Genomic DNA, 52,004 nt, shown 5'->3' with positions numbered 1-52,004 from the left:
GATGACCGTAACCGAAGCCGCCCTGCGCGACGGCGTGTTTTACGATTTGATCGGGCGCGGTTTAAACGAAGATATGCGCGGGCAGACGGTTGCCGAGTTCCAACACCGCTACCACGTCAGCCTCAATCAGGCGAAACGCACCGCCGAGACCGCGCAAACCTTTATGGACAGCCTCTGCCACGCTAAAAATGTTACGGTTCAAGAGCTTGCCTTGTGGCAACAGTATCTCGGACGCGCCGCCGCGCTGCACGAAATCGGTTTGGACATCGCCCACACCGGCTATCACAAGCATTCCGCCTACATCCTCGAAAACGCCGATATGCCGGGTTTCTCACGTAAAGAACAGACCATACTTGCCCAACTGGTCATCGGTCATCGCGGCGATATGAAAAAAATGGGCGGCATTATCGGCACCAACGAAATGTTGTGGTATGCCGTTTTGTCGCTGCGCCTTGCCGCCTTGTTCTGCCGTTCGCGCCAAGACCTGTCTTTCCCGAAAAATATGCAGTTGCGCACGGACACGGAAAGTTGCGGCTTCATCCTGCGTATTGACAGGGAATGGCTGGAACGCCACCCCCTGATTGCCGACGCATTGGAATATGAAAGCGTCCAATGGCAAAAAGTCAATATGCCGTTTAAAGTTGAAGCCGTCTGACCTTTACAAACCAAATGCAGTCTGAATGATGTTCAGACGGCATTTGCCTGTCCGCAACATCCCGATATGCGCGGCACATCCTCCCTGCACGGTCATGCAGGCGTAAAAAACAAGGGGCATATAACTCAAAAACCGCCTGAAAATCTTCAGGCGGTTTCATTTGGATTGCCGGCAGGCGGCATCTCGTCATTTTTGCCAAAGCAACAAATTATTTGGCGGCGTCTTTCATTTTGTCTGCCGCTTCCTGAGTCGCATCGGCAGCTTTGTTCAAAGTGTCTTTAGCCGCTTCGCTTACCGCTTCTTTGGTTTCGGCTGCCGCGTCTTTGGCTTCAGTTACAGCTTCCCCGGCACTTGCCTTTGCATCAGCCGCAGCATCTTTGACTTGGTCTTTCGCTTCTTCGACGGCAGAAGCGGCAGATTCAGAGGCAGAAGCCGCAGCATCTTTAACATCTGATTCAACGGCTTGGGCCGCTTCTTTAGTCTCCTGTTTGGCTTCTTGCGAACAAGCTGCCAAGGCAGCCGCCATCATTGCGGCAATCAATAATTTTTTCATGTCTTATCCTTCTTGAGTTGTTGATTAAGGTTTTGCTTAAAAACCGGATCGTGCCTCATCAATCGGCTGATTTTGCCCATCGGCCGGAGAGAAAACGGTTTCCCGTTTAGTTAAAACCCATTATATTTAAATATAAAGGGTTTTTTCTCGAACAATAAGGCGGCATCAATGCCATATTGAAACACGTCCGAAAACTATTTTATGAAAACAGTTCGAAAAATTGTAACACATGTACCCCTCCTTTTGAGTTTCCCGGCGGTGCGGACTTTTTTTCGCAAGGTTTGAAAAACCCAAATATATTCCGGGATGTCCGAATACCTCAATAATGGCGGCGGCGGAAATAAAACGCCCCCTCGCTGTCGATTTCCAGCACATAGCGTCCGTTCTGCACGGCGGCATAGCCGCTTTTGCCTGCCTGATAGGGTTGCAGGGCGGCATGCGAGACCAGGTAATCCGTCAGTTTGCCGCCGTCTTCGGCGATATTGCCCACCAGTTTGGCAAACAAGGTATGACACACGCCGTTTGCCGCCCAACCTGCCGGACCACCCTTATCGTCGGTTTCCATACATTTGCCGCCGACGGCTTCCAAGTCGTTGGGATGCTTTCCGGTCAGCCGGACGACGTTTTGTTCCGGCAAGCCTTTAATCGGATAACTGATTTGTTTTTTGCCGTCGTTGGTTTTGCCTTCGCTGCTTTGTCCCAAAGCCAAACCGGCAATCGCCGTATTGTCGATATATTTGACTTTGAAAACCGGTTTCGGCGCGCTTTGTACCGCATTTTGCGGCTGTTCCGCCGTATTTTCGGATTTGCCGCAGGCGGCAAGCAGCAGGCAGCCGCCCAACACGGCAAAAGATGTTTTCAACATTCCACACTCCTGATGGTTTCAAAATGCCGTCTGAAACGCGGCAGGCGGAAGTTCAGACGGCATTGGGTTTATTTCAACGGGCGGATACCGACCGCATCACGTACCTTATTCAAAAGTTCGCGCGCTTCTTTACGCGCTTTGGCCGCGCCTGCCTGCAGGATGTCTTCGATTTGCGAAGGATTGGCGGTCAGCTCGTTGTAGCGTTCGCGCGGTTCTGCCAGCTCGGCATTGATTTTCGCCGCCAAAAGTTTTTTTGCCTCGCCCCAAGCCAGGCCTTCGGCAAGCATTTGCGTAAATTCCGCCGTTTCAGACGGCGTGGAGAAGGCCTTGTAGATTTCAAACAAAGGGCTTTCGTCCGGCTGTTTCGGCTCGCCCGGCTCTTTCATATTGGTGATGATTTTGTTGACCGATTTTTGGGTTTTTTTGTCGTTTTCCCAAAGCGGAATGGTGTTGCCGTAAGATTTGGACATTTTGCGTCCGTCCAAACCGACCAAGAGTTCGACGTTTTCGTCGATTTTCACTTCGGGCAGGGTGAAGAGTTCTTGGAAACGGTGGTTGAAGCGGCCGGCAATGTCGCGCGCCATTTCGACGTGTTGGATTTGGTCGCGTCCGACGGGAACTTCGTTGGCGTTGAACATGAGGATGTCGGCAGTCATCAGAATCGGATAACTGAACAAACCCATTTCCACGCCGAAATCGGGGTCTTCCTGCCCGTTTTCCGCATTTGCCTGCACGGCGGCTTTGTAGGCGTGGGCGCGGTTCATCAAACCCTTGGCGGTAATGCAGGTCAGAATCCAGTTCAATTCCATGACTTCGGGAATGTCGCTTTGGCGGTAGAAGGTGGTGCGTTCGGGGTCGAGTCCGCAGGCAAGCCAAGTGGCGGCAACGGCTTGGGTGGATTGGTGAATCATCTCCGGCTCGTGGCATTTGATGATGCCGTGGTAATCGGCGAGGAAGAGGAAGGATTCGGTATCTGGGTTTTGCGCCGCGCGGACGGCGGGGCGGATGGCGCCGACGTAGTTGCCCAGATGCGGGATGCCGGTGGTGGTTACGCCGGTCAGAACTCTTTTTTTGCTCATAAAATGTCCTTACGGCATCAATGCCGTCTGAAAGGGAAAAGAATGTGCCGATTATACCCGATTCAAAATATTTGTTCAGACGGCATCGGACGCTTCCCTATTGGACAGATTAAGTTATACACATAAATCAAAAAATTTATTTCAATCATATTCAACAAGATAAGCAATTAAATCTGAAAAGTTAAAATCTGACGCTTGAGTTATCCACAATTATGCACATATAGGCTTCGACAGCGGACATTTTGAAAAGGAAACGAAAATGCGATACGACAAATTAACCGCCAAATTCCAACAAGCCCTTGCAGAAGCTCAGAGTTTGGCGTTGGCTGCGGACAGCAGCTATCTGGAAGCGGGCTTTGTACTGAAAGCCCTGCTTGACGACCAAAACAGTGGAGCCGCCGCGCTCTTGGCTCATGCGGGCGTGAACGTGCCGCAGGTGAAACAGCGTTTGCAACAACATTTAAGCAGCTTGCCGAAGGTGTCCGGCCAGGGCGGCGACATTCTGCCCAGCCGCGAATTGCAGGCGGTATTGAACCTGATGGACAAAGCCGCAACCAAACGCGGCGATGCCTATATCGCCAGCGAACTTTTCCTGCTGGCTTTGGTTCAGCAGAATGATGCAACCGGAAAAATTTTGAAAGAAGCCGGTGCGAACGAACAAAATATCAATGCCGCGATTGACGCGGTACGAGGAGGACAAAACGTGAACGATGCCAATGCCGAAGACCAACGCGATGCGCTGAAAAAATACACGCTTGACTTAACCCAGCGCGCCCGCGACGGCAAGCTTGACCCCGTTATCGGTCGTGATGATGAAATCCGCCGCGCGATTCAGGTATTGCAACGCCGCACTAAAAACAACCCTGTGCTGATTGGCGAACCAGGCGTGGGTAAAACCGCCATTGTCGAAGGTTTGGCGCAACGCATCGTCAACGGCGAAGTACCCGAATCCCTGCGTAACAAACGCCTGCTGGTTTTGGATTTGGCGGCTTTGATTGCCGGCGCGAAATACCGCGGCGAATTTGAAGAACGCTTGAAAGGCGTGTTGAACGACTTGGCTAAAGACGATGGCAATACACTGATTTTCATCGACGAAATCCATACTTTGGTCGGCGCAGGTAAAACCGACGGCGCAATGGATGCGGGCAATATGCTGAAACCGGCCTTGGCACGCGGCGAACTGCACTGTATCGGTGCGACCACTTTGGACGAATACCGCCAATACATCGAAAAAGACGCGGCACTCGAACGCCGTTTCCAAAAAGTATTGGTCGGCGAGCCCAGCGTGGAAGACACCATCGCCATCCTGCGCGGTTTGCAGGAGCGTTATGAAATCCACCACGGCATCGACATCACCGACCCTGCTATCGTTGCCGCAGCAGAGTTGAGCGACCGCTACATTACCGACCGCTTCCTACCCGATAAAGCGATTGATTTGATTGATGAAGCCGCCAGCCGCATCAAAATGGAGCTGGACAGCAAACCTGAGCAGATGGACAAACTCGACCGCCGCATTATCCAGCTCAAAATGGAAAAAATGCATGTTGCCAAAGAAACCGATGATGCCAGCAAGAAACGTTTGGAATTGATAGACGAAGAAATCGATGGCCTGCAAAAAGAATACGCCGATTTGGACGAAATCTGGAAAGCCGAAAAAGCCGCCTCTTCCAGCACTGCCGACATCAAGAAACAGATGGACGACATCAAAGTCAAAATCGAACAAGCCAAACGTCAAGGCGACTTTGCCCGCGCGTCCGAACTCGAATACGGTGAGTTGCCGAAATTGGGTGCGCAGTTGCAGGCAGCGGAAAGTAACCCCGACGGCAAAAAACAAAACAAACTCTTCCGTACCGAAGTCGGCGCGGACGAAGTGGCTGAAATCGTATCGCGCATGACCGGCATCCCCGTTGCCAAAATGATGGAAGGCGAACGCGACAAACTGCTGAAAATGGAAGAAGTATTGCACCGCCGAGTGGTCGGTCAGGACGAAGCAGTGCGTGCCGTGTCCGATGCTATCCGCCGCAGCCGCTCCGGTCTTGCCGATCCAAACAAGCCTTACGGCAGCTTCCTGTTCTTGGGCCCGACCGGCGTGGGTAAAACCGAGTTGTGCAAAGCCTTGGCAGGCTTCCTGTTTGACAGCGAGGATCATCTGATTCGTATCGATATGTCCGAATATATGGAAAAACACGCCGTTGCCCGCTTAATCGGCGCGCCTCCGGGCTATGTCGGCTACGAAGAAGGCGGCTACCTGACCGAACAAGTCCGCCGCAAACCGTACAGCGTGATTCTTTTGGACGAAGTGGAAAAAGCCCATCCCGACGTGTTCAATATCCTGCTGCAAGTTTTGGATGACGGTCGTTTGACCGACGGACAAGGCCGTACCGTAGATTTTAAAAATACCGTGATTGTGATGACTTCCAATATTGGCAGCCAGCACATCCAACAAATGGGCATTCAGGACTACGAAGCGGTGAAAGAAGTTGTGATGGAGGATGTGAAAGAACATTTCCGTCCTGAAATGATCAACCGCATCGACGAAGTGGTCGTGTTCCACGGACTGGATCAGGCAAACATCCGCAGCATTGCCAAAATCCAGCTTAAAGGTTTGGAAAAACGTTTGGAAAAACAAAACCTGCGCCTGACTGTTTCCGATGCCGCTCTGGACATCATCGCCAAAGCCGGTTTTGACCCGATTTACGGCGCACGTCCGCTCAAACGCGCCATCCAGTCGGAAATCGAAAACCCGCTGGCAAAAGCCCTGCTTGCCGGAAACTATGCGCCCGAAAGCGAAATCAGGGTGGAAGCCGACGGCGACAGACTGAAATTTGCCTGATTCGTTCCTGCTGTTGAAAATGCCGTCTGAAACGGGAATCTCCGTTTCAGACGGCATTTTTTATCAGAATCCTACTGATGGTAGGTTTGCAGGAATCTTGCCAGCCTGCCCATCGCCTCTTCAATCTGATGGACGTAAGGCAGCGTGACAATGCGGAAATGGTCGGGTTTAATCCAATTAAACCCCGTTCCCTGTACCAGTAAGACTTTTTCGCGCACCAGCAAATCGTAAACGAATTTCATATCATCGTGGATACGGTACATTTCGGTATCGATTTTCGGGAACATATACATTGCGCCCATCGGTTTGACGCAGGATACGCCGGGTATCTGATTGACCAATTCCCACGCCCTGTTACGCTGTTCCAAAAGCCGTCCGCCCGGCAAAATGAATTCGTTGATGCTCTGATAACCGCCCAATGCCGTCTGAATCGCGTGCTGCATCGGCGTATTGGCACACAGGCGCATGGACGAGAGCATATCCAAACCCTCGATATAACCTTTTGCATGATGTTTCGGCCCGTTGAGCACCATCCAGCCTTGTCGGAATCCGGCGACGCGGTAGGCTTTGGACAAACCGTTGAACGTTACCGTCAAAAGGTCGGGGGCAAGCGCGGCGATGTGGTGGTGAACCGCACCGTCGTAGAGGATTTTGTCGTAAATCTCGTCGGCAAAGATAATCAGACCATGCTTGCGCGCCAGTTCGGCGATTTCGAGCAGAATTTCCTTGCTGTACACCGCTCCTGTCGGATTATTGGGATTGATGACGACGATGGCTTTGGTTTTGGGCGTGATTTTGGCTTCCATATCGGCAAGGTTGGGAAACCAGCCGTTTTCTTCGTCGCACAGATAATGGCGTACCATACCGCCCGCAAGCGTTGCCGCCGCCGTCCACAAAGGGTAGTCGGGCGCGGGAATCAGGATTTCGTCGCCGTCGTTGAGCAATGCCTGCATAGACATCGTAATCAGCTCGGACACGCCGTTGCCGATATAGACATCGTTTACCGTAATGTCGCGCAAACTTTTGGTCTGATAGTAGTGAACAATGGCTTTGCGGGCGGAATACAATCCCTTCGAATCGCAATAGCCTTGAGAAGTCGGCAGGTTGCGGATGACATCGACTAAGATTTCGTCAGGTGCTTCGAAGCCGAACGGCGCAGGGTTGCCGATATTGAGCTTGAGGATTTTGTTGCCCTCCTCTTCCAACTGAAGGGCTTTTTTGTGAACCGGCCCGCGTATGTCGTAGCAGACGTGGTCGAGTTTTGCAGACTTGGGAAATTTATCCATAATGTGTTCCGTAAATTTTGGGCAATGGATGGAAATGTACTCTTTTTAACTTCGAATTTAAAGCATCAAACCGAGATTTTCAGGTTTTTCACCTGCCCTCTTTGCGCCGTTCGCTGACGCTTTTGCCGCCTATGCCCCAGTTATCGGTATCCACTTCATCGATAACGACCACTGTCGTCTCAGGATTTTTACCCAGCACGCGTGCCAGCAATTCGGTTACGCCGCCGATCAGTTCCGCTTTTTGCGCGGCAGTCGGTGCTTCGCTGCCGCCGGTTACTTTAATATTGACATAGGGCATGATATTTCTCCGTTTTGAAATATTGCCATCTTATCAAACAAGTTGCCTCCGCCCAAACGTCCGCTTCATTTTCTGAAAAATTCAAATCGATGCAAAAAGACAGTTTTCAGACAGCAAATCCGTCTTCACACGATATTTATTTTGTTATAGCATAACAAAATCTTTAACCCACACGAGACAAAGGCTGCACCATGAAGAAAACATTGACACTGCTCGCCGTTTCCGCCCTGTTTGCCGCATCCGCACACGCCCACCGCGTCTGGGTCGAAACCGCCCACACGCACGGCGGCGAATACCTTAAAGCCGACTTGGGCTACGGCGAATTTCCCGAACTCGAACCCATCGCCAAAGACCGCCTGCACATCTTCAGCAAACCGATGCAGCTTGTTACCGAAAAAGGCAAGGAAAACATGATTCAACGCGGTACATACAACTACCAATACCGAAGCAGCCGCCCCGTCAAAGACGGCAGCTATCTCGTTACCGCCGAATATCAGCCTACTTTCTGGTCAAAAAACAAAGCAGGCTGGAAACAGGCGAGCATCAAAGAAATGCCTGACGCAAGCTATTGCGAACAAACCCGTATGTTCGGCAAAAACATCGTCAACGTCGGACACGAAAGCGCGGACACCGCCATCATTACCAAACCGGTCGGACAAAACTTGGAAATCGTCCCGCTGGACAATCCCGCCAATATCCACGTAGGCGAACGCTTCAAAGTCCGCGTTCTGTTCCGTGGCGAACCGCTGCCCAATGCCACCGTTACCGCCACATTTGACGGCTTCGACACCAGCGACCGCAGTAAAACGCACAAAACCGAAGCCCAAGCCTTCTCCGACACCACCGACGACAAAGGCGAAGTAGACATCATCCCGTTGCGCCAAGGCTTTTGGAAAGCCAGTGTCGAACACAAAGCCGATTTCCCCGATCAAAGCGTGTGCCAAAAACAGGCGAACTACTCGACTTTAACCTTCCAAATCGGCCATTCTCACCATTAATCCCACCCGCACAAAAAATGCCGTCTGAAGGCTTCAGACGGCATTTTTTGTTCAAACATCAATACCAACCGCGCAGCTTCATCGCTTTTTCAACACGGCGGATACTCATCATATAAGACGCGGTTCGCAAATCAACATCATACTCTTGCGCCAGATTCCAAATATCGCGGAACGCGCGGCGCAGGACGACGGTTTCTTTTTCCTGAACTTCGTCAAATTCCCAATAATAGCCTTGCAGGTTTTGCACCCACTCGAAATAGGAAACGACCACGCCGCCGCAGTTCGCCAGAATATCGGGCACGACCAATACGCCGTTTTGACGCAAAATAACGTCGGCTTCGGGCGTAGTCGGACCGTTTGCACCTTCGACCACGATTTTCGCGCGGACTTTGCCGGCGTTTTCAGAAGTCAGTTGATTTTCCAGCGCGCAAGGGGCAAGTACGTCCACATCCAAAGCCAAAAGTTCGGCGTTGGTAATTTCTTTGCCGTAACCGGCTTCGTTGGTGATGAAGCCTTTTTCTTGGAACTCTTTAAACAAAGCTTCCATATCTAAGCCGTTTTCATTGTAGATAGCAACGTCAACAGTAGATACGGCAACGATTTTCGCACCGGCTTTGTGTGCATAGTAACCGGTGTGATAGCCCACATTACCGAAGCCTTGAATGGCGTAGGTTGCGCCTTTCACGTCTTTGCCCAGTTTTTCCAAAGCTTGGACGGCGGCGAAGTTTACGCCGTAACCCGTGGCTTCGGTACGCGCCAAAGAGCCGCCGAACTCGACCGGTTTTCCGGTAAACACGCCCGGCGCGGAATGTTTCACCACGTTTTCATAGGCATCCACCATCCACGACATAATTTTGCCGTTGGTGTTCACATCGGGGGCGGGAATATCGATTTTCTCGCCGATCAGCGGGGCAATCGCTTCGGCATAAGCGCGGGCGATGCGTTCCAGTTCCGCCTCGGAATAATCGCGAGGATCCAAGGTAACGCCTCCTTTGCCGCCGCCGTAAGGAATACCCGCAACGCAGCATTTGATGGTCATCCAAATCGACAGGGCTTTGACTTCGTCCAGATTCACACCGGGATGGAAGCGCACGCCGCCTTTATAGGGGCCGACGGCGTTGTTGTGTTGCGAACGGTAGCCCGTGAAGGTTTTGACCGTGCCGTCGTCGAGTTTGACGGGAAAATTGACTTCCAACACGCGGGTCGGACTCTTCAGGATTTCATAAACGGCCGGATCGGTTTTCAGCCGGTCGCAGGCGGTTTTGACCTGTTTGCGCGCGATTTCAAACGGATTGAGGGTTTCTTTTACAACGGCATCAGACATTTTGCTTCCTTTTCACAAAAAGATTTTCAGTGGCGTGCATTTCGCTCATTACTATAACCAATTTCCCGACAAAATGTAATAGCGTGTAGTCGGAATCAGCCCGATTTGATTAATCTATATATGATTTTATTTTTCAAGCCGCACGGAATCAGCCCGGACTCCGCCTGAAAAGGCAGCCTCCGCGTCCGAAAAATAAATGTCCAATTAAATAAAGATATAGTCATCCTCTTATTTTTTAAAAATTTAATTGGAACATCGCCGGGATTTCAAACCCTTGTCCGACTCCGCCCCGAAATCCGAAAACACCGCCTGCAAAACCTGTTGCGATTGTTAACAATCCATACATTAGAAGCCCTGTGCAAACGATGTTAAAATAAACCCTTTCAACCCGACAGGAAACCGGATTATGAATGCAGCCATCGAACACGTCCAAGCCGTCGCCTTCGATTTGGACGGCACACTGTGCGATTCCGTCCCCGACCTTGCCGCCGCCGCAGAAGCGATGTTGGAACAACTCGGTATGAAACCGCTGCCCGCCAAAGTGGTCGAAAGCTATGTGGGCGACGGCATCGGCAAACTGGTTCACCGCGTCCTCACCAACGACCGCGACCGCGAAGCCGATTCCGAACTGTGGGAAAAAGGTTTCGTGTCCTATATGAAATACTACCGCGACCATTTGAGCGTCTTCACCCGCCCCTATCCCGAAACCGAAGCCGGGCTGGCATTGCTCAAATCTTTGGGCATCCCGCTCGCCGTCGTTACCAACAAAAATGAAATCCTTGCCGTCGAACTGTTGAAACAGCTCGGGCTTGCCGACTACTTCAGCCTCATCCTCGGCGGCGACAGCCTGCCCGAGAAAAAACCCAGCCCGCTGCCGCTGCGGCACGCCGCCGAAGTTTTGGGTATCGATGCCGCCAATATGCTTATGGTCGGCGACTCGCGCAACGACATCATCGCCGCCAAAGCTGCCGGCTGCCTGAGTGTCGGCGTTACCTTCGGTTACGGAGACATGACGCTGCTCTCGCAAGATGATGCGACCCGTCCCGACTGGATTATCAGCTCGCTGCCCGAAATTTACGAAAACCTGCAACCGCAGAAAAACAAAGAAGAGTAGGCATCCGGACGGCTCCGGCTTGCGCCGCTGTGCCGTCTGAAACCTGCCCCACGCCGAAACCGCCGCCATGAAACCGCAAAAATCCCTACGCGCCCGCGCGATGGACATCCTCTCGCGCCAAGAAGTCAGCCGCATCGGTCTGAAACACAAACTTGCACCGCACGCCGAAAGCGAAGAGGAGTTAGAAAACGTGTTAAACGAATTTGCCGAACGCAACTGGCAGTCGGATTTGCGCTACGCCGAAGCCTATATCCGCAGCAAAAGCCGCAAACACGGTTCATTGAGGCTGAAACAGGCTTTGGCGCAACAGGGCATAGATGAAGAAACCAGCCGCAACCTGCTTCCCGACCGCTCAAGCGAAAAACAGTCCGCCATAGCCGTGTTGCGTAAAAAATTCAAACACCCCGCCGCCGACCTCAAAGAAAAACAAAAACAGGCGCGTTTCCTCGCCTACCGCGGATTCGATGCCGATACCGTTCAGACGGCATTGAAACACGCTTGGGATGAAAATTGGGAAGACGGCTGCTGACCTTCCTTCTTGAATCTTTTTGCACGGCAGCGTAACCTTACGCCCGTTTCCAACTTTTCCGATTGAGAACAAAATGTCCGGACAACCCGAAAAACACCACACCTCCCCCATCGAAGACGAACGCAAAAACCCGGTTTACCGTATGGGACGGGCGGTTGCCGGATTCATGCTCGCCGTTTGGGCGGGCGTGCTGGCACTCGTATTTTTCTTGGTTTTCCGTTTTTGGCTTTCCTGAACAAAATACCGTCTGAAGCCTTCAGACGGCATCGGCGGCCCATTTCGGCAGGCTATCCCGCCATAGCTTTTTTTAGCTTGAATTCTACTTCCCCATTCCCTAAAATTTTCCCGCACCCATTTCAAAACACCCTTTCTTAAAACAGGTACACTATGACACAACAACGCCAACTGCCTTCCCACGAACTCATTATGTCCGAACTGATGATGCCGGACACCGCCAATTTCAGCGGCAACGTACACGGCGGCGAACTCCTGCTCCTGCTCGACCAAGTCGCCTATTCCTGCGCCAGCCGTTACAGTGGCAATTATTGCGTTACCCTGTCGGTTGACAAAGTCCTGTTTAAAGAACCCATCCACATCGGCGATTTGGTTACCTTTTACGCCGCTGTCAACTACACGGGACGCACCTCGATGGAAATCGGCATCCGTGTCGAAGCACAAAACATCCGCACCGGCGAAATCCGCCATACCAACAGCTGCTACTTCACGATGGTTGCGGTCAAAGACGGCAAACCCGTCCCCGTCCCCCCACTGGAAGTCCTGACCGACCGCCAACGCTGCCGCTACGAAAAAGCCAAAAAACGCAGAGAAATCAGCCTCCAAGCCTCCGGAGACGTGTCCTGCGGCTGCTGACGGCGGGCTATGCCGTCTGAAAGACCGGACAAGCATTGTTCCGACATTCGGCGTAATGGTTTGATTGATTGAAGCAAAACCGCCCGATTCCGACCCATCCGTTTTTCAACGACATTTTGAAACACAGCCGTGAGACTAAGCGGCTGTGTTTTCATATTCCCTTGATGCAGCCCTAATCAGTCGGACAAAATGCCTTTTATCGGATAAAACCGCCCCCCCGAACGGAATGAAACCCAGTGAGATAAATATAAGGGGTCTGTGAGATAAATGGGATTAAGTTGGATGAGGATGGATGAAGGGGGATGGGAAATTTGTAACAACGTTGCACTGGGTGCAACAAAACGGAGCGGGCGAGGTTGCCCGCTTTTTTATTTTCGGACACCCCGTGCCAAAGCATCGAGGGCGACATCCAACAGGCAGGATTCGGCGCCAGCCTGAAGTGTACCACCTTTGCTTATCGGCAGGTAGGGGCGTGCCGGGATTTTGACTTGTTTGACCCTACGGAAGCCGTCGCCGACTTTGAATACCAAATAGGGTTTATTTTTGGCTTTGATGGTACCGCCGAACTGGTGGATGGCGGCGTAGGGTTTGTTGGTGCCGATGCGGGCGAAGTTGCTGCCGGAGGCGGTGTGGATGCTGGCGGCCAGCTGTCCGCTTTTTTGCAGGATTTTGCCGCCGCGCGCATTGGCCGGCCATTTTTGGCCGCCCCAGCTTTCGGATTCGAAGTTGTCTTCGGTAATGCTGAGCAGTTCGGCGGCAATGGCCCGCATCATAGGGCGCGGGTGGCGGGCATTGCGCAACAGTTGGCCGAGGCCGCGTTGCAGGTCGCCGTCGTCCAGGCTGATTTCCAGCATCGTCATCCTTTCAATAAATCGATTACCCAAGCCAGCTGGGCGGCATTGAGCGAGGATTTGAAACGCTCGTTGCCCATCATCTGTCGCAGCGCCACACGGGCAATATCGGGATGGGCGGCCTGCGCCTTATCCACCGCCACCGAAGCCATGCGCGAGAGCATGGCTTTTCCTTGGTTGGCATTGAAGCCGGCATTGGGGGCGACGAATTTGCCGTTGATGCGGATGCCGGTGCGCTGGGCATGGCGTTCTTCGCCGGTATATTGGTTGACACCGATGTCCACGGTTTGGGTTTCCAGCGGCGGGCTGGGCTGCACTCTTCCCTCCCCCCGGCTGCGCGATAAGGGTCGAACCCGGCAGCGGTAGTCCAAGGGCGGATACAGGCTGTCCCACACCGGGTCGTCGGCGGCATAAACGCTGCCGTGCAGCAGGCGGTGGGTCTCGCGGGTGCGCTCGTCGTTGACTGCCACGTATTCCCAGTAAGGGTGAGTATCCACTGCATCCATCATCTCGGCATAACGCCCGGCCATATAGGCCGACTGCATATTGGTCAGGTAGATGGTTTTCAGGCGGTGCGGGCTGCCCAGGCGCACGGTTTGGATTTCGCCCGTGTCCGGGTGCGGCACGTCCTGCCTGCCCCACCAGCCTTTGGCCTGCAGCACGGGTGTCAGCCGCTCGCTGAACTGCTCCAAGGTCTGCCCGCTTTCGGCGGCTTTGGCCACGGCGGCATAGATGTCGCCGACCACATCCATGCCGGCGGTTTTGGCCACGGTGAAGGCGGTAGCGTGCGCATCGTCCAGCATGTCCTGCCAGTCCCATGATACGTTGATGCCTTTCTGCTGCAGATAGGCCACGGCGGCTTCGGGTTGCATGCCGAAGATGACTTTGATGTCTTCTGGATTCATCTGTTCAGTTCCTCAGCGGCTTCCACCCTGCCGACCAGTTCGGCCAGGAAGATTAAGCGTGCCAACTCCTCTTGAAGCGCGGCATCATCCATATTCGCATAAGCGGCGGTCAGCCTGTCCAGTACCGCTTCGGGCGTAGCCGCCCCCTGTTTCAGGCTGCCAAGCAAGATATCGGTTAATGCCTGCCCTTGTACGTTGAGGCTACCTGAAAGAGGGGCGAGGGTGTCGATGACCAAGCCGGCATCGGCAGCCGGCCGGTGTTCGGCGAAGTCGGCCAAATGTGACGCCGGCGTCGCATTTGGCGGAGAGGCTACCTGAACGATATCGTCGTCGCTCAGGTTGTAGGCGCGTTTCCAGTAGCTTTCGGATAATCGGACACCGCAGCCGGTCAGGATTTGGTCGCGTTCGGCCAAGGTCTTGTCGCCTGCCTCTTCTGTATACAAGACAAATTGCGGGCGCGGGGCGTCGGCAGCGAAGTTGAAACCGCAGATCCAGTCAATGAGCCGGTTCAGGCAGCCTTCGACGATGCGGCAATCGTTGTCGCGGATGTCTTTGGTTACTTCCAAGCCGGCGGTGGCACTGGCGTGGGTGCTGTCTTTTTCGGTGGTCTGGTCTTGGCCGAGCAGCGCAATGGCGATTTCGGAGCGACAGTAGCGGATAAATCGGTCGTACACATCGGCACTGCCCTGTTTGCCCGCCGCCTCTTTAATTTCGACGCTGGAGTCATCGGGAATGGTGGCCACCGAGTTGCCGATTAGCTGTTCCAGAGCATCCAGTAGGCGGTCGGTGTCTTGGTCGGTATTGCTGCGCGGCTCGCGGCCGATGATCCACGGTGCGCCGAACTTCTCCGAGAACTCCGCCCAGAATTTCAGGCCGCCGCGTTTGAAGATGGTCGGCCAGTAGATGCAGGACAAATCGCCGATACCGTAGGGATTGATGTAGCTGGCATTGTGGGTCGGGCATAGGAATTTAAAGGCTGGTACCGGTTCGTCATTCAGGCTGCCTGAAAGGCGGAAGCGCAGCTGCCCGTCTTGGTCGAACTGAAACCACTCCTGCGGCTTGGCCACGATTTCGGACGGCAGCCACAGGCTGCCCTGCTGCCAGATGATTTCCAAGGGCTGATAGCCGTACAGGGTGGCATCTAGGATTTGGTTGATCAGGCGGTACAGGTCAAAACCGGAGAACAGCTTGGCAATGGTGTCGCAAACCGTGTCAGGCGCACCGTTGGCTTCGATGCGCCATTCCATGCCGGCCACTGCCGACTTCCGGCGGCGCACATGACCAGCGACAATCGGGTCGGACAGCAGCTCGCGGTAAACCGAGATCTCGCGCCCGAGCTTTTTCAACACGGGGTCGGGATTGGGCAGATAGCCGCCGAAGCCGCCGATGCCCCAAAAGCGTTGGGCAACGGCGAGGTGGGCGGTCAGGTCGGCGGCGGTCAGTTTGACCGCACCGTTGGCGGTTTTGAGTTTGAAGTGGGGTTTGGCCATATCAGTATCCTCGGGTTAAGGGGCTGCGGCGGCGGATTTTACGGCTGGCCACACGTACCGGGCCGGTCTCACCGTCGGCGGCATTAAGAGCAAGAAAGCACGCCCAAGTTCGGTCGGCGTGACCGTTGGCATCGGATTCGGCCACAAAGCGCGGTGCGCCGGTGGCAGAGGTGGTTTTTTGCAACTTGTGCAGGTCGCTGCGCAGGTGTTGGTCGATAGGGATACGGATTTTCTTATCTTCGAACGCCTCTTTGCCGATAGTGGCCAGCGCCAGTTTGGAAGAGGTGTTGAACAGCACGCCTTCTACCCTGCTCTCTCCATGGCAGCGTTGCGCGTCTTCCACCGGCTTTTCGCCCATGCCGGTTTTATCCATGCAGCAGCGCAGTACGCGGTAGCGTTCGAACACCTCGTCCAGCAGGACGCCCTGCTCGGCGAAGCTGGCGCGGCGGCGGGTAATCAGTTCGCGCGTCCACATCACGTCGCCCACCTGCTCCAACACCCAAATCACAAATAGGTCGTTGCGGATGCCGATATCGACGCCGACATAACAAGGATTGCCGGTGTAGTTTTCAGGTAGCCCAGCCTGCTCATCTTCCACCCCGTGAATCAGATCATAGGACAGCCAGGCACTGGCTTCGTCCAACCATTGCAGCTCGAACTCCTGCGCCCAGGCATCATCATCGTTCAGGCCGGCCTTCAGCTGTTCGATATCGCGCGGCAAACCGTCGGCCACTGCCTGATGGATATCGATGATGTGGCGGCTCCATTCCTTATTCTTTTCGTCGGTAACCAGCTCGTAGAATTTGTTGCCCTTGCCGTTCGGCGTGGAAACCACGCGCAGCTTCCAGCCGGCAGAGATGACCGGGAACAGCGCCTTCCAAATTTCGCGGCTGTCTTTATGGAAGGCAAACTCGTCGAGAAACACATTGGCCGAGAAACCGCGGGCGGTGTCGGGATTGGCGGGCAGCGCGGTAATCTTGCTGCCGCCGGGCAGCACCACTTCTAGGGCGTTGGTGGTGGCGTCGAACGGCACCTGCATCACTTCGCAGGCTACGCCGGCCGCTTCCAGATGGCGTTTCACGCCTTCGTTCATTGCTTCTTTCGCCTGCCGCTCGCCGCGTGATAGGATGACCCAGCGCGTGCGTTTGCCTTGCGATTCAGCATCTAAGCAGTCCAACACGATTTCCAGCGTGGTGGTAAAGGTTTTGCCCGTCTGGCGGGCAAACATACCGACTTTGAAGCGGCTGTGGTCGGCCAGCCAGCGCTGCTGGTAGGGATAGAGGGTTAAGGCCGACTGTGTCATGAAAACACCCCGTATACTTCCTGCCTGATGCGTTTGAGCGTTTCCGGGTCGAGGCCGCTGTCCTGCTTGGCCGATTCGGCTTCGAGCGCAGCAAACTTGGCATCCATCTTCTCTTTCAGGTTGCTCTGCCATTGCTTCAGACGGGTGCTGGCCGAAGTGAGTGCCGAAATTTTTTTGGCTGCCTCCGACATCATGCCGAAGCGGTCAACCACATTCAGTTCGGTATCCGGTATCTCGCCAATGGCGACCAATGCATCGAACAGCTCAGTCTGCAACATCGCCATCAGGGCTTCGGAACGGGTGTCGCCTTCATCGAATGCGCCCTCGGCAATCAGACGGGCGGCTTCGGTGCTGGCCTTGATGCTGGCAAATCGGCGCTCGACCTTTTGGCCGTAGCGGTGTACGGCCGCACGGCTGATTTCGTAACCCTGTGCGTTCAGCCATTCTGTCAGCTCGGTATAGTTGCCGAACGCATTGGCCGCCAGCCGGCGTTCGAACTCGTGGCGGACATCATCCGGCAACAGGGCAATGGTGCTGCGGCGTGCCATGATCAGCCCTCCCAGTATTTGTCCGGTCGGGCGATGCCGGGCTGGCAGTCGATGGTGTATTCGGCCAAGTCCACACCGAGCCGGGTCAGGTCGGCAAACCACATGCCGGCAGGCTGCTTGGTCAGATCGATCAGGCGGCGGTCGCTCAGGTATTCGAGCTGCTGGCGCAGCTCCAATGCGGTGGCATCGGGATAAATGCCGCGCATCACGTCCAACAGAAACACTTCGCTGGAGGTGTACGGCCGGGCTTTGTTCAGGGTGTTGATCAGATGCCAGCGCATCCCTTCCCTGCGGGCTTTGTCGTTCATTTCTTTTGGCTTTCTATTTTGTACAGGTCGGTTAGTGTGTGCTGGATGCTGTCCATCTTGGCTTCCAGCACGGCTTGGTTGCGGATGTAGTCTTCGCGCAGGACATACTTTTCCGGCAGGATGGCCTTTTGCTCGGCGAACTGGTTATCCATGCTCTCCAGTTTTTGCCGCATGGTCTCAAACTGCCGCTGCCGCTCGGCCTGCTGGTTTTGAAACTGCGCTAACAACATCTTGCCGAAGCCCCAGCACACGCCGAGGAAAGAGAGCAGGAATCCGACTAGCTGCCAGAACTCAATGCTGATAAAGGTTTTGTTTTCCATCATTATGGGTATCCGATTTCTTGGTATGCCTGGCAGCCCACGCAGCGGGTACAGCCGGGGACGGCCAGGCGGCGACGTTTGGGGATGCGGGCACCGCAATCCACGCAGTACAAGAGCGAGGTGGCGGCCGGGTTTTGGCGAAACTCGCCATGCTCGTTTTCAGGTAGCCTGATTTGGCGTAGTGCCTCCTCACGCGCCAGCTCCTCCTGCCGGGTGGCTCTGTCTGAAATATCCATTACTGCTTTCTCCGATACCATTCCTGCCACCCGCGCACTTGGGTGTCGCGTTTGCCGCACCATGCGCCGTAGTCGGCGGCGTGATTGAGCAAATCGGTGGGGCTGCCTGAAACCGGCGGCGCCGGGCGCGGATGCTCGGCCAACAGTTCGGCAGCAGCGGGGGGCAGCACCGGGCGCTCCACCACCTTAATCGGTGTAGCCAAGGGCTTGTTTATAGAGCTGCAGGCCGCCAGCACCAAGGCCGCTGTAACAACGGCCGCTGCTTTGATCGTTTTTGACTGCATTCGCTATCTCCTGTTTGATGCGTGTGGTTTGGGTGTCCAATTGACGGGAGGTTTCGGCCAGCTTGACCGATTGCTGCTGTGCGAAGTCGTGCTACTTCTGTTTTTCCGCACTGACTTCGGCCAGCTTGGCGCTGTAGGCTTGTTCGGTGGCCAGCGCCTGCTCGGCATGACGCTGCTGCAGCTGTGCGATTTCGGCGCGGTAGAGACGGCGGGCGTGGGTGTAGCCCGCACCGTATACGCTGGCCAATGTCAGGCCGATGCCGAGTGCGTACAGCAAAGATTTATTCGTCGGTAGCATCCACATTTTGATCTCCCTGTTGTTTGATCTGTTCCAGCTGCGGGATGATGGATAGGCCACGCTTGATGAGGGCGTAGCCGCCCACAATGCAGCCGTAGCTCCACCACATCCACTCCACCGGTTCGGGTGCCATGACAAATTTGTAAGTCATCACGGCGTAGGCCACGTTGGCCCATACCTTGGTATGGCTGGCTTGGCCGCTGGACGGGTTGGTAAACGCGCCGGCCAGCCAGTTTTTAAGGCTATTCATGGCGGCTTTTCTCCTGCTGCTCGACCCAAGCGCGGAATTCATCCCATGAATTAAAGGTAAGCACCCGGTTGAGTTGACCGAACAGCCAGCTGAATATTCCAACGATGAACATTAAGCCGCTGACAAATGTCCACCATGTCGAGCCCCGACTGATGTAGATGCAGAAGGCCAGAATAGAAAGGGTAAACAAGTTGCGCAGAATATTAACCAACAGGCTCTCGGTTGCATCGAACACAAAGAATTTCCCGTCTTTAGAAGTGATTTTCATGATTGAACCTCCTCGGCAATGGCGGTTGCAATGGCGCGGCAGATCGGCCATTTGCGCTGCTTCCACAACGCCAAATCCGCGTCGTTAGAGATAAAGAACGGCTCGAAGATGATGCCGCCGGCTTGAGCATAGGCTAGGCGGCTGTGCTGGCCGGCATTGTCGGGCTTGTAGCCGTCTTCGCCGCGCAGCTTCCAACCTGTGGCCTGCTCCACCGCTCGGCACAGGCGCTGGCAGGCGGCTTTGTTTTTTGGTGTAGATAAGGCTTCAATACCGGTGGCTGTCTTGTTGACCGCCGCGTTGGTGTGGAACTCGACGGCCAGACGGCTGCCTTTAATGAGCTTGACTGCTTCGCGCAAAGGCAGGTTACCCTTGCCCTCACCGTCGGTCTTGACCTCCAATCCGAAGTCGGTGCGGAGGATGGAAGCGACGATGTTGCGCATGTCTTGCGCGATGTCGGCCTCGCGGTCGCTGCCGTTGACGGCGCCGGGGTCGGTGTTACTGTGTCCTGCGATAATGGTGATATACATAAGAAAATCCCTGCATCGGTGTTGATGCAGGGATTGTGGCTGATTTGGGTGCCGGAGGTCTTTTAAACGGGTTTAAAAATCATTTTGGAAAAATTCAGGGACGGGTCGCAATATATCAGCAGCCCGTAAACATCGTAAAACGCCTTCTTTGCTTAAATCATCTTCTTTGCGCAGGTAAATAACTGTATACCCAAGTTTTTTAAATAATTTTTTCTTGATTTTATCTCTCTCTTTTTGCTTTTGAAATCCATCTGTGCCATGCCAATGTTTGACCTCTTTAAAGTGTTGCTCTCCTTGAAATTCAAAGCCCACCCTTCTTTCAGGTAGCCATATATCAATCTCATACCCCTGCAGCTCCCTGCCACGGTAATGCCGTTTAACAGGTTCATTATCAAAAATAGAGCTTACTGTACGATAAAGAATAAGCTCCCCAGTACCTCGTGTCCCTTTTTTGGGAAAACCATGCTTGGCTCTCAACTCGTTCTCATCTTGGAAGTAATCGCTGTTGGCGTAATACCGCATAAATTGGCTGCCATACGCATAATGATATTGCAAAGGGGGCACTGTTATTAGCTGGTTCGGCAACGGCTTAAGCGGCGGTATTCGAAGAAACACCCCTATCCAAGAGTAGATGAATCGGGTTTTGTATTCTTGAAACTTGACAACACCTATCAAGTTCAATGGTTTGGGAATATCTATATGAGTTGCAATATGTTTGTTTTCCAGAACAAAGCCAAAATTACCAATCAGCAATTGAGGATATTCTGCAAATTCCAATATATTGTATTGGTATCCATTACTTGGATAGTTGAAACTGGCTGGGATGCCGCTCTCACCGTTGAATCCGTTCCGATAAGTGTGTTCTATGTAGTGATAAGGTAGTCCGAAGACATTGATACGGTGCGGGAGTTTCTGCTGATAATGTTCAATCTCCCATATCCTAGATAGCGCCGGACGGCCGAAATACGGCTTCGCCTCAATGCCATAAGAACATATATATTGATGTATTTTATATAAAAAAAGCCAATATAGGTCTTCATGGTAATTGATGGAAAACTGTGGCTTCAATTTTAAAGCCTCATCAAACGTTGCCAACCAATCCAGCTTCATAGTCAAGCTACTTGGTCAGCCGCAGATGCGGTTTCTTTTTTCTCTGCGCCACGGGCGGCGCTCATGATGACGGCGCGGCCAAGCTCGCTGGACTGGCGGAACAAGGCCAGCAGCTCCCGCTCTTCCTCGCTCAGGCTGGGTGTAGATTTTTCAGGTAGCCTCTTGTCTGTATAACTCGGGGATGGGGCTCTCACTATTTCCGTTTGGCTAGATCGAGTGCCAGTCAAAATATAGTCAACATCAATCTTCATATCAGGATGTGCAATTGCGGCTAGACGCAACTTATCTTCAGGCACCGAATTCCTTGCTTTTCTTGCTGAAAATGCTTTTATCTCTAATCCTAAAAAATTAGCCACATCCTTATCTTGTTTTAAATCAAGCTCTTGCTTTATTCTGTACAAAAAATCTACAAAATTCACAATTCTCCCCTTGCTAAAACTACAAATGTAGATTATTCTACACGCAACACCACAGTTAAAACCAATCCGACACAGAAAAGGACGAAAAATGACTGAACAAGAATTGCGTCGAATCATATGTCAGGAAATCCAAGCGGCCTTGGGCCGGAAGAGAAAGGCTTTTATCCGGCTGGCTTCCCGGCAGCGGCAACTTCGGATTGAACATTTTCGGCACTCTCTCGAACAAGCTTGGCTGTCGCTAAGAAGCGTTCCAAAGCATAGACCTTATTAGGATCAATCGGAGAATCCGCCTCCGCAGCCTCTTTTATTTTCTGTCGATGGACGGTTTCCATTCCGGACGTGATTTCATCAAAGAAAAGGGGAGACCGCAAACGGATGGCGAGGCAAATGGGATAGAACACCAAGTCGAGACTCTCAATACGGTCACTTAACCTATCTATCCGGCGGTATAGCTCAGCAATATGTTCTTCGGCAGTAGAAACCCCAGGGGCATTGTCGATATGCATGGCGTCGGGACTCCTTGGAATAAACGATTAGCACAGATTAACACAGGTAGGCACTAAATGAGTAAGCAACATGACAAATTTCTACCGCTGCCCTATCCGCAGACAACACAGTCGGCACAGCGGTACTTTGTACGGCACGGCATCAACCGCAGCGCATGGGCAAGGTATTTCGGCTTTGAGCGCACGGTGGTGGAGCACCTGCTGCGCGGCCAGCTGAAAGGCCGGCGCGGTATGGCGCACGAGGCGGCGATTAAATTGGGACTGAAAGAGCAACCGGAGGATTGATATGGCGAGCGGAAAAGGACAGCGGCTGCTGAGTGTCTTCAAGGCATTGGAAGCGCACCCGCTAATCGGCATCAGCAACAAGGAAATCGCCGACGGCCTAGACCTTAACCCGTCTTACGTTACCCGCGAACTGGAGGATTTGATTGAGGCGGGGCTAGTGGTGAAGCTGGATAACGGCAATTTCGCCTACAGCGTGAAGACTCTTCAGATTGCCGAACGCTTCAGACGGCAGACCGAATATCTAAAAGGCAAGTTGGAAGAAACCGACCAGCGTGTGAACAGATTTTGAAAAGTGACGCTGGCGTCACTTTTGGAGAACCAACATGAGTAAAGAAATTATCGAACACGACACCCTTAATATGGCAGCCAACCACGCGGCGATGAACAGCGTGATGGTGATGGAACAATGGGGGAATGGCGAGAGTTACAACGAGGAACGATGGGTGGAGCGTGCTAGGCAAGCGGCACGTAAGACCTTGGAAGGAATGTTTGAGCTAGGGCGGGCTTTAATTGTGCTGAAAGAGCACACGGAGCATGGCCGATTCCGCGAGATTACAGAAGAAGAATTAGGGCTGCACTACCGTGAGACTGCCCGTTTAATGAATGCCACCCGCCGCTTTGCTACCCCGCAAATGCAGAAGGCCGCACCCAAGCTGATGGAGCTGGGCAAATCCAAACTGCTGGAGCTGCTGGTAGAGGAAGACGAGGCTCTGGCAGAACTGGCCGACGGCGGCGACATCAACGGACACACCCTAGACGACATTGACCGCATGACCCGCAACGAACTCCGCGCCGCCCTGCGCGAAAGCCGCGAAACCGCCGAGGCCAAAGACAAAATCATCGCCGACAAAAACAAGAAGGTGGACGAGCTGGCCGAGAAGCTGGCCAAGAAGCAGACGGGCAAAGAGCCGAGCCCCGAAGACGTGGGCAGCGAGCTGACCATGCAGCTCTCCAGTTTGGAAGTGGCCGCCCGCAGCGACTTGAGCCGCTTTTCCGAGGTCTTCGAACAGATGCTGGCACACGGCGAAGCCAACGGCTACGACCACCGCCCGCAGATGGTGGCAGCCATCAACCAAATCATTCGAGATGCCGAAACCCTGCGCGAACGCTTTACCCTGCCGCAAGAAGCGCCGACCAACGCCAAGCCGGAATGGCTGGACGGGGAGTAAACCATGAACCCTGCATTGACCGAGAAACTAGCTGCCGTGGCCGCTCATGCAGCCACCCTCGGCCACGGCGAGAAGGCAGGCTACCTGAAAAGCCAGGCGGCCGAGCTGGGCATCAGCGTGGCCACGCTGTACCGCAAGCTGGAAGCGGTCAGCGTGAAGCCCTGCCGCAAACGGCGCAGCGATGCCGGCCGCTCGGAATTAAGCCTGCACGAGGCACAGCTGATTTCGGCCGTGCTGATGGAGGCGATGCGGCGCAACGGCAAACGGCTGATGTCGGTCGCCCGCGCAGTGGAGATGCTGCGCGCCAACGGCAAAATCGACGCCGCCCGCGTGGATGAGGAAACTGGCGAGGTGCTGCCCTTGTCCGAGAGCACGGTTACCCGCGCCCTGCGCGAATACAAGCTGCACCCCGACCAACTGCTGCAGCCCGCGCCGGTAAACCGCATGAAATCGGAACACCCGAACCACTGCTGGCAGATCGACCCCAGCCTGTGCGTGCTCTACTACCTGCCGCGCAGCGGCGAGGACAGCGGCCTGCGGGTAATGAAGCAGGAAGAGTTCTACAAAAACAAACCGAAAAACGTGGTCAAAATCGAAAACGACCGCGTGTGGCGCTACACCGGCACCGACCACGCCAGCGGCACCATTCTCGCCCGCTACTACTTCGGTGGCGAGACCAGTGCCAACCTGTGTGATTTTTTTATCTTCATGATGCAGGAGAAACAGGATGTCTTGAAAGACCCGTTCCGCGGTGTACCGCGCATGGTGATGCTCGACCCGGGCAGTGCGAATACCTCGGCAGCGTTTAAAAACCTGTGCAAGTCGCTGGATGTGCATGTGCAGATCAACAAGCCGGGCAACCCGCGCGCCAAAGGACAGGTAGAAAAAGGCAACGACATTGTGGAAACGGCGTTTGAAAGCAGCCTGCGCTTTACCGAGGTGCACGACATCGGGCAGCTGAACCGCCTGGCCGAACGCTGGATGCGTTACTACAACGGTACTCAGATTCACAGTCGGCACGGCCTGACCCGCTATCAGGCATGGAACAAAATCAAGGCCGAGCAGCTGATTCTGCCGCCGCCTGCCGATTACTGCCGCGAGCTGGCCGTTTCTGCGCCGAAAGAAGCCAAAGTGTCGCCCGATCTGGAAATCCGCTTCGGCGGCCGGGTGTACAGCGTGAAAGACATCAAGGGCGTGCTGGTGGGGCAGAAACTGCTGGTGGCCAAGAACCCGTGGGAGCCGACCGGCGCGCGTATCGCCACTTACGACGGCGAGGGCAACGAAATCTGGCAGGCGGTGCCGGAGGTGGTGTTTGACGACATGGGCTTCAGGGCTGATGCCGCAGTCATCGGAGCGGAATACAAAGGGCAGGCCGACACCACCGCCCAAAGCCACGCCAAAGAACTGGACAAGCTGGCGATGCAGGCCGACACGCTGGAAGCGGCAGCGGCCAAACGCAAAGGCAAGGCGGTGCCCTTCGGCGGCGAAATCGACCCGTTCAAACATCAGGAAGACACGCTGGCCGCCGCCAACACCCTGTATATGCCCAAGCAAGGGCAACAGATGGCCTACAACACGATGGAAGTGCGCGAGCAGGTGTTGAGCAAGGTCGAGCTGGCCAAGCTGCTCAAACCACGCATCGAAGCGGCCGGCGGCAACTGGGGCGCGGCGGTAAAAACCCTGCAACGGCTGTACCCGGACGGGGTGGCCACCAGCCAAATCGAAGAGGTATTCGGCCGCCTGAGAACCGCAGGCAGCCTGCGGATTGTGAAAGGGGCATGAGATGAAGGAAGCATTTAGAAAAATCGGCAAATCGTACGCCGTGGCCGCCGCCGAAATCGGCTGCAGCAAGCCCAGGTTGGTGGCGGTAATCAACCACGGCGAATGGCCGAAAAAAGGCGCAGCCGAGCTGCGCGAGAGTTTGAAGCAGTATTTTGAAACGAATGGTGCGGACATTCCGCAATGTCTGGAAAACGAACCGGAAACCGCACCTGCCCACCCTAATGAAAGCGAGGACGACGATATGTTACTACGAAAAGCCACTTTGACCCAAGCCACCCGCCGTTATTTCGGCCTGGTACGCGACCCGTTCAACGACGAAATCCGCAGCGCGGAAGACGTGTATATGACCCCTGATGTGCGCTATGTGCGCGAGGCGATGTTTCAGACGGCCTGCCACGGCGGCTTTGTGGCGGTGGTCGGCGAAAGCGGCGCGGGCAAGTCCACCCTGCGCGAAGACCTGCAAGACCGCATCAACCGTGAAGGCAGGCAGGTGATCACCATCGAACCGTATGTGCTGGCGATGGAAGATAACGATGTGAAGGGCAAAACCCTGAAAGCCGCGCACATTGCCGCCGCCATCTTGGAAGCCGTATCGCCCGGCACCCGACCCTACCGCGATTCGGAAGCACGTTTCCGCCAAATCCACCGCGCCCTGCAGGAGAGCGCGAAAGCGGGCAACAAACATGTGCTGATGATTGAAGAGGCACACGGCCTGCCGATTCCGACCCTGAAACATCTGAAACGCTTTTTTGAATTGAAGAACGGTTTTGACCGCCTGCTCGGTATCGTACTGATCGGCCAGACCGAACTGGCGCAGAAGCTCAGTGAAAACAACCCAGTGGTGCGCGAAGTGGTGCAGCGCTGCGAGGTGGTGACGCTCTTGCCACTGACCGACGGACGGCTGGCAGGCTACCTGAAACACAAAATCGAACGCGCCGGCGGCGACATCACCAAAATTATGGACGAGAGCGCGATTGACGCGGTGGCCGAACGGCTGACGGTGCGCGGCCGCAGCGGGCGCGGGGTGGAAGAACACAGCCTGCTCTACCCGCTGGCAGTCAATAACCTAGTTAGTGCCTCAATGAATCAGGCGGCCGAGCTGCAGATGCCGGTGGACGGCGATATGGTAAGGGGGGTGTGAGATGAGTGCATTTTGGAACTGGTTTGTACAGGCAAGCTGCTGGCAGGTGCTCGGCAACGCGCTGACCTTGGCGCTGGCACTGGTCATCATCGGCATCGGTATCGGCGAAGCGGTGCGTTATATCCGCATCAGTTGGAAAGGATAACAACCATGTGTCCGGAATTAAAAAACGTTGCCTGCCGCGAAGCTCGGAACTGGTTAATTGCCGCCATCGTGGCAGTGGCCTATGCCGCCATGGACGGCAGCTGCACCCCGCAGCCGACAGCCCATCGGCAGCTGGTGGGACAGCCGGATACGGCAGCGGCACGGCTGGCAGCCAAAGAGCGGCAAGCTGAGAGTGAGGTCGCCGAAACGGTAGCAGTGTACGAACGCATGAGCGATCAAGAGCGGATGCGCGGGATTGTGTATGAACCAGTAGAGGAATAAGACATGGTAACCGTAGCAAAATTTATCTGGTATTTGGCTAGCATCGTCTCCGGCGTGTTGGTGCTGACGGTGGCGGCTATGCTGCTGGTGGTGGTGTGTATGGCCGCCTTTAACCGATACGACGACATCTTTATCAACCGGGAGCAGTCATGAAAACCCGTTGCCCCTGCTGCGGCGCCAGCGCCAGCCTTGAGGTGCTGATTACCCACGACGAGGCGCGCAACCTGCTGGTGGCGCTGGCCGGTATCTCCGACGAGCTGACCAAAGCCGCGCTGCGCTATCTCGGCCTGTTCCGCCCGGGCGAGCGCGACCTGAGCTGGGCTCGGGCGGCCAAGCTGCTGGGCGAGCTGGTACCACTGATTCAGGCGGGCGAGATTACCCGCAAGCGGCAGATTTACCCCGCGCCGTGCGAGGCATGGATTTGGGCGTTTAACCGCGTTATCGAAGCCCGCGACAGCAGCAGGCTGACCCCGCCGCTGACCAGCCACGGCTTCCTGCTGGAGAACCTGACCTTCTGGACGCCGGACAAAACCAGCGGCACGGCCTTGGCTCCGGCAGCGGATACCGCCCTTTCAGGCAGCCTTAACCAGCAACAACAGACCGTGGCCAGCAGCACCCTACAAGCGGCCGCAGCCGGTGAGAAGTTTAAGCGATGATGACCCGAAATGATGACCAAAGAAGTAAACAATGCCTTGGTGTCCGGCATCCAGCACATGTTCGCCATGCGGTTGCCTGGGCATCCGCCGCTCGATGCGGCCGACGGGACGTATCTGGCATGGATTGCCGCTTTCGATTCGCTGCCGATCGCCTGGGACGACGAGCGCGACGTACCGCGCATCCGACAGGCCTTCGGCGCGTTATGGGCAACCGTAGACCGCTGGCCGACCCCGAAAATGCTGATTGCCTGCATCCCGCCCGTGCCGCCCCCGCCGCAGCTGGAAGCCCCGAAAAAGGTGTGGACGGAAGAGGAAATAGCCAGAAACAAAAAGCGTTTGGCCGCAATGTTAGGCATGCTGGCCGACAAGATGATTGAACGAAACCAATTTTTAGACGATGGAAGGAATGAAGATGAGCCAAATTGATATGAGCCAATACAAGAAGGACGCACGCGGCAATCTGGTGCCGATTGCCAACATCCGCCCGATTGATCTGCTGCGCGACGAGCTGGTGCAGAAAATTACCGCCCGCGCCCGCGCGGTACAGGAAGAATTGCAGGAATACCGCCGCTGGGCGATGGACGAGATTGCGGCCTTTGCCGAACTCTCTGCCAACCAGTACGGCACCTCGCTGGGCGGCAAGAAGGGCAATATCCGCCTGCACAGTTTTGACGGTCAATACCGCGTGCAGCTGGCAATGCAAGATGCCCTGGTATTCGATGAAGGGCTGGCCGCTGCCAAAGTGCTGATTGACGAATGTATCCGCGAATACTCGGAAGGCAGCCGCCCAGAGCTGCTGGCCATCATCAACGCCGCCTTCGCCACCGACCGCGACGGCAATATCAGCACCGCCCGCGTGCTGGGGCTGCGCCGTCTGGACATCAGCGACGAGAAATGGCAACGCGCGATGGATGCATTGAGCGACAGCCTGCAGGTGCATACCAGCAAGGCCTTTGTGCGGGTACACGAGCGCGATGCCAACGGCGAGTATCGCTTGATGAATTTGGATATTGCGAAGGTGTAGTAATGGCCACCGTAACCATCATGATCGCCGATGCTCCGCAAGGTATCCTGCTCAAGTTGGAATCGGACGAGCGCTTGCCTGACCCGGGCGAAGACGGCGGCACCATTGCACAGGATATCAGCCTGATTGCCTTGGAGTTGATTAAGCGTGAGGTTAAGTCAATAACCGGCAAAGAGTTTCGGGAATATACCACCCAATAAGCAATACCGAGCGGCACGGCCTGCCGCAATTTAAACAGGAGTTAAACCATGACTAAATCAGAGTTAATCAAAGCCATTGCCGAACACGGCGAATTGAGCCGGACCGATGCTGAAATCGCGCTGCTAGCCGTGCAACACAGTATCACGGAGGCTTTGGCCAAAGGCGACCGGATAATCCTGCCCGGCTTCGGGACGTTCAAGGTAATCACGACGGCCGCACGTACCGGCCGCAACCCGCAAACCGGCGAGCTGGTCGAGATTCCGGCCAAACGCAAAGTGAAGTTTGCCCCGAGCGATAAGCTCAAAGACTTGGTTAAAGTGTAATGTTCAACCCATGCCGCTGCCACAGTGCGGCGGCATCAGTGGAACATTAGGAGAGTCCAAATGCGTGAACCCAAAGCCCAAAAGAAAGCCCGCCTGATTAAGCTATTGCACATAGCCAAAAACCAGCTGATGCTGGGCGATGCCGCCTACCGCAGGCTGCTGTCCAACATATCGGGCGGCAAGACCAGCAGCACCAAACTGTCGTTGGAGGAGCTGGAACTGGCGCTGCGCGGCATGAAGGCGCAGGGCTTCGTGGTCACCACTAAGGCGCAGGCCGAGAGCGGCAGACGGGATATCCCGGTGCGCGAGGCAGCGGACGGAATGGACGCGCAAATCAAAAAAATACGCGCCCTGTGGTTGGAGCTGCACCGCTTGGGCGCGGTGCGTAGCCCGAGCGAATTGAGCCTGGCCCGTTTCGTCAGCCGCATGACCGGCGTGGACTATCAGGGCTGGCTGAGCGTGGACGATGCCTCACGGGTAATCGAGCATTTGAAACAATGGAAAAAACGGGTAGAAGGGAGGTCGGTATGACGCATGCAAGGGTGGCCGAGCTGTTGTCCGATTTGGCGGCCAAGGTTGGAGAGGAAGTGCATTCTGCCGGGGTGGCGGACAAAAAACAGGCCAAAACCATCGGTAACCATGTAGCCAAACGCATGGCACGGGAATGGGGAGGACAGAACCTGTATATCCCGCACGGGGTGCTGTGGGATATCGACGAGCGCGACGTAGAAATCTTTGACAAGTTTGACGGCACCAATCAAAAACAGCTGGCACGCGAGTACGGTTTTTCGGAGCAGTGGATTTACCGCATCATCGAACGGGTACGACAGGCTAAAATCGACGCTGCACAGCAGGATTTGTTCGATGAAGGGAAAGGCAAAGGGAGTAAAACAGATTAAAACGCGCACAAGGTCGGTCAGGAACGTTCCTGACCGATGTCTTTTTACGGTTTGGTACGTTTGCTTATCCCGCCGCCCGAACGCGCTTAAAACGTAAATTTGGCGATGCCGGCTTCGGAGGTATTTTTTTAAACCCGTTTAAAGGACTTTCAGGCAGCCCATGCCCCATCATTCGCTTAACACGAGTGATGGGGATTTTTTATGTTTGAGATTTTTCGAAGTGGCGAGCGCATCAGTGCCGATGGCAGCCGGTGGAACATCACGGATGCCGACGTACAGCGCGCCGCCGAGGTGTACGACCCGAAGCTGCACGAAGCGCCGATTGTCATCGGCCATCCGGCCATGAACGCCCCGGCCTACGGCTGGGTGCCGAAGCTGGCGGCCGACGGTGGCAGCCTGACTGCCGAGTTTGCCCAAATGGATGATGGCTTTGCCGAGGCCGTCCGTGCCGGACGTTACAAGAAGGTATCTGCCTCCTTTTGGCCGCCCGGCTATCCGAACAATCCGGTACCGGACAGCTACTACCTGCGCCATGTCGGCTTTCTCGGCGCACACGCCCCGGCGGTCAAGGGGCTGCGGGCGATTGAGTTCGGCGAAGCCGAGGAAGGCGTGATTGAGTTTTCCGAGGCGGCACATGGTATTGCCGCCCGGCTATGGCGCAATATGCGCGAATGGCTGATTGCCCAGTTTGGCCAAGACGCCGCCGACAAGGTGGTGCCGGACTGGGAAATCGAAGGCATCAAGGAAATGGCCACCCGGCCTGACCTGCCGCCCGACCCGGTGTTGTTTGCCGATCCCCCTCCCTCCTCCAACCCAACCGACCATAAGGAGTCTCCCATGTCTGAACAAGACCAAGCCGCTGCACTGGCTGCCGAAAAGGCCGCACGTGAGAAGGCGGAGGCCGATGCCGCCCAGGCCAAGGCCGAATTGAAAAAACTGAAAGACGAACAGGCAAAAGATTTGCGCGACGCGTCGCACCAGCAAAACGCCGACTTTGCCGAGGGCTTAGTAAAAGAAGGCCGTCTGAAACCTGCCGACAAAGCCTTGGTGGTACAGGTGCTGGATTTTGCCGAGCACCCCGAGCACACCACCGCCGACTTCGGCGAGGGCGAGGCGGCGAAGCCGCTGGGCACTGCGCTGCGCGAGTTTTTGTCGGCGGTGCTGCCGCAACAGCTGCCGATCGGACATGTAGCCACCGGCAGTGAACCGCAAACGGCAGGCAGTCTAGACTTTGCCGAGTATGCCGACCCGTCCGAGCTGGAATTACACCAACGCGCCAAGGCACTAGCGGCCAAAGAAGACATTTCCTATGAACAAGCAGTATTCCGCTGCATGAAATAAGGACTGACACCATGAGTCAAAACTATTTGAAAAAACTGCAGGGCGTTTCCCCTATCCTGACCACTGTGGCGCAGGGCTATGCCCCCAACCGCTTTATCGCCGAAACGGTGTTTCCGGTGGTATCGGCGGAAGCCGAAATCGTCAAATTCCCCACCCACGGCAAAGCCGCGTTTGAGGAATACGAAACCCGCCGCGCCATCGGTGCCGACAGCAATGTAATCGTGTTGGACGGCAACGGTTGGGAAACCGTTACGCTGGAAGAGCACGACTTGGCCGCCGGCGTGGACTACCGTGCCGAGAAGGAAGCCTATTTCAGTCAGAAGACCAAGGCCGCCCGCCGCGTGAAAGACGGCGTGCTGCTGAAAAACGAAGTCATTGTGGCCGGATTGGTGCAGAACGCCTCCAGCTACGCTTCCGGCCACGTCAGAACCTTAAGCGGCACCAGTCAATGGAGCAACCAGGCCAACAGCGACCCGCTCGCCGACGTGGATACCGCCAAGGACAAAATCGCCGAAGCCGTCGGCCTGCGCCCGAACATCATGGTCATTGGTGCCGGCGTACTGAAACACCTGCGTTACCACCCGAAACTGCAGGCGCAGCTGGGTGCCAACGATAAAAAATGCATTACGCTCGACATCCTCAAAGACCTGTTCGAACTGGAAGACATCATCATCGGTGAAAGCCGCCTGACCGCCAACGGCCAATTTGCCAACGTGTGGGGCAACCATGTCAGCCTGCAGATCCGCGGTGCCAACAGCACCGGACAGCCGGCAGACGAAGGCAACCCCAGCTTCGGCTACACCTTCCGCCGCAGCGGCCTGCCCTTCATCGACACTTACGAAGGCGTGGGCGGCAAGGTCGAATATGTACGTTACACCGACATCAAAAAGGCTGTGGTAACCGGCGGCAAATGCGGTTACCTGCTGAAAGACGTGGTGGCTTAAATCAACCGAAAGGCTGCCTGAAAATTCAGGTAGCCCGCCAAATACAGGAGCAAGACAAATGGCAAAAACCAAAAAGGTAGTGCTGACCGAAACCATCATCGCGGCAGCCGCCATCGTACAGAAACGTTTCGTGAATTTTGAAGGCAAACAGGCCACCGCCGGGCAGCCCGCCTTGGGTGTATCGGTATACGACGCCGATCAGGGCGACAGCTTGGCCGTGGATGAGCTGGGTATCGTGCGGGTGGAATCCGGCGGCGCATTGGCAGCGGGCGATGCCGTGGCTTCGGACGCGCAGGGCTGCGCGGTAAAACAGGCCGCCTCCGCCGTAACTCTCGGCCGCGCTTTGGACGCCGCCGTCGGCGCCAACGAAGTCATCCGCATCAAACTGGGAGCCTGACCATGATTAAAACCTATATCGCCAACACCCCGCTGATTCTGGCTGATGCCGAGGGCAAGGAGTTCCGCGTTGAATCCGGCGAAGCCGTAGACCTGACGCCCGAGCAGTACGAGCTGGTGGCCGCACATGTGACCGCAGGCAGCATCTCGGACGCAGACTTGGCCGCATCCGGCTACCAGCCGGACGGCACAACACCGGTGCCGGAACAGCCGTCTGCCGAACCGACCCAGCCCGAACAACCGGCTGAGGCCGAAACCGCGCCTGCCGAGACAGAGCAGCCGGCACAGGCTGAAACCGAACAGCCGGCAGATTCTGCCGAGCAGGCTGAAGAACAGTCCAAAGCACGCGGCGGAGGCAAAAAGGACTAGGCATGTACATCACGCGCGAAGACATCAAGGCTGCCGTCAGCCTGGCCGAGCTGACCCAACTGACCAACGATATCGGCGGCGGCACCGAGCCGGACTGGGAAGTGGTGGACAGAGCCATCGCCTATGCCTGCGAAATTGCCGACGGCTACCTGATGGGTCGTTACACCCTGCCGCTGGAGCCGGTACCCAGCATCCTGCGGCCGGTGTGCAGCGACATCGCGCGCTACTGGCTGCATACCCGCCGCATCAACACTGCCGATTTCCCCAAACCTTTGCAGGCAGCCTACGACAACGCGCTCAAGCTCTTAGCGCAGGTACGCGACGGCAAGCTGCATTTGGGTGTGCGTGCCGATGAATTGGCCAGCGATACTGAGCGGCCGCAGGCCGAGCGCGGTGCCTACCGTGTGCGCGGCAATGCCAAGCAGGATTGGGGAGGCTACTGATGTCTGCCACCTGCCCGATTCTGACCGCCGTGCGCGATTATTTGGCCGCCGAGCTGCCCGCCTACACGGTGGAACTGTTCCCCGACGACCCGGCCGGCTACCGCTTTATGGCACCGCTGGGCGCGGTGCTGGTCGGTTATCAAGGCAGCAAGTTTGCCCGTCCGGACGGCTTCGGCCTAATCGGCCAGCAGCGCGACGTCACACTGGCGCTGACCGTGTTCGGGCGCGGCCTGAACCATGACGGTGCAGCCTTGGATCTGCTCGACGCATTACGGCTGGCCATCACCGGCTACCGCCCGCCCGACTGCGAGCCGTGCCACCTGATCAGCGAGCAGTTTTTGGCCGAAGAAGGAGGGGCATGGCAGTACCAGCTGATTGCCCAAACCGAAACCCAGCAGGTCGAACGCCGCCCGGCAGATATCCGACCCAAAGTCAGCAGCCTGTACCTGCGGCAGCAAGGCCAGCCGCTCAACCCCGATATCAAACCCAAACCCTAGGAGATTATTATGTCCGCAGCTTTCCACCACGGTACAGAAACCAAACGTATCGACGGCGGCACCAACCCGATTTACACCGCCGACGGCGCGATTACCGCCATGGTCGGCACCGCACCGGCCGGTGCGGTCAATACCCTGACCGTATGCGCCGCCGCCCGCGATTTCTTACCATTCGGCAGCAGCCTGACCGGCAAAGGCTTTACCCTGCCCGATGCCGCCAATATCTTTACCCGCTACAAGGCCGGTACCGCCTATGTGGTCAATGTGTGCGACCCAGCCAAGCATAAGAGCAGCGTGGCCGACGAGGCACTGACGGTCGATGCCGACACCCTGACCGCCCGCACCGCCCATCCGGCCCTGCAGGCAGGTTACACCGTGAAAGACGGAGGCAATATCCTGAACGAGGGCAGCGACTACACCGTCACCGATGCCCTGACCGGCGAGATTGTGTTCAAAACCAAACCCACCGCGCCGACCATCAGCTATACCTACATCGACCCGTCCAAAGTAACCGAAGATGAAATCATCGGTGCCTATGTGGCCGCCACCGGCCAACGTACCGGACTGCAGGCGGTGATTGAAGGCTTCAACCGCTTCGGTGCCGATGCCAAAATCATCATCGTGCCCGAGTACGACAAGACCGCCAAATGCCGCGCCGCCATCGAAGTGCTGGCCGAGCAGATTAAGGCCATCGGCTATGCGGCCGCCCCGCAGCAGACCACCCTGAGCAAGGCCATCGAAGGCCGTGGCCCATTGGGCAGTATCAACTTCCAAACCTCCAGCGACCGTATGATGCTGTTCTATCCCTATGTGTTGGGTTTGCTCGGCGTGGAGAGCCTGGCTACCCACGCTGCCGGCCTGCGTATGAAGACCGACGTGGAACAGGGCTACTGGTACAGCTCGTCCAACCGCGACCTGCTGGGCGTGACCGGCATCGAAATGCCGCTGACCGCCCGCGCCGACGACCCGCAGAGCGATACCAACCGTCTCAATGAAAAAGGCATTACCACGGTGTTCAACAGCTACGGTACCGGCTACCGCCTCTGGGGCAACCGCCTAGCCTGCTTCCCGACCGTCAGCCACATCAAAAACTTCGAGGTGGCACAGCGCACTGGCGACGTGATCGACGAATCCATCCACCGCTTCGAATTGCAGTATATCGACCGCCCGATTGACGATGCCCTGATTGACAGCCTGCTCGGCTCCATCCGCACCTATCTGGGCACCCTGCAATCCATCGTCGGCTACAGCGTGGACTTGGATTACGACTACGATTTGGTGGATGCTTTCAGCAAAGGCCAAGTGCCGCTCAAATACGAATACACGCCCAAGCTTCCGGCCGAGCGCATCAGCAATGCCTGTGTGATGACCCGCAAATATCTGGCCAACTTGGTCAGCCAACGATAAGGAAGGAATGAAAGATGTCCGATATCAAAGTGATTTACAACGCCAACGTCTACATCGACGGCAACGACCTGTTGGGAAAGGCCAGCGAGTTCAAACTGCCGGAGTTTGAGTTTGAGCAGGACGAGTACAAAGGACTGGGGCTGAAAGGCACGGTCAAGCTGCCGATGGGCGTGGCCGCACTCGAGGGCGAGATTACCTGGAACAGCTTTTTCCCCGAAGTGGCGCGCAAAGCCGCCAACCCATACAAGGCGGTGCAGCTGATGGTGCGTGCCAACGTGGAGACATACGACACCACAGGCCGTGTGAAGGAAGTGCCGCTGGTAACGATGGTGACCGCTACCTTCAGCAAGAATGCGTTGGGTGGCTACAAGCCGAAAGAAAAAGCGGAGTTCTCCAGCACCTACCAGACCACTGAAATCCGCCAAGTGCTGGACGGGCGCGAAGTACTTTACTACAACGCCCTGCGCAACGAAGTACCGCGTGGACGGCGTGGACGTGGAAGAGACCTACCGGCGCAATATCGGGGCATAGCTTTTTTAAAGCCGTTTAAAAGACCTTTAAGGCGCCCGCAAGCGACAATCCATACATCAAATCCGATGTAGGGATTTTTATTTACCACCGGCGGTTTTGTCAGGCCGTCCCGCCCGGCCAATTTGAAAAAGGATTGCAAAATGGCTCAGAACGAAGCACAAAAATTACAACAAAAAATCGGTGTTACCCAGACCATCCAGCTGGTACAGCCGATTGAGACACCAAACGGCACGGTTACGGAAGTGACCACCCGCCGCGTGCTGGTGAAAGACTACAAGCGGGCAGCCGAGTTGTACCCGAATAGTGCGGCCTTACAGCAGATCCATGTCATGGCCTTGGCTTCCGGTCTGATGCCAGAGGATTTCGAGAATATGGCATGGGAGGATTACAGCAAGCTGCAGACGTTTTGTATTGGGGCAAATTGATTGGGATAGTTACCACCAAGCTGCTGCCGATTTGGCTTGGTGGTTCGGCTTTTCGCCCAAGATGATTGAAGAGATGTCGCCGGATGAGATTTTGATTTGGCAGCAGCAGGCCAACCGGCAGGTTAAAACGAAGTATTCGAAGATGTAGAGCCCGGCTGTTTCCAGTATCGGAACAGCCGGCAGATGCCGGTAATAAGCACGGCAAGAGAGAAGCTGGCGGCGGTAAAGACCACACCGGCAGGCCATGCCAGTATCAGCCCAAAGACGGCAAACCCGAACAACGCCGTCCAGAAGCCGACAGCCGCCCACATGCTGGCAAACAGCCACAGGGAAGCGGTGGCCACCATCAGCCAAAACAGTATGGCGGCCAGTGATAGGGTGAAATTGTTTTTGAAGTCAAGTTCCATAAGTTGATTATTAGCACAGGTAAACCAGTATGGCAAAGGAATTTTTAGTCGGTGTAACCATTGCCGCCGCATTGAAGGCCGGATTTACCACAGTTTTCGGCCGCGCCGAGCGTACCGCCAAATCTCTAGGCTCTGCCATCAAAGAAGCGACCCACGCCAATGATGCGTTTGGTCGCTCTATCCGTCAGCAGCAGAGGCTGATGCCCTCGCGCAACCTGTCCGAACAGAGCCGTGCCTTTGCTGCCATGACAATGCAGATTCATCGTGCCACCCGCGCCCAGAACGACCTGAATAAGGCGATTGCCGGCCAGCGGGCAGCACAACAGCACCGACAGCAGCTGCGTTCCGAAATGGTGGAGACAGCCGGCCATGCGGCGGTTATCGCTGCGCCGGTGGTCGGGTCTATCCGTAAATTTATGGAGCAGGAGGATGCGTCTGCCAATCTGAAAATCTCCATGATGCGACGCGACGGCAGCTTCGGCCGCTTCAACGAAATCGACCGGCTGACCACCGAATGGGGCGCCGCCCTGCCGGGGAATAAAACCGACTTTACCAATATGGCGCTCGGCTTGAAGAGCCAAGGTATTTCGGATGAAACCATCATCAACGGCGGCGGTCTGGCTACTGCCCGGCTGAATACCGTGATGGGCATTCCGATCGCCGACGGCAGCTTTTTTGCCAAAAACATGGAGGCGCACGGTATCAAGGAGTCCGAGCTGCTGCGCTCGGCCGACCTGACCCAACGTGCCTATTTCGCTGCCGGCCTGAGTAAGGAGGACATGTATCAAGCCATGTCCTACTATGCGCCGAAGGTTAATACCCTTGGCCTGACCGGTTTGGAGAATCAGAAACAGATTTATGCAGTAGAAGGGTTGGCTGCTAATAAAGGGCTGGAGGGCTCCAGCTTCGGTACCAACTTCAATATGATGTTGAGCCAGTTGTCCAAAGGGCCGGCCATGATGGAAATGGCCGCCAAGGGCATGCGGACGGGAGTGCGCGACATGGTGGAAAAGTCCGGCGCTCATTTCGACTTCTTCAACAAAGACGGCAGCATGAAATCGCTGCGTGAGATTACCGGCACGCTGGAATCTGAGTTCGGCAAAGTCCGCGCCCGCTTCGGCGACAAAGGCGTGATGGATGTGGCCGATGCCCTGTTCGGACAAGAGGGCGGACGCGTGGCCTCCATCCTCGGCCAGGCCGGTTTGGGCGGCTTCGACGCCATGATTACCAAGATGGATCAGCAGGCATCCTTAGAAGACCGGATCAAAGTAAAAACTGGCACCCTGTCAGGCGCAATAGAGGCACTGGGCGGGATGGCCGAAAATGCCGCCGCCAAGTTTGGCGAAGTATTCGCACCTGATTTGAAACGGTTTGCTGCCTTCGGCCAAAACGTGATTGAGCAATATGCCATGCCGTTTATCAGCAGGCATAAAGAGGCCATTAAAGTAGTTGCCGGTTTGGCGGTAGGCTTGATTGGGCTCAAGCTGATCTTCCTCGGACTTGCTTATGCCGGTTCTTTGATTGCCATGCCTTTCCGTTCAATGTGGACGGGATTTCAGAAAATCCGCTCCATGCGCAATATGTGGCGGCTGTTCCGCATGAGCGGAGTATCGCGCGGTGTGAGCCTGCTGCGCACCTTCGGCATATCCGCCCAATGGGCGACCCGTATCGCCGGCGGATTCGGCAGGGTGGCCGCGCCGTTTGCTTCGGTATTCGGCCGTATAGGCCAAGGTGCCGGCGTATTCGGCAAACTGAATGTGGCATTGGGCTTGGTGCGGCAGGGCTTTATGTTTTTTGCCCGTTCGCTGCTGACCACGCCGATTGGCTGGGCGATTATGGCCATCGCCTTGGCGGCCGTGCTGATTTACAAATACTGGAATCCGATCAAGGCGTTTTTTGCCGGCGTGATTGACGGCATTACGAAAGGGCTGGAGCCGGTCAAACCGACCTTAATCGCACTTGGCGAGGCGTTCAGCGGTATTTGGGCAGCAGTGCGGCCATTCGTGCAGCCGATTATCTATTGGTTTGGCGAGCTGTTCAGCGTCAATCAGGTGGCCGAAGGCAGCACCCGCAGTTTCGGTGAGACCTTCGGTTTGGTTATCGGCGGCATCCTGAGTTCGGTGGTGCAAACCGGCGCCATGATTTTGGACGCTTGGTGCATGATTTTTGACGGCATTTCCTCGCTGGTCGGCTCTGCTTGGACGGAAATCAAAACCGCCTTTGACGGCGGCCTGCTCGGCATCCTCGGCCTGATTCTCAACTGGTCGCCCATTGACGCGTTCTATTCGGCCTTTGCGGCCGTTCTCTCGTGGTTCGGCATCGACTTGCCGGCCAAGTTTACCGAGTTCGGCAGCAACATTATCCAAGGGTTATGGAATGGGCTAATCGCCAAATTCGGAGCGGTTAAGGGCTGGTTTGCCGAGAAGGCGGCGTGGTTTAAAAATGCCTTTGCCCAAAGCAACCAGATCCGATCGCCAAGCCGCGTGTTCCGCCGTTTTGGTGGCTGGATGATGGAAGGCCTGCAAATCGGCATCAATCAGGATGCACCGCGCCCGCTCAACGCCATCGGCGGCGTAGCTTCGGATTTATAACAGCGTTTTAGCGATAACACTTCCTCGTTGGCCGCTTCAATGGCCGCCAACAGTGCCGAACTCTCTGCTACACGGCAGGGCACGGCTGCGGCAGGCGGCATCACGGTACATTTCAGCCCGACCATCAATGTACCCGGCGGCGATGCGGGGCAAATTCAGGCAGCTATGCAGATGGGCTATCGCGAGTTCGAGCAGATGTTTAGGCGCATGATGGAAGATTGGGACAGGAGGTCTTATGTACGCAATGCTGGGTGACGTGCGCTTCGAGCTGTTGGGCAGCTTTACCGATTTGGAGGAGACCCACAGCACCAGCTATGCCAAATACGAGGTGTTGGCCGGGCGGCCGCGCCTGCAGGCGATGGGCAACGAGCTGACGCAGATACGCTTCGGGTTGAAATTGCATTGGAAGCTGGGCGATGTGGACGCGGCCTACAAGGGCTTGATTGCGGCCAAGGAGGCACAGCAGGCGGTGTCGCTGGTTTTCGGGAGCGGCAGGTTTGTCGGTTGGTTTGTAATTGAGTCGCTGACCGCCCGTACCCTGCGGCAGGACGGTCGGGGGCGTACTGCTGCGCGCGAGCTGGATGTAAGCCTGACCGAGTTTGTCGGCGACCCGAACAACCCGCTGCCGACCCCGGGCGTGGCCAACGGCCAAAATCCGCTGCTCTCCATGTTGCCAGAGTCGGTGCGTGCCCCTTTGTCCAAAGTGGCCGATGCGGTGCAGACCGGCGTGCGCATCTACCGCAGTGTGGAACAAGAGGTGGGGCAGCTGCAAACCCTGATTGCCCATGCCCGCGAGCTGAAACACGACCCGCTCGCTTTGCTCGGCGTGGTGGGCGACATGGTCAATCTCGGCGGCACGGCACTGGGTAAGCTGAACAGACTGCCTGAAGTCGGCAAATATATCGGCAACCTGTCCGGTGCGGCCGAAATGCTGGCCTACGGCGGCCAGGCAGCGCGCGAACTCTCCGGCGGTTTGTCCGCACTACGCAACGGTGCGCAAAGCGGCACAGTGGGCGGCTGGCTGGAAGGCGGCGCAGCCGCCATCGCCTCAGCCGCTGACAGCCTGAACAACGGCGCACGCGGTGCGCAAAGCCTGACCGCATGGCTGGCCGGCAGAAAGGACGGGACGAAATGAGCGAATCGGTATTAAGACACCTGACACGCGAGGGCGACCGTTGGGATTTGATTGCCTGGCGATACTACGGCAACCCTTTGGAAATCTCCCGCCTGATTGCCGCCAACCCGCACCTGCCGGCAGCCGAGCAGTTTACCGCCAACCTGACCGTGTTTGTACCGGTCATCCCGGCCAAACCCCAAACCCAAGCCGACATGCCGCTGTGGCTGCGCAGCGATAACGGAGACGACGATGCAGATGCCTAACCTCCATCTGGGTGCCTTGCTTTCAGGTAGCCTGAACAGCACGGCCATCCATCCGGTGACCCTGCCCAAGGTCATCATCAAATACGAGCAAAAGGACATTCCAGCGACATCCAGCCCTACCTGCTCTCCGTCAGCTATACCGACTATCTGGAAGGCCAAAGTGACGAAGTGCAGGTGGAGCTGGAAGACGTGGACGGCCGCTGGCGGCAAAAGTGGTATCCCGAGCAGGGCGACAAAATCAGCCTGGAAATCGGCGACCAGATTAACGGCATGCTCAAGCTGGGCAGCATGGAGCTGGCCGAGATCGAGTACCACCATCCGCCGTCCGTGATTACCCTGAAAGCGCTGTCCACCGGCATCACCAAATCCAACCGTACCCTGCGCGGCCGTGCCTACGAGCACACCACGCTGGCCGACATCGTGCGCCGCATTGCCCGGCGGTTGCACCTGAAGGTAACCGGCACCATCCTGCACATTCCGATCGAATACGTGACCCAGTATCAGGAGCGTGATGTAGAGTTTTTAACCCGCCTGGCCAAAGAGTACGGCCACACCTTCAAAATCGTTGGCCGCCAATTGGTCTTCCAAGCCAACGATGCGCTGGCCGAGCAAAAGCCGGTAGCGGTGTTGCTGCCGGAGGACATCAAAAACTTCAGGCTGCGCGACCTGATTAAGGGCGTACCGCAGGAAGCGGTGGTGAGCGGCTACGATGCCAAACGCAAGACCACGCACCGCACCCGCCGCCGCAGCAAGGCACTGCGCCCGGGCGGCAAGCGCGCCAGCAGCGGCGACACACTCAAAATCGTGGCCAACCGCGGCGAGAGTCAGGCGCAGATCAATGCCCGTGCCGATGCCGCGCTGGCCAATGCGCAGCAAAGCCAAGTGGCAGGTAATTTTTCCATGTTGGGCAACGCCAAGCTGGTGGCCGGGCAGGTGGTACAGCTCAAAGGCTTCGGCAAGTTCAGCGGCAAATATCTTGTGAAACAGGCACGGCACGAAATCCGCCATGGCGGCGGCTTTACCAGCGATTTGGAGGTCAAGATGGTCGAATACGTGCCGGATGAGCCACCACAGGCAACCGCCGCAACTCAACCCAAAAAACAGGCAGCCCAAAATGCGAACCCATGACTTTACCGCCACCCTGCAATTCGGCACCGTGGCGGCGGTGGACGCGGCCAAACACGCGGTGCGCGTAACCGTGCCGACCTTGGATGACATCCAAACCGACTGGCTGCCGGTGGTCAGCCTGGGCGCAGGCGGCAACCAGTTCTATGCGCTGCCCGACCCCGGCGCACTGGCCGTCTGCCTGCTGGACGCACGCGGCGAGGGCGGTGTGTGCCTCGGCGTCATCTACAACGAGCAGGACAGAACGCCCGCCGCCGATGCGAATATGTGGCTGCGGAAATTCAGCAACGGCACCGTCATCAGCCACAACAGAGCCGACGGGCAGGTAACCGTGGACACGCCGGGCAAGGTGGTGGTTAAGGCCGCTTCGAAAGTGGAAATCCAGTCGCCGGAAACGGAGATTACCGGCAATGCCACGGTCAAGGGCATGCTGACCTACACCGCCGGCCTGACCGCCTCCAACGGCGGCGGGGGCGATACCGCCAGCATTGAAGGCACCGTGCGCATCAACGGCGAAATCATCCTCAACGGTATCCCACTCTCCGGCCACGTCCACCCCGGCGACTCCGACGGCACCACCGGCAGCATGCAGGCCGGCTGATTTTTGAAAACGTTTTACAAGACCGCGGACAATCCCCGCAGCACAATCCCCGTATCCCGCCCGATACGGGGATTGTTTTTTAAACCCGTTTAAAAGACCCGCCGCCACCGCACAGGCAGAATAAGCCCATGACTACCCAGACCACCCCGCGCAGCCGCCACTGGCAGCCCGCCCCTCTCGCGAGCGGGCAGGACATTGTGCAAGACCTCGACGACATCAACCAGTGCATCGAAAACATCCTCGCCACCCGCAAGGGCAGCGACGTGCTGCGGCCGGATTTCGGCAGCAATTGGTTCGACTACATCGACTATCCCGAGGATGAGTTCATTCCCAATACCGTGCGCGAGGTCATCCTCGCCATCCAAACATGGGAAAAACGCGCTCTGGTCGAGCAGGTCACGTTTGACGGCCGCGCCCCGCATATCACGATGACCGTGCATTGGCGCGTGGCGGATGAGGTGGCGGGCGAAATCTATCGCACCGATATTGCAATAAAGGCTACCTGAAAATGGATTTGAGCAAGTTAAAACGAGAAGAAGTCAAGATTGTCGACGACGATTTGGCACAGAGCCTAGCCGCCACCATCGCCGACTACGAGCAGCGGGCGGGCAAGGTGTTGCAGCCCGCCCATATCGAACGGCTGCTGATCAACACTTTTGCCTACCGTGAGCACCTGCTGCGCCAGCAGGTCAACGAAGCCTACCGCCAGCAACACCCGCGCTTTGCCACCGGCCTGATGCTGGACTTGTGCGGCGACGATGTGTCCACCCCGCGCCTGCAGGCGCAGCCCGCCCTGACCACCCTGCGCTTTACTGCGGTATTGAGCGGTTTGGAACAAATCGCCTTACCCAAGGGCACGCGGGTCAATGCCGGGCAGACCGGCTTTGTTACCACTGAAGCTGCCCTGCTGACTGCCGCCCAAAGCAGCGCCGAAGTGGCTGCCGAATGCACCGAAACCGGCACAATCGGCAACGGCTGGTCGGTCGGACAAATCAACAGCTTGGCCGAGCGGCTGCATCCGACGATTGAAGTAACCGTGGCCAACACCACCGTTTCCGCCGGCGGGGCGGAAATTGAAGACGACGAAGCCTACCTCGAGCGGGTGTTGCTGGCACCGGAGAGCTTTAGCGTAGCCGGGCCGGTGGGTGCCTACCAATATTGGGCGCGGCAGGCCAGCCCGGCGGTGGTGGACGTATACGTGGCCAACGATACCGACGGCGGCGGCCAGCCTATAGGCGGTCGGGTGGCGGTGACCGTGCTGGCCAAAGACGGCCTGCCCAATGCCGAGCTGATTGGCAAGATTCAGGCTGCCTTATCGGCCGAGAAACGTCGCCCGCTGTGCGATATGGTGGTGGTCAAAGCCCCGACCGCCGTTGATTACACACTGGATGCCGAGCTGACCTTATTTACCGGCACCGATGCCCGTACCGCCAAAGCGGCGGCCGAACAGGCATGGGCGGTGTATGAAGCCGTCCGCCGCAGCCGGCTCGGCTTGGACATCGTGCCGCTGGACATTCAGACGGCCTTGAAAGTGGCCGGCGTTTATAACGTGGTGCTGCATAACCTGCCGCTGACCGTGGTCAAACCCGACCAGTGGGCACGCTGCACCAGTACCACCATCCGTATTGCCGCGCAGACGGCGGAGGGTTAGGCGATGGCCAAGCTAACCTACGCTGCCGTCATCGAACGAGACCAACGCGCCCGCGCCTTAGCCGAATTGGGGCTGCGCCTGGACTTGGCCGAATTGCCGCAGCTGATGCCGCGCCTGGTCGATTTAGTCGCGCCCGAACACCTGCCGCTCTTGGCCGAGAGCCGCAGCATTTTGGGTGCCGACGGCTACTGGTTGGCCGAATCCGACGATGCGCGGCGCAAGCTGATTAAAGGCGCGTATCTGTTGCACCGCTACAAAGGCACACCGTGGGCGATTCGTGAAATCGTGCGGCGGCTCGGGTTTGGTGAGGTGCGGATTATCGAAGGGCTGAACGGCCAAACCTACGACGGCAGCATCAACTACAACGGCAGCCATGTTTATGGTGCCAGCAGCTACTGGGCGCACTACCGCATCATCATGAACAGCGTGATTACCAACGACCAGGCCACGCTGTTGCGCAAAACGCTGGCCGCCTTCGCACCGGCACGCTGCCTGTTGGCAGCCTTGGATTATCAGGCCGCCCCCCTGCGTTACAACGGGCGGGCGGCCTACGACGGCAACTTTAACTTTGGAGCAGCTTAAAAAATGGCGAATATCACGGAAGAACTGAACAACCCGCAATGGGCGGAAGGTATCTACCAGCTGGAAACCACCGATCCGGTATTGGGCGGGCCGAACGACATTGCCAACCGGCAGGCCAAGGAACTGGCCGCGCGGACGCAGTATTTGAAGAAGAAGCAGGAGGAGGACAAACCGGGTGCGGCCAGCACCACCAAGGCCGGCATCGTACAACTCTCGTCTGCCACTGACAGCAACAGCGAAGAGCAGGCGGCTACACCGAAGGCGGTGAAGGCGGCTTACGACAAAGCCGTCTCCGCTAAAAAAGCGGCAGACGGAGCCGTCAAAACCACCGCCAACCAAGAAATCGGCGGCGACAAAACCTTTACCGGCCTCACCACCCTGAAAAAAGGCGCGATTGTGGCCGACAGCGTGGGCGACTTTAATGCCAACCAATACCTGCAAATCGGCGCAAACAACGTAAACGCTTATTTTTACAACAAGCGCAGCGGAAAATACCTGTCCATGCGCAACGACGGCGATCTGCGCTATGACGGCAAACGCCTGCTCAATGTCGACGACCTCGCCGGCATGATACCCAGCGGCGCCGTGATGTACTTCGCCGGGCAGACCGCCCCGACCGGCTGGCTCAAAGCCAACGGCGCGGCCGTATCGCGCACCCTCTATGCCGCCCTCTTCCAAGCTGTCGGAACCACCTACGGCGCAGGCGACGGACGCACCACCTTCAATCTGCCCGACCTGCGCGGTGAATTTATACGCGGCTGGGACGACGGACGCGGCATAGATAGCAGGCGGGCACTGGGCAGCGGGCAAAGCGACGCCATTCGTAATATCACGGGCAAATTAGACAGCGGCCAAAACGGCGCACTGCAACTGTTCGACTACATCGAGACGACGGGCGCGTTTGGCGTGGAAAAATCATGGAAACAGTGGACAGCCGAAGGCAACGGCGGAAATGACAATATTCCGCGCGCCATCACATTCGACGCCTCCCGCGTTGTTCCCACGGCCAACGAAAACCGCCCGCGCAACATCGCATTGTTGGCTTGTATCAAAATTTAAGGCCGTCTGAAAGGATAAATCATGAGCGAGAACCAATACCCACCAACCAAGCCCGTCTGCCAGTTGGATGCCGACAACCTCTACCTGCACCAAACCGTGGCCGACCTCGACCCGCTAGCCGCAGACGGCGGCTACCTATTGCCGGCCGGCTGCGTGGACACCCAGCCGCCCGAAACCCGCGCAGGCTTCGCCGCCCGCTGGCTACCCGAAAGGGCCGAATGGCAATACCTGCCCGACCATCGCGGCAAAACCGCCTACCGCACCGACGACGGCGCGGAGGTGCAGGTTGAACAGGTGGGCGAGCTGCCTGACGAACTGACCTTTACCCCGCGTGAAAATGTGCATCAAACATGGGATGCCAAAGCGAAGGCTTGGGTATTGCCTCCGGACGTTGCCGCCCGGCTCAAAGCCGAACAGCAGGATGAGATGTGGGAGCGCATCAAGGCCAAGCGTTACGACAACCTGCGGCATGGGGTTTATATCAAGTCCGTAGGCAAATGGTTTCAAACCGATGACGCCACCCGCCTGCAATATTTGGCACTGGCGCTGGAAAGTGTAACGGGCGGTTTTAAAAAGCCCATCAACTGGAAGACGATGGATAACAGCTTTTTACAGCTAACTCCCGATCTGCTGCGCGAAATCATGCAGACTATGCACGATAACGAACAAGCCGACTTTGCCAATGCCGAAAAACACAAAGCGGCCATGCTCAAAGCCGAAAATCCTCTGGAATATGACTACAGCGGCGGCTGGACGGCCAACTATGAGCAAATTGAAGACGGGGAGACCAACAGATGAGCGAGCGGAAAATTTATCTAGCCCTCTACAAAGGCCATCGCGACGGCAGCGGCTGGCGCGTATGGTGTGCCCGAGCCACCGACTGGCTGACCCGTGCCCTCACACGAGGACAATACAGCCACTGCGAGATTGCGGTGCGCGAGCATCCGCAGGCATCGGTTTATACCTGCTACTCCGCCAGCATCCGCGATAAAGGCGTGCGCCGCAAAGTGATGCCGCTGCCGGCGGCTAAATGGGATTTGATTCCGTTGCCCTCCACCCCGGAGGCACACGAGCAGCTGCAGCGGGTGTGGGCGGCCACCGAGGGGCAGGGCTACGACCTGAGGGGCGCATTGGGCGTCGCCTTCGGGCTGCGGCATAACCGCCGCCGCTGGTTCTGCAGCGAATGGTGTGCGACTGCCCTAGAGCTACCCGACTGCTGGCGCTGGTCGCCCAACGACCTTGCCGCCATCGTGCGCGCCCTATATTAAGGAGGAGGCATGAAAATACCCGCCACAGGGGCGGGTATACGCAATAAGTAAGACGGCGGCGCGGCCGGTGTTTGCCCACCAAACCGCGCCAGCCACGCAGACCAGGCCTGCATGACCCAAGGCCGCCACCTCTAGAGGTGGGCGGATTCTAACATACTGGTAATGTGGGAGCTGCAAAAATGCAATATCGTTGCAAAAACTGTAATAAGCTGTTGGCCAAAGGCGAGGGTAAGCTGGAAATCAAATGCCCGCGCTGCAAAGCGGTCAACCAATTTGGTTCTTTAACAACCCGGAGTGCCTGTGAGCACCAAACTTCAAGGAGCAAGCATCATGGGCAACACCCATCCCGTCAGTCCGCTTAGGGGCTGGCTGGGCGGCAAATACCGCCTGGCCGGTACCATCATTCCGTTAATCCCGTCAGACTATACCTGCTACGCCGAAGTGTTCGGCGGTGCGGCATGGGTTCTGTTCAAAAAGCCGCCATCCAAAGTGGAGGCCATCAACGACATCAACGCTGATGTCATCAACCTATATAGGTGTGTTCAAAACCACCTGCCTGAGCTGCTGCGGCAGGCCGAATACCTGCTGCCCAGCCGCGATGAGTATTGCCGGCTGCAGCATTGCAATCCCACCACTCTGACCGACATCCAGCGTGCGGTGCGCTTCCTCTATCTGCACCGCATGGGTTTCGGCGGCAAGGTGGCCGAGTTCTGCTGTGCCGCCACCAGCACGCGTCCTCCCAAGTTCCGCGCCGACAGGTTGGCCGAAGAGCTGCAACACAGCCACCGACGACTGCAGGGGGTGATGCTGGAGCGGCTCAACTACGATGATTTCATCGCCCGCTACGACAAGCCTGGCACCTTTTTCTACATTGATCCGCCGTATTGGAACTGTGAGACGATGTACGGCAAAGGCATCTTTGCTAAGGCTGACTTCGAACGGCTGGCCGAGCAGCTACGCCACATCAAAGGGCGCTTCCTGCTGTCGATTAACGACGTGCCGGCCATTAGGGAGATCTTCACCGGCTTCCAGTTTAAAGAGGTCAGCCTGCGCTACAGTATCAATAAGGAGGCCACTACCGAGGCTGACGAACTGTTGATTGCCAATTACCCCATCAACACGGAGCAGGCAGAGCCGGCTTGATGTAAAAAATCCCACCAAGTAAGGTGGGATTTGTAACGTTGTTGTATAGGGTGCAATAATATCAGGACTGATTTATCGCGCCGAAGTGGGGATATTTATCGCGCGCGGCTTCAACGGAAATAAGCGGCTTTTCCATTGCAAACGGATGAAATCAAGCAAATACCCAAACACAGTCAAACAAATTTATACGCCCCGTCCCTTCGGAATGATTTGAAAACACAGCCGCCAAAACAAAAATGCCGTCTGAAGACCTTTCAGACGGCATTTTTAACCCGATTGCAAACGGAAAGTCAGAACGCGATATAGCTGTTCGGGTTAACCGGTTTGCCGTTTTGACGCACCTCGAAATGAAGCTGCGTTCTGGAAGCATCGGTATTGCCCATCAAAGCAACCTGCTGACCGCGTTTGACCTGCTGACCTTCGCCGACCAGCAATTTTTGGTTGTGCCCGTACGCGGTCAGGAAAGAGGAATTGTGCTGGATGATGACCAAGTTTCCGTATCCCCTCAAACCTGAACCGGCATAAACCACTTTGCCGTCAGCCGCTGCCAAAACGGGTTGTCCGGCATTACCGGCAATATCGACACCCTTGTTGTTGCCGCCGAAATCGGCAACCACTTTACCTTGGGTCGGACGCTGCCAAATAATGCCGCCGACCGAACGCGTGCCGGAAGGCGAAGCGGCAGGAGATTGCGGGGCGGGCGCGGGGGCGGGAACCGCTTTATTTTCCGCAGCGGGCGCGGCAGGTTGCGGCGCGGACTGCACGGACGGTTGCGCGGCGGGTTTCACAGGGGTTTGTACGGCAACCGGTACGGCAGGCCTGCTTTCTACGGCTGCGGTTTTCGGTGCGGCATATCCTGCCGGTTTGACTTTAACAATCTGACCGATGCTCAACGTATTGTCGGTCATGCCGTTCCACGCACGGAAATCGTCTTGAGAGATATGGTAGCGTTTGGAGATGTTGTACACCGTGTCGCCGCGCACAATAGTATGCGTCGCCGCGTTGATGTCGACGGGTGCGTAAGAAGGAACGTATGTACCCGAAACGGCAGGTGCAGACGGCGGAACATAAGCAGGAGGCGTATAAACCGGCGCAGTTTGCGCGGGCGGCACATACGGCGCATCGTTGGTGGCAGGAGCGGCATTGTACGGCGTTGCGCCATAAGGATTGTAAACCGATGCAGACGGTGCGTCCTGCATACCTGAATTGCCTGCAATGACAGGAGCAGGCTGTTGGGTGGCGCAACCGCCCAACAGAGCGGCAACGGCGGTACAAGCTGCCAAAAGTGTCGTTTGTTTCAACATAAGATAACCTTCATGTTCCGATATATAGCCTGAATGCGGTATATCATAATAAAAATGCGCGTTCTTCTCAAGCGCAAAGCCCGACGGTATTTGATAAAACGGTCAGTCCGTATGCCAAAAGGCCGCCGTTTCCGCCATGTCCGGATAGGCGGTCAGGTCGATTTGCAGCGGAGTTACGGTAATGAAACCTGCGCCGCATTCACCGAAATCTGTTCCCTCTTCCCGATCGGAAACTTCACCGACCGGCCCTATCCAATAAATCTGTTCGCCGCGCGGATTGCGGGACGGGACGATGTTCTGCTCGTGATGCCGTCTGCCCAAACGGGTAATCTTGATTCCCCTGACATCTTCCGGTGCGACAGCAGGAATGTTGACATTCCACAAAACGGGCGCGGACGGCGGTTTTTTAAAAAAATGCGCCAACACCTTCCATACCGCCTGCTCTGCGGTCTGCCAATAGCGTCCGGAACTGTCGTTCAAAGAAAACGCCACAGCAGGCATACCCATCAGATAGGCTTCGGTCGCCGCCGCAACCGTCCCAGAATAAAGCGTGTCGTCCCCCATATTCGCCCCTCTGTTGATGCCTGAAAACACGACATCGGGCTTAAAATCGGGCAGGGCAAACTGACCGACATGGATGCAGTCGGTCGGCGTGCCGTTGACATAGTAGAAGCCGTTTTGCGCCTGTTTCAGCTGCAAAGGACGGTCGAGCGTCAGCGAATTGCTGACTCCGCTCCTGTCGCGTTCGGGCGCGACCACCCTGACGTTGGCAAATTCCGACGCAACCCGCGCCAAAACGGCAATGCCTTCGGAGAGGTAGCCGTCGTCGTTGGAAATCAAAACGTTCATTCCGTATCCCGCCTTATTCTTCGGGCAGCCTGGTAATCCTGACCCGCTCGATACGCTGCCCTTCTTTTTCGACCACTTCAAACCGCCAGCCGTGAAAATCGGCAAAATCGCCGACATCGGGGATGGTTTGCAATTCTTCCATAATCAGCCCGGCAACCGTATGGAAATCGGTATCTTCCTCCTGCTGCGGCAGGTTGAGTTGGGATGCCAGCTCCACATATTCTAACGAACCTTCCACCGTCAGGCTTTCGTCGGGATTTTCTTGAACGGCGGGTTCTTCTTCGCGTTCGAATTCTTCGGGAAAGTCGCCGGCAATGGCTTCCAACAGGTCTTTCATCGTCACCATACCCAATACCGCGCCGAACTCGTCCACCACCAAAGCGTAATCCGCGCTGCTTTGGCGGAAGAGTTCGAGCGCGCCCAAGGCGGTCGTGCCGTCGGGTAGGACGAGTGGCTGGCGCAATGCCGTCTGAATGTCGAGACCGCCCGTTTCCAGCAGTTGGGACAGCAGGTCTTTTTTGTTGATGTAGCCCAAAGGTTCGTCCACGCCCGCCTTTCCGACAACGAGCAGGCGGCTGTAAGGCGTGTTTTGCAGTTGGGCATACTGTTCTTCGCGGCTTTGGGAAATGTCCAGCCGTTCGATGTCGCGGCGTGGGATCATCACCCCCATAATCGGGCGTTCGGCAAGCGTCAGCACGCTGCGTATCATCGATTTTTCGTTTTCTTCAAAATGCGCGTCGTCCCCGGATTCGCCGCCCGCGTCGGCAAGCACGCTTTCGCGTATGCCCATCATGCCCAAGACGTTTTCGGCGGTGCGCTTGCGCCACGAGCTGCCGATGTAGTCGTTTTTGCGGCTGTTGCGCTGCGAAATCTGGTTAAACAGTTCAATTAAAATCGAGAAGCCGATGGCGGCGTAGAGGTAGCCTTTGGGAATGTGGAAATGGAAGGCTTCGGCAATCAGGCTGAAACCGATCATCAACAAAAAACCAAGGCAGAGCATCACGACGGTAGGATGCCTGTCCACAAATTCGGTCAAGAATTTGCTGGCGGAAATCATCACCGCCATCGCAACAACCACCGCACCCATCGCTACGACGATATGGTCAACCATCGCCACCGCAGTAATGACCGAATCAATGGAAAATACGGCATCCAGTATCAGGATTTGTACGACCACGCCCCAAAACGACGCATGTTTTTTCTGGCTGTCGGCAACGGTGAAACGGTTATGCCCTTCAAGGCGTTCATGCAATTCGGTTGTGGCTTTGTACAGCAGGAAAATGCCGCCGGCAAACATAATCATGTCCTTACCGGAAACAGAAAGGCTGCCGACTTGGAACAGAGGCCGGGTCAGCGTGATGATATGTGCCATAAAGGCAAGCATGATGATGCGGATAACGACTGCCAACCCCAGGCCGGTAATCCGTGCGCGATCCCGCTTTGCGGGTTTGACCTTATTTGCCAAAATCGCTACAAATACCAGATTGTCTATCCCAAGGACAACTTCCAAGACCAAAAGTGTGGCAAAACCTATCCAAGTATGCGGTTCTGCCAACCAACTGAAATCCATGATTTTTGTATTCCTTAATGTTCCAACGCAGAAAGGCAGCCTGAAACGTTCAAGCTGCCTGAACAAACTGCATACGCAAAAAACAGCAGACGGAACAGCCGCCTTGCCCGCAGTATTTCATATATACGCATACCTTCCGTAAAAAACGGGACGCACAGTTTAACATCTCATAATGCAACGGCAAAACA

71 protein-coding genes and 1 pseudogene (1 of these 72 only partly in view) are annotated in these 52,004 nt (G+C 56.3%); 46 read left to right on the top strand and 26 right to left on the bottom strand.

Annotated features, from left to right (window positions below; translation table 11 throughout):
• A protein-coding gene (ppx, locus tag Q9I99_RS02680) for an exopolyphosphatase (RefSeq protein ID WP_301668169.1) crosses the window boundary here: on the top strand, positions 1-655 show its 3' portion. Its footprint begins 854 nt before the window's first position; 655 of the gene's 1,509 nt are visible here — the last part of the coding sequence; the start codon falls outside the window, past its left edge; it ends in the stop codon at positions 653-655.
• 208 nt (positions 656-863) lie between these two features.
• Here the strand turns inward: ppx and Q9I99_RS02675 are convergent, their stop codons facing one another.
• From Q9I99_RS02675 to trpS, 3 genes are all read right to left on the bottom strand, one after another.
• Positions 864-1,208, bottom strand: coding sequence for an Ag473 family lipoprotein (locus Q9I99_RS02675; protein ID WP_003714486.1), 345 nt, complete (start codon positions 1,206-1,208; stop codon positions 864-866).
• A 319-nt stretch (positions 1,209-1,527) separates the two neighbouring features.
• Positions 1,528-2,073, bottom strand: coding sequence for a hypothetical protein (locus tag Q9I99_RS02670; RefSeq protein ID WP_127263577.1), 546 nt, complete (start codon positions 2,071-2,073; stop codon positions 1,528-1,530).
• 68 nt (positions 2,074-2,141) lie between these two features.
• On the bottom strand, positions 2,142-3,152 hold the full coding sequence (gene trpS / locus Q9I99_RS02665; protein ID WP_301668168.1) for a tryptophan--tRNA ligase: 1,011 nt from the start codon (positions 3,150-3,152) through the stop codon (positions 2,142-2,144).
• 259 nt (positions 3,153-3,411) lie between these two features.
• Here trpS and clpB point away from each other — a divergent pair, with 259 nt between their 5' ends.
• Positions 3,412-5,985 carry an ATP-dependent chaperone ClpB gene (gene clpB, locus Q9I99_RS02660; protein WP_301668167.1) on the top strand — a complete coding sequence of 858 codons (2,574 nt, stop codon included), beginning with the start codon at positions 3,412-3,414 and terminating at the stop codon, positions 5,983-5,985.
• 71 nt (positions 5,986-6,056) lie between these two features.
• Here clpB and Q9I99_RS02655 read toward each other — a convergent pair whose 3' ends face one another.
• Complete coding sequence (locus Q9I99_RS02655) at positions 6,057-7,271, bottom strand: pyridoxal phosphate-dependent aminotransferase (protein WP_301668166.1); 1,215 nt, start codon at positions 7,269-7,271, stop codon at positions 6,057-6,059.
• 88 nt (positions 7,272-7,359) lie between these two features.
• Positions 7,360-7,569: a tautomerase family protein gene (locus tag Q9I99_RS02650; RefSeq protein WP_002223595.1), complete on the bottom strand. Its 210-nt coding sequence runs from the start codon at positions 7,567-7,569 to the stop codon at positions 7,360-7,362.
• 191 nt (positions 7,570-7,760) lie between these two features.
• Here Q9I99_RS02650 and Q9I99_RS02645 point away from each other — a divergent pair, with 191 nt between their 5' ends.
• Positions 7,761-8,567 (top strand): DUF4198 domain-containing protein, encoded by an 807-nt coding sequence (locus Q9I99_RS02645; protein ID WP_301668165.1) that lies wholly within the window; start codon positions 7,761-7,763, stop codon positions 8,565-8,567.
• Positions 8,568-8,625: 58 nt separating this feature from the next.
• Here Q9I99_RS02645 and Q9I99_RS02640 read toward each other — a convergent pair whose 3' ends face one another.
• Entirely contained in the window at positions 8,626-9,891 is a 1,266-nt protein-coding gene (locus Q9I99_RS02640) for a Glu/Leu/Phe/Val family dehydrogenase (protein WP_301668164.1), read from the bottom strand.
• A gap of 406 nt (positions 9,892-10,297) precedes the next feature.
• Here Q9I99_RS02640 and Q9I99_RS02635 point away from each other — a divergent pair, with 406 nt between their 5' ends.
• The 4 genes from Q9I99_RS02635 (at position 10,298) to Q9I99_RS02620 (ending at position 12,404) form a co-directional block, all read left to right on the top strand.
• Entirely contained in the window at positions 10,298-11,005 is a 708-nt protein-coding gene (locus tag Q9I99_RS02635; RefSeq protein WP_301668163.1) for a phosphoglycolate phosphatase, read from the top strand.
• Between the two features lie 67 nt (positions 11,006-11,072).
• Positions 11,073-11,534, top strand: a complete 462-nt coding sequence (gene recX / locus Q9I99_RS02630) for a recombination regulator RecX (RefSeq protein ID WP_301668162.1) — start codon at positions 11,073-11,075, stop codon at positions 11,532-11,534.
• 73 nt (positions 11,535-11,607) lie between these two features.
• Positions 11,608-11,769 (top strand): hypothetical protein, encoded by a 162-nt coding sequence (locus Q9I99_RS02625; protein ID WP_025456733.1) that lies wholly within the window; start codon positions 11,608-11,610, stop codon positions 11,767-11,769.
• Between the two features lie 152 nt (positions 11,770-11,921).
• Positions 11,922-12,404 carry an acyl-CoA thioesterase gene (locus Q9I99_RS02620; RefSeq protein WP_301668161.1) on the top strand — a complete coding sequence of 161 codons (483 nt, stop codon included), beginning with the start codon at positions 11,922-11,924 and terminating at the stop codon, positions 12,402-12,404.
• Positions 12,405-12,772: 368 nt separating this feature from the next.
• Here Q9I99_RS02620 and Q9I99_RS02615 read toward each other — a convergent pair whose 3' ends face one another.
• The 16 genes from Q9I99_RS02615 to Q9I99_RS02540 form a co-directional block, all read right to left on the bottom strand.
• The gene (locus Q9I99_RS02615; RefSeq protein WP_301668160.1) at positions 12,773-13,258 is read right to left on the bottom strand and encodes a phage virion morphogenesis protein; all 486 of its coding nucleotides are present in this window, start codon (positions 13,256-13,258) and stop codon (positions 12,773-12,775) included.
• Between the two features lie 2 nt (positions 13,259-13,260).
• Positions 13,261-14,160 carry a phage head morphogenesis protein gene (locus tag Q9I99_RS02610; RefSeq protein WP_301668159.1) on the bottom strand — a complete coding sequence of 300 codons (900 nt, stop codon included), beginning with the start codon at positions 14,158-14,160 and terminating at the stop codon, positions 13,261-13,263.
• Positions 14,157-15,650, bottom strand: coding sequence for a DUF935 domain-containing protein (locus Q9I99_RS02605; RefSeq protein ID WP_301668158.1), 1,494 nt, complete (start codon positions 15,648-15,650; stop codon positions 14,157-14,159). The genes Q9I99_RS02610 and Q9I99_RS02605 overlap by 4 nt, the downstream gene beginning before the upstream one ends.
• Position 15,651: 1 nt before the next feature.
• Positions 15,652-16,953: a terminase large subunit domain-containing protein gene (locus tag Q9I99_RS02600; RefSeq protein ID WP_301668157.1), complete on the bottom strand. Its 1,302-nt coding sequence runs from the start codon at positions 16,951-16,953 to the stop codon at positions 15,652-15,654.
• Positions 16,950-17,501, bottom strand: coding sequence for a DUF3486 family protein (locus tag Q9I99_RS02595; RefSeq protein WP_301668156.1), 552 nt, complete (start codon positions 17,499-17,501; stop codon positions 16,950-16,952). Before Q9I99_RS02595 ends, Q9I99_RS02600 begins: the two co-directional genes overlap by 4 nt.
• A gap of 2 nt (positions 17,502-17,503) precedes the next feature.
• Positions 17,504-17,809 carry a hypothetical protein gene (locus Q9I99_RS02590; RefSeq protein ID WP_009425424.1) on the bottom strand — a complete coding sequence of 102 codons (306 nt, stop codon included), beginning with the start codon at positions 17,807-17,809 and terminating at the stop codon, positions 17,504-17,506.
• A complete protein-coding gene (locus Q9I99_RS02585; RefSeq protein WP_036495617.1) occupies positions 17,806-18,129 on the bottom strand; it encodes a membrane protein in 324 nt (107 codons plus the stop codon). Before Q9I99_RS02585 ends, Q9I99_RS02590 begins: the two co-directional genes overlap by 4 nt.
• A 2-nt stretch (positions 18,130-18,131) precedes the next feature.
• Positions 18,132-18,386, bottom strand: a complete 255-nt coding sequence (locus tag Q9I99_RS02580) for a TraR/DksA C4-type zinc finger protein (protein ID WP_301668155.1) — start codon at positions 18,384-18,386, stop codon at positions 18,132-18,134.
• Positions 18,365-18,649 carry a hypothetical protein gene (locus tag Q9I99_RS02575; protein ID WP_301668154.1) on the bottom strand — a complete coding sequence of 95 codons (285 nt, stop codon included), beginning with the start codon at positions 18,647-18,649 and terminating at the stop codon, positions 18,365-18,367. Before Q9I99_RS02575 ends, Q9I99_RS02580 begins: the two co-directional genes overlap by 22 nt.
• A gap of 91 nt (positions 18,650-18,740) precedes the next feature.
• Positions 18,741-18,953, bottom strand: a complete 213-nt coding sequence (locus Q9I99_RS02570; RefSeq protein WP_301668153.1) for a hypothetical protein — start codon at positions 18,951-18,953, stop codon at positions 18,741-18,743.
• A complete protein-coding gene (locus Q9I99_RS02565; RefSeq protein WP_064087584.1) occupies positions 18,931-19,197 on the bottom strand; it encodes a hypothetical protein in 267 nt (88 codons plus the stop codon). The genes Q9I99_RS02570 and Q9I99_RS02565 overlap by 23 nt, the downstream gene beginning before the upstream one ends.
• Positions 19,190-19,465, bottom strand: coding sequence for a hypothetical protein (locus Q9I99_RS02560; RefSeq protein WP_064090640.1), 276 nt, complete (start codon positions 19,463-19,465; stop codon positions 19,190-19,192). The genes Q9I99_RS02565 and Q9I99_RS02560 overlap by 8 nt, the downstream gene beginning before the upstream one ends.
• Entirely contained in the window at positions 19,462-19,992 is a 531-nt protein-coding gene (locus Q9I99_RS02555; RefSeq protein ID WP_301668152.1) for an N-acetylmuramoyl-L-alanine amidase, read from the bottom strand. Before Q9I99_RS02555 ends, Q9I99_RS02560 begins: the two co-directional genes overlap by 4 nt.
• Positions 19,993-20,064: 72 nt before the next feature.
• Complete coding sequence (locus Q9I99_RS02550) at positions 20,065-21,102, bottom strand: hypothetical protein (RefSeq protein ID WP_301668151.1); 1,038 nt, start codon at positions 21,100-21,102, stop codon at positions 20,065-20,067.
• Between the two features lie 2 nt (positions 21,103-21,104).
• Positions 21,105-21,521, bottom strand: coding sequence for a helix-turn-helix domain-containing protein (locus Q9I99_RS02545; protein WP_301668150.1), 417 nt, complete (start codon positions 21,519-21,521; stop codon positions 21,105-21,107).
• A gap of 161 nt (positions 21,522-21,682) precedes the next feature.
• Entirely contained in the window at positions 21,683-22,027 is a 345-nt protein-coding gene (locus tag Q9I99_RS02540; protein ID WP_301668149.1) for a hypothetical protein, read from the bottom strand.
• Between the two features lie 57 nt (positions 22,028-22,084).
• On the opposite strand from Q9I99_RS02540, the gene Q9I99_RS02535 reads away from it, so the two are divergent.
• The 25 genes and pseudogenes from Q9I99_RS02535 (at position 22,085) to Q9I99_RS02415 (ending at position 36,434) form a co-directional block, all read left to right on the top strand.
• Complete coding sequence (locus Q9I99_RS02535; RefSeq protein WP_009425435.1) at positions 22,085-22,312, top strand: DNA-binding protein; 228 nt, start codon at positions 22,085-22,087, stop codon at positions 22,310-22,312.
• A 1-nt stretch (position 22,313) separates the two neighbouring features.
• Positions 22,314-22,601 (top strand): helix-turn-helix domain-containing protein, encoded by a 288-nt coding sequence (locus tag Q9I99_RS02530; protein ID WP_301668148.1) that lies wholly within the window; start codon positions 22,314-22,316, stop codon positions 22,599-22,601.
• Positions 22,602-22,635: 34 nt separating this feature from the next.
• Positions 22,636-23,481, top strand: a complete 846-nt coding sequence (locus Q9I99_RS02525; protein ID WP_301668147.1) for a hypothetical protein — start codon at positions 22,636-22,638, stop codon at positions 23,479-23,481.
• A 3-nt stretch (positions 23,482-23,484) separates the two neighbouring features.
• The gene (locus Q9I99_RS02520) at positions 23,485-25,263 is read left to right on the top strand and encodes a TnsB C-terminal domain-containing protein (RefSeq protein WP_301668146.1); all 1,779 of its coding nucleotides are present in this window, start codon (positions 23,485-23,487) and stop codon (positions 25,261-25,263) included.
• A gap of 1 nt (position 25,264) precedes the next feature.
• Positions 25,265-26,404 (top strand): ExeA family protein, encoded by a 1,140-nt coding sequence (locus Q9I99_RS02515; RefSeq protein ID WP_301668145.1) that lies wholly within the window; start codon positions 25,265-25,267, stop codon positions 26,402-26,404.
• 1 nt (position 26,405) lies between these two features.
• Positions 26,406-26,549, top strand: coding sequence for a hypothetical protein (locus tag Q9I99_RS02510; RefSeq protein ID WP_023888069.1), 144 nt, complete (start codon positions 26,406-26,408; stop codon positions 26,547-26,549).
• A gap of 5 nt (positions 26,550-26,554) precedes the next feature.
• Positions 26,555-26,830 carry a hypothetical protein gene (locus tag Q9I99_RS02505; RefSeq protein ID WP_301668144.1) on the top strand — a complete coding sequence of 92 codons (276 nt, stop codon included), beginning with the start codon at positions 26,555-26,557 and terminating at the stop codon, positions 26,828-26,830.
• A gap of 3 nt (positions 26,831-26,833) precedes the next feature.
• Positions 26,834-26,983 (top strand): hypothetical protein, encoded by a 150-nt coding sequence (locus tag Q9I99_RS02500; protein ID WP_023888072.1) that lies wholly within the window; start codon positions 26,834-26,836, stop codon positions 26,981-26,983.
• Complete coding sequence (locus Q9I99_RS02495) at positions 26,980-27,486, top strand: HI_1489 N-terminal domain-containing protein (protein ID WP_301668143.1); 507 nt, start codon at positions 26,980-26,982, stop codon at positions 27,484-27,486. The genes Q9I99_RS02500 and Q9I99_RS02495 overlap by 4 nt, the downstream gene beginning before the upstream one ends.
• Positions 27,487-27,495: 9 nt before the next feature.
• Positions 27,496-27,912, top strand: coding sequence for a hypothetical protein (locus tag Q9I99_RS02490; protein WP_301668142.1), 417 nt, complete (start codon positions 27,496-27,498; stop codon positions 27,910-27,912).
• Positions 27,899-28,510, top strand: a complete 612-nt coding sequence (locus Q9I99_RS02485) for a DUF3164 family protein (RefSeq protein ID WP_179946230.1) — start codon at positions 27,899-27,901, stop codon at positions 28,508-28,510. The genes Q9I99_RS02490 and Q9I99_RS02485 overlap by 14 nt, the downstream gene beginning before the upstream one ends.
• 2 nt (positions 28,511-28,512) lie before the next feature.
• Complete coding sequence (locus Q9I99_RS02480; protein WP_301668141.1) at positions 28,513-28,710, top strand: hypothetical protein; 198 nt, start codon at positions 28,513-28,515, stop codon at positions 28,708-28,710.
• Between the two features lie 48 nt (positions 28,711-28,758).
• Positions 28,759-29,034 (top strand): HU family DNA-binding protein, encoded by a 276-nt coding sequence (locus Q9I99_RS02475; protein WP_301668140.1) that lies wholly within the window; start codon positions 28,759-28,761, stop codon positions 29,032-29,034.
• A gap of 60 nt (positions 29,035-29,094) precedes the next feature.
• Complete coding sequence (locus Q9I99_RS02470) at positions 29,095-29,565, top strand: regulatory protein GemA (protein WP_301668139.1); 471 nt, start codon at positions 29,095-29,097, stop codon at positions 29,563-29,565.
• Complete coding sequence (locus Q9I99_RS02465) at positions 29,562-29,933, top strand: Mor transcription activator family protein (RefSeq protein WP_301668138.1); 372 nt, start codon at positions 29,562-29,564, stop codon at positions 29,931-29,933. Before Q9I99_RS02470 ends, Q9I99_RS02465 begins: the two co-directional genes overlap by 4 nt.
• Positions 29,934-30,134: 201 nt before the next feature.
• Positions 30,135-31,274 carry a 2-oxoacid:acceptor oxidoreductase gene (locus Q9I99_RS02460; RefSeq protein WP_301668137.1) on the top strand — a complete coding sequence of 380 codons (1,140 nt, stop codon included), beginning with the start codon at positions 30,135-30,137 and terminating at the stop codon, positions 31,272-31,274.
• An 11-nt stretch (positions 31,275-31,285) separates the two neighbouring features.
• Positions 31,286-32,218 carry a major capsid protein gene (locus tag Q9I99_RS02455; protein ID WP_301668136.1) on the top strand — a complete coding sequence of 311 codons (933 nt, stop codon included), beginning with the start codon at positions 31,286-31,288 and terminating at the stop codon, positions 32,216-32,218.
• 58 nt (positions 32,219-32,276) lie between these two features.
• On the top strand, positions 32,277-32,615 hold the full coding sequence (locus tag Q9I99_RS02450) for a DUF2190 family protein (RefSeq protein ID WP_301668135.1): 339 nt from the start codon (positions 32,277-32,279) through the stop codon (positions 32,613-32,615).
• Positions 32,616-32,617: 2 nt separating this feature from the next.
• Positions 32,618-32,983, top strand: coding sequence for a hypothetical protein (locus Q9I99_RS02445; protein ID WP_301668134.1), 366 nt, complete (start codon positions 32,618-32,620; stop codon positions 32,981-32,983).
• A gap of 2 nt (positions 32,984-32,985) precedes the next feature.
• On the top strand, positions 32,986-33,426 hold the full coding sequence (locus Q9I99_RS02440; RefSeq protein WP_301668133.1) for a DUF1320 domain-containing protein: 441 nt from the start codon (positions 32,986-32,988) through the stop codon (positions 33,424-33,426).
• On the top strand, positions 33,426-33,923 hold the full coding sequence (locus Q9I99_RS02435; protein WP_301668132.1) for a Gp37 family protein: 498 nt from the start codon (positions 33,426-33,428) through the stop codon (positions 33,921-33,923). Before Q9I99_RS02440 ends, Q9I99_RS02435 begins: the two co-directional genes overlap by 1 nt.
• A gap of 9 nt (positions 33,924-33,932) precedes the next feature.
• Complete coding sequence (locus Q9I99_RS02430) at positions 33,933-35,330, top strand: phage tail sheath family protein (protein ID WP_301668131.1); 1,398 nt, start codon at positions 33,933-33,935, stop codon at positions 35,328-35,330.
• A gap of 14 nt (positions 35,331-35,344) precedes the next feature.
• Positions 35,345-35,861: pseudogene (locus Q9I99_RS02425) on the top strand (phage major tail tube protein).
• A gap of 140 nt (positions 35,862-36,001) precedes the next feature.
• A complete protein-coding gene (locus Q9I99_RS02420) occupies positions 36,002-36,286 on the top strand; it encodes a phage tail assembly protein (RefSeq protein ID WP_067524688.1) in 285 nt (94 codons plus the stop codon).
• Between the two features lie 61 nt (positions 36,287-36,347).
• On the top strand, positions 36,348-36,434 hold the full coding sequence (locus Q9I99_RS02415) for a hypothetical protein (protein WP_083296803.1): 87 nt from the start codon (positions 36,348-36,350) through the stop codon (positions 36,432-36,434).
• Here Q9I99_RS02415 and Q9I99_RS02410 read toward each other — a convergent pair.
• Positions 36,409-36,693, bottom strand: a complete 285-nt coding sequence (locus Q9I99_RS02410) for a hypothetical protein (protein ID WP_301668130.1) — start codon at positions 36,691-36,693, stop codon at positions 36,409-36,411. The genes Q9I99_RS02415 and Q9I99_RS02410 overlap by 26 nt on opposite strands.
• Before the next feature lie 29 nt (positions 36,694-36,722).
• On the opposite strand from Q9I99_RS02410, the gene Q9I99_RS02405 reads away from it, so the two are divergent.
• The 14 genes from Q9I99_RS02405 to Q9I99_RS02340 all read left to right on the top strand — a co-directional run bounded on the left by Q9I99_RS02405 (position 36,723) and on the right by Q9I99_RS02340 (position 48,093).
• On the top strand, positions 36,723-39,284 hold the full coding sequence (locus Q9I99_RS02405) for a phage tail tape measure protein (protein ID WP_301668129.1): 2,562 nt from the start codon (positions 36,723-36,725) through the stop codon (positions 39,282-39,284).
• A gap of 39 nt (positions 39,285-39,323) precedes the next feature.
• Entirely contained in the window at positions 39,324-39,539 is a 216-nt protein-coding gene (locus tag Q9I99_RS02400) for a hypothetical protein (RefSeq protein ID WP_301668128.1), read from the top strand.
• Positions 39,520-40,419, top strand: coding sequence for a phage tail protein (locus Q9I99_RS02395; protein ID WP_301668127.1), 900 nt, complete (start codon positions 39,520-39,522; stop codon positions 40,417-40,419). Before Q9I99_RS02400 ends, Q9I99_RS02395 begins: the two co-directional genes overlap by 20 nt.
• Positions 40,416-40,664, top strand: coding sequence for a tail protein X (locus Q9I99_RS02390; RefSeq protein ID WP_301668126.1), 249 nt, complete (start codon positions 40,416-40,418; stop codon positions 40,662-40,664). Before Q9I99_RS02395 ends, Q9I99_RS02390 begins: the two co-directional genes overlap by 4 nt.
• 174 nt (positions 40,665-40,838) lie before the next feature.
• On the top strand, positions 40,839-41,792 hold the full coding sequence (locus tag Q9I99_RS02385) for a phage late control D family protein (protein ID WP_308447950.1): 954 nt from the start codon (positions 40,839-40,841) through the stop codon (positions 41,790-41,792).
• Positions 41,779-42,390 (top strand): phage baseplate assembly protein V, encoded by a 612-nt coding sequence (locus Q9I99_RS02380; RefSeq protein WP_301668125.1) that lies wholly within the window; start codon positions 41,779-41,781, stop codon positions 42,388-42,390. The genes Q9I99_RS02385 and Q9I99_RS02380 overlap by 14 nt, the downstream gene beginning before the upstream one ends.
• Before the next feature lie 128 nt (positions 42,391-42,518).
• Positions 42,519-42,896 carry a GPW/gp25 family protein gene (locus Q9I99_RS02375; RefSeq protein ID WP_301668124.1) on the top strand — a complete coding sequence of 126 codons (378 nt, stop codon included), beginning with the start codon at positions 42,519-42,521 and terminating at the stop codon, positions 42,894-42,896.
• 2 nt (positions 42,897-42,898) lie between these two features.
• Positions 42,899-44,041, top strand: coding sequence for a baseplate assembly protein (locus Q9I99_RS02370; RefSeq protein WP_301668123.1), 1,143 nt, complete (start codon positions 42,899-42,901; stop codon positions 44,039-44,041).
• 3 nt (positions 44,042-44,044) lie between these two features.
• Positions 44,045-44,623, top strand: a complete 579-nt coding sequence (locus Q9I99_RS02365; protein ID WP_301668122.1) for a phage tail protein — start codon at positions 44,045-44,047, stop codon at positions 44,621-44,623.
• 3 nt (positions 44,624-44,626) lie between these two features.
• Entirely contained in the window at positions 44,627-45,682 is a 1,056-nt protein-coding gene (locus Q9I99_RS02360; RefSeq protein ID WP_301668121.1) for a phage tail protein, read from the top strand.
• A gap of 21 nt (positions 45,683-45,703) precedes the next feature.
• Positions 45,704-46,480: a DUF4376 domain-containing protein gene (locus tag Q9I99_RS02355; RefSeq protein ID WP_301668120.1), complete on the top strand. Its 777-nt coding sequence runs from the start codon at positions 45,704-45,706 to the stop codon at positions 46,478-46,480.
• Complete coding sequence (locus Q9I99_RS02350) at positions 46,477-46,950, top strand: hypothetical protein (RefSeq protein WP_301668119.1); 474 nt, start codon at positions 46,477-46,479, stop codon at positions 46,948-46,950. Before Q9I99_RS02355 ends, Q9I99_RS02350 begins: the two co-directional genes overlap by 4 nt.
• 179 nt (positions 46,951-47,129) lie before the next feature.
• Positions 47,130-47,312 (top strand): Com family DNA-binding transcriptional regulator, encoded by a 183-nt coding sequence (locus Q9I99_RS02345; protein ID WP_301668118.1) that lies wholly within the window; start codon positions 47,130-47,132, stop codon positions 47,310-47,312.
• Positions 47,281-48,093 carry a DNA adenine methylase gene (locus Q9I99_RS02340; protein ID WP_301668117.1) on the top strand — a complete coding sequence of 271 codons (813 nt, stop codon included), beginning with the start codon at positions 47,281-47,283 and terminating at the stop codon, positions 48,091-48,093. The genes Q9I99_RS02345 and Q9I99_RS02340 overlap by 32 nt, the downstream gene beginning before the upstream one ends.
• A gap of 290 nt (positions 48,094-48,383) precedes the next feature.
• On the opposite strand, the gene Q9I99_RS02335 is transcribed toward Q9I99_RS02340, so the two are convergent.
• The 3 genes from Q9I99_RS02335 to Q9I99_RS02325 form a co-directional block, all read right to left on the bottom strand.
• Positions 48,384-49,397, bottom strand: coding sequence for a peptidoglycan DD-metalloendopeptidase family protein (locus tag Q9I99_RS02335; protein WP_301668116.1), 1,014 nt, complete (start codon positions 49,395-49,397; stop codon positions 48,384-48,386).
• A gap of 102 nt (positions 49,398-49,499) precedes the next feature.
• The gene (gene surE, locus Q9I99_RS02330) at positions 49,500-50,246 is read right to left on the bottom strand and encodes a 5'/3'-nucleotidase SurE (protein WP_301668115.1); all 747 of its coding nucleotides are present in this window, start codon (positions 50,244-50,246) and stop codon (positions 49,500-49,502) included.
• A gap of 13 nt (positions 50,247-50,259) precedes the next feature.
• Positions 50,260-51,816, bottom strand: coding sequence for a TerC family protein (locus tag Q9I99_RS02325; protein ID WP_301668114.1), 1,557 nt, complete (start codon positions 51,814-51,816; stop codon positions 50,260-50,262).
• Positions 51,817-52,004: the final 188 nt, after the last annotated feature.

It is taken from the genome of Neisseria basseii, assembly GCF_962707005.1.
Taxonomy (GTDB): domain Bacteria; phylum Pseudomonadota; class Gammaproteobacteria; order Burkholderiales; family Neisseriaceae; genus Neisseria; species Neisseria bergeri.
Note: the sequence above shows the minus strand (reverse complement) of the source record. Positions and strands in the feature narration are given on the sequence as shown.

What these genes read in the sequence shown, in the direction of transcription:
- Q9I99_RS02365 (WP_301668122.1), top strand. Translation starts at nt 44,045, where the DNA reads ATGGCCAAGCTAACCTACGCTGCCGTCATCGAACGAGACCAACGCGCC.
- Q9I99_RS02575 (WP_301668154.1), bottom strand. Translation starts at nt 18,649, where the DNA reads ATGCAGTCAAAAACGATCAAAGCAGCGGCCGTTGTTACAGCGGCCTTG.
- Q9I99_RS02495 (WP_301668143.1), top strand. Translation starts at nt 26,980, where the DNA reads ATGAAAACCCGTTGCCCCTGCTGCGGCGCCAGCGCCAGCCTTGAGGTG.
- Q9I99_RS02640 (WP_301668164.1), bottom strand. Translation starts at nt 9,891, where the DNA reads ATGTCTGATGCCGTTGTAAAAGAAACCCTCAATCCGTTTGAAATCGCG.
- Q9I99_RS02625 (WP_025456733.1), top strand. Translation starts at nt 11,608, where the DNA reads ATGTCCGGACAACCCGAAAAACACCACACCTCCCCCATCGAAGACGAA.
- Q9I99_RS02430 (WP_301668131.1), top strand. Translation starts at nt 33,933, where the DNA reads ATGTCCGCAGCTTTCCACCACGGTACAGAAACCAAACGTATCGACGGC.
- Q9I99_RS02465 (WP_301668138.1), top strand. Translation starts at nt 29,562, where the DNA reads ATGACGCATGCAAGGGTGGCCGAGCTGTTGTCCGATTTGGCGGCCAAG.
- Q9I99_RS02360 (WP_301668121.1), top strand. Translation starts at nt 44,627, where the DNA reads ATGGCGAATATCACGGAAGAACTGAACAACCCGCAATGGGCGGAAGGT.
- clpB (WP_301668167.1), top strand. Translation starts at nt 3,412, where the DNA reads ATGCGATACGACAAATTAACCGCCAAATTCCAACAAGCCCTTGCAGAA.
- Q9I99_RS02370 (WP_301668123.1), top strand. Translation starts at nt 42,899, where the DNA reads ATGGATTTGAGCAAGTTAAAACGAGAAGAAGTCAAGATTGTCGACGAC.
- Q9I99_RS02340 (WP_301668117.1), top strand. Translation starts at nt 47,281, where the DNA reads ATGGGCAACACCCATCCCGTCAGTCCGCTTAGGGGCTGGCTGGGCGGC.
- Q9I99_RS02500 (WP_023888072.1), top strand. Translation starts at nt 26,834, where the DNA reads ATGGTAACCGTAGCAAAATTTATCTGGTATTTGGCTAGCATCGTCTCC.
- Q9I99_RS02655 (WP_301668166.1), bottom strand. Translation starts at nt 7,271, where the DNA reads ATGGATAAATTTCCCAAGTCTGCAAAACTCGACCACGTCTGCTACGAC.
- Q9I99_RS02595 (WP_301668156.1), bottom strand. Translation starts at nt 17,501, where the DNA reads ATGGCACGCCGCAGCACCATTGCCCTGTTGCCGGATGATGTCCGCCAC.
- Q9I99_RS02380 (WP_301668125.1), top strand. Translation starts at nt 41,779, where the DNA reads ATGCGAACCCATGACTTTACCGCCACCCTGCAATTCGGCACCGTGGCG.
- recX (WP_301668162.1), top strand. Translation starts at nt 11,073, where the DNA reads ATGAAACCGCAAAAATCCCTACGCGCCCGCGCGATGGACATCCTCTCG.
- Q9I99_RS02480 (WP_301668141.1), top strand. Translation starts at nt 28,513, where the DNA reads ATGGCCACCGTAACCATCATGATCGCCGATGCTCCGCAAGGTATCCTG.
- Q9I99_RS02335 (WP_301668116.1), bottom strand. Translation starts at nt 49,397, where the DNA reads ATGTTGAAACAAACGACACTTTTGGCAGCTTGTACCGCCGTTGCCGCT.
- Q9I99_RS02565 (WP_064087584.1), bottom strand. Translation starts at nt 19,197, where the DNA reads ATGAATAGCCTTAAAAACTGGCTGGCCGGCGCGTTTACCAACCCGTCC.
- Q9I99_RS02670 (WP_127263577.1), bottom strand. Translation starts at nt 2,073, where the DNA reads ATGTTGAAAACATCTTTTGCCGTGTTGGGCGGCTGCCTGCTGCTTGCC.
- Q9I99_RS02550 (WP_301668151.1), bottom strand. Translation starts at nt 21,102, where the DNA reads ATGAAGCTGGATTGGTTGGCAACGTTTGATGAGGCTTTAAAATTGAAG.
- Q9I99_RS02520 (WP_301668146.1), top strand. Translation starts at nt 23,485, where the DNA reads ATGAACCCTGCATTGACCGAGAAACTAGCTGCCGTGGCCGCTCATGCA.
- Q9I99_RS02675 (WP_003714486.1), bottom strand. Translation starts at nt 1,208, where the DNA reads ATGAAAAAATTATTGATTGCCGCAATGATGGCGGCTGCCTTGGCAGCT.
- Q9I99_RS02600 (WP_301668157.1), bottom strand. Translation starts at nt 16,953, where the DNA reads ATGACACAGTCGGCCTTAACCCTCTATCCCTACCAGCAGCGCTGGCTG.
- Q9I99_RS02645 (WP_301668165.1), top strand. Translation starts at nt 7,761, where the DNA reads ATGAAGAAAACATTGACACTGCTCGCCGTTTCCGCCCTGTTTGCCGCA.
- Q9I99_RS02445 (WP_301668134.1), top strand. Translation starts at nt 32,618, where the DNA reads ATGATTAAAACCTATATCGCCAACACCCCGCTGATTCTGGCTGATGCC.
- Q9I99_RS02615 (WP_301668160.1), bottom strand. Translation starts at nt 13,258, where the DNA reads ATGCTGGAAATCAGCCTGGACGACGGCGACCTGCAACGCGGCCTCGGC.
- Q9I99_RS02375 (WP_301668124.1), top strand. Translation starts at nt 42,519, where the DNA reads ATGACTACCCAGACCACCCCGCGCAGCCGCCACTGGCAGCCCGCCCCT.
- Q9I99_RS02440 (WP_301668133.1), top strand. Translation starts at nt 32,986, where the DNA reads ATGTACATCACGCGCGAAGACATCAAGGCTGCCGTCAGCCTGGCCGAG.
- Q9I99_RS02555 (WP_301668152.1), bottom strand. Translation starts at nt 19,992, where the DNA reads ATGTATATCACCATTATCGCAGGACACAGTAACACCGACCCCGGCGCC.
- Q9I99_RS02605 (WP_301668158.1), bottom strand. Translation starts at nt 15,650, where the DNA reads ATGGCCAAACCCCACTTCAAACTCAAAACCGCCAACGGTGCGGTCAAA.
- Q9I99_RS02410 (WP_301668130.1), bottom strand. Translation starts at nt 36,693, where the DNA reads ATGGAACTTGACTTCAAAAACAATTTCACCCTATCACTGGCCGCCATA.
- Q9I99_RS02530 (WP_301668148.1), top strand. Translation starts at nt 22,314, where the DNA reads ATGGCGAGCGGAAAAGGACAGCGGCTGCTGAGTGTCTTCAAGGCATTG.
- Q9I99_RS02485 (WP_179946230.1), top strand. Translation starts at nt 27,899, where the DNA reads ATGAGCCAAATTGATATGAGCCAATACAAGAAGGACGCACGCGGCAAT.
- Q9I99_RS02420 (WP_067524688.1), top strand. Translation starts at nt 36,002, where the DNA reads ATGGCTCAGAACGAAGCACAAAAATTACAACAAAAAATCGGTGTTACC.
- Q9I99_RS02355 (WP_301668120.1), top strand. Translation starts at nt 45,704, where the DNA reads ATGAGCGAGAACCAATACCCACCAACCAAGCCCGTCTGCCAGTTGGAT.
- Q9I99_RS02460 (WP_301668137.1), top strand. Translation starts at nt 30,135, where the DNA reads ATGTTTGAGATTTTTCGAAGTGGCGAGCGCATCAGTGCCGATGGCAGC.
- Q9I99_RS02505 (WP_301668144.1), top strand. Translation starts at nt 26,555, where the DNA reads ATGTGTCCGGAATTAAAAAACGTTGCCTGCCGCGAAGCTCGGAACTGG.
- Q9I99_RS02515 (WP_301668145.1), top strand. Translation starts at nt 25,265, where the DNA reads ATGAAGGAAGCATTTAGAAAAATCGGCAAATCGTACGCCGTGGCCGCC.
- Q9I99_RS02490 (WP_301668142.1), top strand. Translation starts at nt 27,496, where the DNA reads ATGATGACCAAAGAAGTAAACAATGCCTTGGTGTCCGGCATCCAGCAC.
- Q9I99_RS02535 (WP_009425435.1), top strand. Translation starts at nt 22,085, where the DNA reads ATGAGTAAGCAACATGACAAATTTCTACCGCTGCCCTATCCGCAGACA.
- Q9I99_RS02620 (WP_301668161.1), top strand. Translation starts at nt 11,922, where the DNA reads ATGACACAACAACGCCAACTGCCTTCCCACGAACTCATTATGTCCGAA.
- Q9I99_RS02435 (WP_301668132.1), top strand. Translation starts at nt 33,426, where the DNA reads ATGTCTGCCACCTGCCCGATTCTGACCGCCGTGCGCGATTATTTGGCC.
- Q9I99_RS02400 (WP_301668128.1), top strand. Translation starts at nt 39,324, where the DNA reads ATGGCCGCCAACAGTGCCGAACTCTCTGCTACACGGCAGGGCACGGCT.
- Q9I99_RS02650 (WP_002223595.1), bottom strand. Translation starts at nt 7,569, where the DNA reads ATGCCCTATGTCAATATTAAAGTAACCGGCGGCAGCGAAGCACCGACT.
- Q9I99_RS02455 (WP_301668136.1), top strand. Translation starts at nt 31,286, where the DNA reads ATGAGTCAAAACTATTTGAAAAAACTGCAGGGCGTTTCCCCTATCCTG.
- surE (WP_301668115.1), bottom strand. Translation starts at nt 50,246, where the DNA reads ATGAACGTTTTGATTTCCAACGACGACGGCTACCTCTCCGAAGGCATT.
- Q9I99_RS02405 (WP_301668129.1), top strand. Translation starts at nt 36,723, where the DNA reads ATGGCAAAGGAATTTTTAGTCGGTGTAACCATTGCCGCCGCATTGAAG.
- Q9I99_RS02470 (WP_301668139.1), top strand. Translation starts at nt 29,095, where the DNA reads ATGCGTGAACCCAAAGCCCAAAAGAAAGCCCGCCTGATTAAGCTATTG.
- Q9I99_RS02570 (WP_301668153.1), bottom strand. Translation starts at nt 18,953, where the DNA reads ATGTGGATGCTACCGACGAATAAATCTTTGCTGTACGCACTCGGCATC.
- Q9I99_RS02610 (WP_301668159.1), bottom strand. Translation starts at nt 14,160, where the DNA reads ATGAATCCAGAAGACATCAAAGTCATCTTCGGCATGCAACCCGAAGCC.
- Q9I99_RS02510 (WP_023888069.1), top strand. Translation starts at nt 26,406, where the DNA reads ATGAGTGCATTTTGGAACTGGTTTGTACAGGCAAGCTGCTGGCAGGTG.
- Q9I99_RS02585 (WP_036495617.1), bottom strand. Translation starts at nt 18,129, where the DNA reads ATGGAAAACAAAACCTTTATCAGCATTGAGTTCTGGCAGCTAGTCGGA.
- Q9I99_RS02560 (WP_064090640.1), bottom strand. Translation starts at nt 19,465, where the DNA reads ATGAAAATCACTTCTAAAGACGGGAAATTCTTTGTGTTCGATGCAACC.
- Q9I99_RS02450 (WP_301668135.1), top strand. Translation starts at nt 32,277, where the DNA reads ATGGCAAAAACCAAAAAGGTAGTGCTGACCGAAACCATCATCGCGGCA.
- Q9I99_RS02350 (WP_301668119.1), top strand. Translation starts at nt 46,477, where the DNA reads ATGAGCGAGCGGAAAATTTATCTAGCCCTCTACAAAGGCCATCGCGAC.
- Q9I99_RS02475 (WP_301668140.1), top strand. Translation starts at nt 28,759, where the DNA reads ATGACTAAATCAGAGTTAATCAAAGCCATTGCCGAACACGGCGAATTG.
- trpS (WP_301668168.1), bottom strand. Translation starts at nt 3,152, where the DNA reads ATGAGCAAAAAAAGAGTTCTGACCGGCGTAACCACCACCGGCATCCCG.
- Q9I99_RS02580 (WP_301668155.1), bottom strand. Translation starts at nt 18,386, where the DNA reads ATGGTATCGGAGAAAGCAGTAATGGATATTTCAGACAGAGCCACCCGG.
- Q9I99_RS02395 (WP_301668127.1), top strand. Translation starts at nt 39,520, where the DNA reads ATGTACGCAATGCTGGGTGACGTGCGCTTCGAGCTGTTGGGCAGCTTT.
- Q9I99_RS02635 (WP_301668163.1), top strand. Translation starts at nt 10,298, where the DNA reads ATGAATGCAGCCATCGAACACGTCCAAGCCGTCGCCTTCGATTTGGAC.
- Q9I99_RS02590 (WP_009425424.1), bottom strand. Translation starts at nt 17,809, where the DNA reads ATGAACGACAAAGCCCGCAGGGAAGGGATGCGCTGGCATCTGATCAAC.
- Q9I99_RS02390 (WP_301668126.1), top strand. Translation starts at nt 40,416, where the DNA reads ATGAGCGAATCGGTATTAAGACACCTGACACGCGAGGGCGACCGTTGG.
- Q9I99_RS02325 (WP_301668114.1), bottom strand. Translation starts at nt 51,816, where the DNA reads ATGGATTTCAGTTGGTTGGCAGAACCGCATACTTGGATAGGTTTTGCC.
- Q9I99_RS02345 (WP_301668118.1), top strand. Translation starts at nt 47,130, where the DNA reads ATGCAATATCGTTGCAAAAACTGTAATAAGCTGTTGGCCAAAGGCGAG.
- Q9I99_RS02540 (WP_301668149.1), bottom strand. Translation starts at nt 22,027, where the DNA reads ATGCATATCGACAATGCCCCTGGGGTTTCTACTGCCGAAGAACATATT.
- Q9I99_RS02415 (WP_083296803.1), top strand. Translation starts at nt 36,348, where the DNA reads ATGATTGAAGAGATGTCGCCGGATGAGATTTTGATTTGGCAGCAGCAG.
- Q9I99_RS02525 (WP_301668147.1), top strand. Translation starts at nt 22,636, where the DNA reads ATGAGTAAAGAAATTATCGAACACGACACCCTTAATATGGCAGCCAAC.